Origin of the sequence: Actinophytocola sp. (genome assembly GCF_035634895.1) — a bacterium.
GTDB lineage: Bacteria > Actinomycetota > Actinomycetes > Mycobacteriales > Pseudonocardiaceae > Actinophytocola.
On sequence record NZ_DASQCC010000152.1, the window covers coordinates 1 to 57,671 of the forward strand.

Below are 57,671 nucleotides of genomic sequence, written 5' to 3' on the forward strand. Positions count from 1 at the left end.
CAGCTCGGGTACGGACATGTCACCCACGGCGATGACGTCGCGGGGATCCCGGGCCAGTGGCGCGACCGTCCGCAGCGAGGTGCCCCCGACCATGTCGACGATCCCGTCGAGGCCACCCGGAACCAGTGCGCGTGCCGCGGCAACGACGTCCTGCGCGGTGTAGTCGATGAACCGCACCCCGATCGATTCGGCGTGCTCGCGTTTGGTGGCACTCCCGGTGCCGATCACAGCCAGCCCGCGCGCGATGGCCAGCCGGGCGACGGCCAGGCCGACCCCGCCACCGACCCCGTTCACCAGGACCGTGACCCCGGCCGGGAGGCCGAGTTGGTCGAGCACGTCCACCGCGGTCGTCCCGACCACCGGCAGCGTGGCCGCCACGGCCGCGGGCAGACCCGCCGGGATGCGTGCGGTGTTCGGCGCGGACAACACGGTCGTCTCGGCGTAGGTGCCGCCACCGGTGAGTGCGAAGCCGAAGACCGGGTCACCCACCTCGAGCCCGTCGACGTCCTCGCCTCGGGCGAGAACGGTTCCCGCCGCCTCCATGCCCAGCACGCGGGGGAACGGCCGCCCGCCGTCGAGCCCGTCGACCAGCCCCGCGCGCAGGAGGTGGTCGAGGGGGTTCACGCCGGCGACGTCGACCCGGATCAGCACCTCGCCGCGACCGGGGGCAGGATCGGGACGGTCGAAGAACTCCTGCACCTCGGGCCCGCCATGCCTGCCAAAACCCCACGCCTGCCCCATCTTCTGCTACCTCTCAGGTGACCGAGCCCGGTGGTTCCCGGCTCTGTCGCCATCGTCACCTCTCACATCGATGTGAGAGGCAACCGGCTGAGGTGCACGTCACAGCATCAGGCCGACAGGGTCGCCGACTCCGCGGCCCTGGGCAGCTTCGCCTGGTGCTGGCTGTTGACCCTGAGCAGCACGTCGAGCGCGTCCCGGGTCTCGATCAGGCGGGTGATCTCGTCGTCGATCCGGTCACGCTCGCGCATCATCGTCGCGAACGCCCCCTCGACGACATCCCGGTCACCCGGGGTCTCCACACACGGCAGCACGGTCGCGATCACCCGGCTGGACAAACCCGCGTCGAACAGCTGCTGGATGAGCGACACCCGCTCGACCTCGGCATCGGAATAGTGCCGCTGTCCGGTCGCGGAGCGCGAGCTGGTCAGCAATCCCTGCTCCTCGTAGTACCGCAGTGAACGCGGACTCACGCCCGTGCGCCTGGACAGCTCGCCGATCCGCATTCCTGAAGCCTACGCCCGCGTGCTCCGGGCTCGGGCCGCCCGCACATCTCCACGCGGTTCAGGGAGTGCCGCGGTCGTCAGTCAGGAGCCGTCGCCGGCGATGGTTTGGATGGCGGTGCGGACGTGTTCGTCGGCGATGCCGGGTGTGTCGCCGTGGCTGTAGGTGGTGACCTGTTCGTCGCGGATGGCGTACGAGCGCAGTGTGGGGTGGAGTGGGGCCGCGGCCGGGCCCAGTTCGGTGAGCAGGTCGAGGATCAGCGGCCAGTTCGTGGTGCTGGGCGGTTGGTGGTCGGCGAGTCTGGTCCGCACGTAGCTCAGGAACGGGTCGGGATCGCCGGTTCGGCGCCAGAGCGCGCGGTATGCCCTCATCTCCTGGTCGAACGGCCGGTCGCCCAGCATGCCGACCAGCGTCCGCACAGCGTCCGGTTCCCCGAGGTCGACGGCGAGGATCGCGGCCTCGAACTGGTCGTAGGGGACCAGGTCCATGTCGATGTCCGCCAGCATGACCCGCGTCGTGGGTCGTGCTTGTTCGGGGTCGCCGGTCCACTCCCACAGCAGGCGGGCGACGCTGACGCATTCGCCGCGGTGTTCCGCGTCCGTCAGCCAGTGGTCGCGGGCCCGGCGCATCCTGGGCAACAGCACGTGCGCCGGCTCGCCGATCTCGGCCAGCAACGCGATCCCGCCGGGGGCGTAGCCGCCGCGGGCTATGTGCAGCCACGCCTCGTCGACGGCGGGACCGGCCGCACCGCCCAGGCGCCAGCGGACACGGGCGACGGCCAGCCTGAACTCGTTGTTCCCGCTGTCCAGGAACCTCGGGGTGAACGTCGGCAGCTCGGGCAAGGCGTCGGCGGCGGCCGGCCCCATCGCGGCGAGTGCCTCCGTCGCGTCGAGGACCGCCTGCTTGGTCCGTATCAGGGCAAGGAGTTCCGGTATGGCCGGCGCCGCGGCCGGACCCCAGGCCCGCACGAGCCGCAGGAGAGCCGAGATCTCGGAGATGTGGAACTCCTGGTAGAACTCGCGGGTCACCCGGTACCGCTGCTCGGCTCCGTTGGCCAACGCGGCCAGTCGGTGGCGCACGGCGGCGAGCAGGTCGTCGGTCGCCGGCGCGCCCGCGGCGGCCAGGGCGACGCCGATGTCCCCGGCGGCGGTGCCGGCGCGGAGGTGGCGGGGGACCAGGTCGGTGGCGCGTGGGTCGCCAAGCTCGACCAGCGCGGCGACCGCCTGCCCGGCGGCCTCGTCGTCGCGGCCGGCCAGGTCGGCCAGCGTGTCCGCCAGCGGCGCCACTGCCCGGCCCGCGCGGCGGATGGCGTCGGCGGCCGCGAGCCGGACCTTCGGGTCGGGGTCGGTGAGCGTGGGCACGAGCAGCGGCGGCAACGACTCCCGCAGCGACCGCCGCGCGCCGACGGCGATGCCCGCGTGGACCAGCGCACGCTCACGCACGCCCGGGTCGGCGGAGTGCAGCAATGCCGTGAGGATCGGCGGTCGGTCGGTGGGTGGGAGGTTGTCGAGCAGGTCGGCCATCGCCTCCGGGTACCAGTCGGGCGGGCCCCACCGGCCTTCGTCGTTGTTCGCGAAGGGGTCGCCGTCGCGCCACGCGGCACGCACGGCCGCAACCGCCTTGGCACCCGGCCATCGCCGCCCGGTCCGGACGGCGGCCAGCACCGCCGCGGCCCGCACCACTGGCGGCTGCCGCGTGCCGAGGCCGTCCTTGATCAGGTCGGTGCGCCGGTCCAGCGTCGCGGCGGCCATGACGAGGGCGGCCCGCACCCTCGGGTCCACCTCCTCCTGCCAGCGCCTGCCGAGCACGGCCAGGACGTCCGCTGTCCGGTCCGGGCACCCGGACACCGCGTACGCGGCGACGTACCGCAGCCAGGGGTCGTCGTCGGCGAGCAGGGGCAGTAGCCGGTCCACCTCGGCGGTGACGGCGGCCCGCACCTCGGCGCGGAGGTCCTCGTCCGGGTCGAGCTCGTAGGTGTGCGCCAGGTCCCCGAGGAACTCGACGACCACACCCCGCAACACCGGCCCCACCGCCTCGACCAACTCGACGAGAAAGGGCACGACGGCCGGGGTCGCCGTGTACACCGTGCCTTGGTGCAGGATCTCCCATCGCACGTCATGGAACGCGTCGATCGCGGCGCTTTCGTCCGGGCCCGCCATGGTCCGCAACAGGTCGGGCAGCGGTTCCTCCGACACACCCGCGCCGTCGAGTTCCGCCCACCGCACCGAATCCACCGTCTCCAGCACGACGGCAGACATTACGGCACCACTTCCGGCGGCGCCCTGCTTCCGTTGCACTGAGGGCGCGTTGTCGGATTCCGGCGGGTTGGCGCGGCGATAGGGCTGTTCGGGGGATGGTTGGTCGAGTGTGCCGCAGCCACAATAGGTACCAACGTGGTCCAGACCATTCGAAGGACGGTCATGCGTACGACAATCCGTGCGGCCGGACTGGCCGTGGCATCCATTCTCGCTACCGTCGGCTTCGCCGCCCCGGCCCAGGCGGCCACCTGGGTCTACAACTCGAGCTGGGGGCACTTCGAGCAGTGCGCCATCCAGGGCAGAGCAGGTGTGGCGAACCATGCCTGGCTGGACTTCTACTGTGTCACCGTGCGGCCGGACACCATCGGGGTCGGCCAGTACGACCTGCAGGTCCTACTCCCGTAGGCCGACCGGCGGACAGTCTTCGTGGGGTTGTCGCGCAACAGCCGTGGTGGGTCATGCCTGAGCTGACGGTCGAACCGGCGGTGCCGCGGGAAGGCGGCGGCTGATGGAGCTGCGGGAACTGCGTCGCCGTCTGACCACTCAGGCCACCGTCGGTCGAGAAAGGCCGACTACTCGTCCCGCGCCGCCGGAACGCCTGAGCCGGCCCTGCCGGCTCAGGCGTGACCGTCCCCGTGGCGCCAACGGCCGCGTCCAGTAATTGTCGGGGGTGCTCTTCGCGGCGGAAACCGCCAAAAGCCATCCCAGATATTCCGGCCATTCGAGAATGCCCGGGTCCACTTCGGACCCGACGCTCCGGGTGCCGTTCGGGTGGGACACGCGGTACAAGGGGCGCGGCCACGTTATGGGCGGTAGCGTGGCCGGTGATCGAGGCCACGAGACATCGCAGGCCATTTCAGGCCGGCTGGACCCAGCCATGCTCCGAATTGTCCGGAGGAACCGTGAGTACGTCTGGCGAGGCCATCGTGTTGGCAGGCGAAAAAGCCTCTGGCCGATTCGTGGGGGCGCTCGAAGCGCATCTCGAAAGCGGCCGACCCGATGTCGGCTGCTATATCGGACTGGTCGGCCTTTCCGGCGTCGCGCTCGTCTCCGACGGGTCGGTCTGGCACCTGGTGGCGGCGTTCCTGATCCCCGCGCTCCTGTCGACGTCCGCCTACTACGCGGGCGCCTACTTCGACCGAGACGCCGACGCTGCCGCCAAACCGGGCAGACCGGTGCCGTCAGCACGCATGAGCGCCCGATCAGCACTCATCGCCATGGTGGCCTGCGCCGTGATGGGACTGGCGCTGGCGGAAATCCACAGCCCGCCGGCCCTCGTGCTCGCGGCGGTCGGGGTGCTGACCGGAGCCCTGTACCTCCTGTTCCGCGGGGCGCGGCGATCGATCCGCGTGTTCACGAGGGGCATCGCCACCCTGGCGACGTTCGGCGCCGCGGTCGTGCTGACGAACGGCTCGCCACTGTGGGATCTCGCCCTGGCCGGACTGATCTTCTGGCAGCAGGACTCGATGCTCCACCAGGTCCTGGCGGTGGCGGACACCGAGGTGGACCGACGCGCCGGGGTGCGGACACTCCCGTCCCGCTACGGCCACCGGGCCGCGGTGGTGCTCCTGGTGGTCACGTTCGTGTTCTGGTTCGGCTCGGCGGCGTTCCAACCGGCGTCGGTCCGGAGCCGCCCGTTCGACACGACCACCTACCTGCCGTTCGTCGCCGTGGGGACGGTACTGGCGATCGCGGCCCTCGTGGTGTTGTTCCGCACCCCGAGGCCGATCCCAGGCCGCCCGGTGGCGAGGGCGTACGGCCTCCTCGCACTGGCGCGCCCCTGCGTGGCGGCGGGCTTCGTCGCCGCGGCGGGCGACCTGGTGCTCGGCGCGGTCCTCCTGGTCGTCACCTGGGCAGTCACGGTGACCGCGATACCGCCGCTCCCCGCGGCTGCGGCGGGCCAGGGAGCCACGACGGACCACCGGGACCGACAACATCGGTGACGTTCAGCCGCGACCCGTCCCCTCACGGGCGAAGTTCGGTTCCGCCGCTTCCAGTCGCGGTGCCGAGATGCCCAGCCGTCGTGCTTCGGCCAGGGTGTCCCGGCAGACCTCGCGCGGCTCCTCGGCGTCGGGGTTGGAGTGCGCCGTGAGGCTCAGGCGCGCGGGCGGGACATGAGTGGTCAGCCAGGCGAGCGCGGGGGCCGTCAGCCAGGTGGGTGCCCGGAACAGCAGCGCACCGGCCCGGTGGCGGCGCAGGTCTATGCCGCGTGCCTGGACGAGGGGCAGCAGTTCGCGGCCGGCCAGCAGCCCTTCGCGCAGGTCGCGCCGTGACCCGGCCAGTTCGGACAGTGAACCCAGCCGCAGGCCCTGGGAGAACAGGCCGGCGTCCGACACGAAATGGACCCACAGCCAGCCGCGGAAGTCGGGCTGCTCCTTGATCCGAAGCCCGGCCTCGCGAAACGCCTGGCGCACGGCCCTTTCCCGGTCGGTCGGGGGCTGGCCGAAAGTGCCGAAGACGACCGATGGCAGCAGTGTCCCGTGGAGCACGCCGTCCGCGCCGAAACCGCCACCGGCCTGGGGAAAACCCCAGGCGAGTTGGTCGGGCGGGAGTGCGCCGACCGCGGCGAGCGGCTCGGTCCAGATGTTGCCGAAGACCAGCACCGTGGCCCGGCCGACCCGCGGTGCCAGGAAGGCCGTCGCCTCCGCGAGGCGGTGGTGCGGCACGCTGAGCACGATCAGGTCGAAGTCGTGGTCCGGCTTCAGCGCCTCGCGGTAGCGCACCGGCCACCTCTCGGCGACGCGCCGCCCCCACACCCGGCGCCGCGTGTCGTACAGGTCGAGGTCCACCGCGTCCCCGTACGTCGCCGCGCGACCCGGCCGGACGTAGAACTCGACGTCATGTCCCGCCTGTCGCAGGACCCAGCCGTAGATGGTGGCGATGACGCCTCGGCCGAACATCAGGATCTTCACGCTGCACCTCGTGGGGTACGATCGATTTGGAGGTCATCTCCATTTCCAACATATGGAGGTCATCTCCACTTGTCAACGCGAGGAGCGCATGACCGCCGACAAGCCGCTGCGGGCCGACGCCCAACGCAACCGCGACGTCCTGATCGCCAAGGCACGAGAGCTCTTCGACGCCGGCGACTTCTTCGCCCTGCGCTTCGACGACTTCGCCCGCCTGGCCGGCGTGGGCACCGGCACGCTGTACCGACACTTCCCCACCCGGGAGGCACTGGCCGAGGCGGTCTACCGCGGTGAGGTCGCCGCGCTGTGCGACCGCGCCCGCCAGCTACAGGCCACCCTGCCCGCGGCGGAGGCGTTGGCGACCTTCCTCCGCGGCATGGTCGACCACATCGACGCCCACGAGGGCCTGGCCCGGACACTGGCCACGCTCATGGCCGATCGCTCGGCCCTCGCCGAGGGCAGCCGGGCGCTGGAAGACGCTGTCACCGACCTGGTGGCCGCCGCCGTGCGAGACGGCGCCGTGCGCGACGACGTGGGTGCCGGGGCCGTGATGATGGCGCTGCACGGCATCGGCGCGGCCCATGACCGCCCCGGCTGGCGGACCGAGGCCGACGACGTCATCACCCTCGTGCTGGACGGACTCCGCCGCCCGCTGTGACAGGGCGCGGCACGAGGACGCATGCCGCAGCTCGGCGGAGTCCGGAAATGCCGTGTTGACTGCACCAATCACAGGTGATCAAGAGTGGCGGTCGACAAGCAGCACAGTGTGGTCACCAGGGTGTCCAGGTCAACGTCCACTCTGTATCCGTCTTTGGTCGCGAAACCGCCACAAGATCAATAAGGAATCAATCATCTCAATATCGCCGCGGAGGACATCGGACACCTGCTGAGCGGGACTTGGTCCGGGATGCCCAGCCGCAGTCGCGTCCAGGTCGGATGGCATCATCCCAGCATGTCTATCGGGCAACAGGTATACGTCATTCATGGTCGAGACGAGCACGCTCGCCAGGAGTTGTTCACATTCCTCCGCGCCATTGGGCTTACCCCCATCGAATGGACCATGGCTCCAGCGGATACCGACGGCGGAGTTCCGCAGGTCAGTGATGTCTTCGACAGGGTCTTGAGCTCGGAGCGGGTGTTCATCGTCCTACTCACTCCAGACAACATCACACAGGTTCTCTTCGAGGCCGGTTTCGCTCTTGCAAGGCATCCCGACCACACGGTGCTCGTGGAGTTCGGCGAAGTGCGCAGATTCCCCGATATGGATGGAAGATTCAAGGTCAGGCTCGAAGGCACTGCCGAGGGCAGAGAACAACTCGCACGCCGGCTCGAGGCAATCGGCTGTGAGGTTGACCTGAGTGGAGCCGATTGGCGCAGCGCAGGCAACCTAACTCCGCCAGGAGTAGGGGGACTGTCACGACAAGCAGAGCCAGAATTCTCTTCCAGTCGCAGTATATGGAAGGTCAAATTCGAGAACTTTTCCATCTCCGCCTGCGAGCCCACTGGATGTCTGGTCAACGGCGAGATCATCAACAATGACGAGAGCGCGTTGATGTTACGTCTCAAGGCCAACTTTTACGACGAGAGTCGGCGTCCAGTGGGTTCCGCCAGTGGAACCGTGAACAACCTCGGCAATACTGAACGCCAAGCGTTCAAACTCACATCTTTCGACAACTTCGGTGACATTGACCGAGTCCATGTGTATATCGATGACGGTATCGAGATGTAAGAGTACTTACTCGCGCCCAAGCGCCGCGAGGTCGGCCGCTACCCGGTCGGCTTCCGAGGAGCCCAGTTCGAGATACAAGTTCAAGGCTGTGCGCCACCAGCGACGTGCGCCGTCGGTGTCCTCGGATTCGACACCGAGTGTGCCGAGGCGATACACAGCTCGGGCCTCTTCGTGCCGGCTGCCGCAGCGACGGCTGAAAGTGATGGCCTGGTACGTAGCGATCTCGGCCAGCAGCGGCTCGCCCGCACCGTGTCGCGCCATGCCCAGCACGTTGAACGCTTCGGCGGTGTCGAGATCTTGGCCGAGACCGAACGCGACGTCGACTGCCTCCTCAGCGCAGCGCACGGCTTCGCTGAACTGACGAATCTCCGCAAGGACCCTGGCCATACCACGTAGCGTGATACCCACGTTCCGGTTCGAACCGTTACGCCGGTAGCACTCCAGCGCACGACGCTGATTGTCCAGGGCCTCTTCGTACGCTCCCCACCGCAACAGCACTGTGGCCTGGTTGGCCAAAGCATTGCTCAATCCGTGTGAGTCGCCTTCCACTTCGAACAGGCGTCTCGCATGTCCGAAGTGGCTCATCGCTTCCGTCAGTGCGCCAGTGGCCACCAGCGCCATGCCGAGGTTGTTACGTGTTAGCGCCTCCCCATGGTCATCGCCGATGCGCCGGCATGCGGCCAACGCCTGGGTATGGGTGTCCACCCAGCTGTCCAGCTGTTTGCTCAGGTAAAAGTAGCCACGCAGTACGTATGCAAGCTGCCAGCGTCGCGAGTCGAAGAAGGGCTCGTCGACACGGCACATGGCGACCAGGTTCTCCTGCTCCACCTCGAACCACTGCCGGGCTGGCTCCGCAGCGTCGAACGTGAGTCCCGCGGTCGAGTCTCCGTCCAGCGGGACTCGGAACCGATGAGGCGTCAGCACCTGATCTGCGCGTTCCGCTGAGTGTAGGTAGAAGTCGAACAGCCGCCGCAAGTTGTCCTGGTATTCTTCGAGGCGCTCGTTCGCGACCTCTCTGGCGTACAAACACAGGAGGTCGTGCATCGAGTAGCGTCCGAAGCCCAATTCAGTTACCAGGTAGGCGTCCGTCAGAGCGGTGAGTGTGGCGCTCGCATCCTTGCTTGCCCTACCCACCAGTGCGGCGAAGGCGCGCAGGTCGAACGTGTGGCCGGGGTTTGCGCCGAGCGCGCGGAACGCAGCCGCGCTGTGCTCATCGAGTCCTTGGTAGGACCACGTGAAGACCGTACGCACGGTCGAGTACGGTTCACCCGAGTCCAGGACATTGAGCCGGGCATGCTCGTCCTTCAACTCGTCGACGAGCTCGCGCAGCGACAGTGTCGGCCGTGTCACGGCGCGCTCTGCCGCGACACGCAAGGCCAGTGGCAGATTCGCGCACAACTTGGCGAGTGTTCGCGCCGCGTCCGGCTCAATTATCACTCGTGCACCGACGATCGCTCGTAGGAGGCGCACCGCCTCGGTGGGAGCCAGCGGTGACAGTCGAATACGTACGACTTCGTGGTGCACGGCGAGGCCGCTGAGCTGGCGCCGACTCGTGATCAACACTGCGGACGGGCCAGCCCCGGGCAGCAGCGACCGCACCTGCGCCACGCAGCGAACGTTGTCCAGCAACACAAGAACTCTCCGCTCGCTCAGTAATGTCCGATATCGGGCTGCCCTCTCGTCGACGGTCGCGAGCGTCTCCGGACGGTCGACTCCCAATGAACGGAGCAGGATGGCGAGGGCCTCGGACGGAGACAGCGGTGGCTCGACGCCATAGCCGTGCAGGTCGAGGTAGAGCTGACCGTCCGGAAAGCTCTCCGCGACCCGATGAGCCCAGTACACCGCGAGCCCTGTCTTCCCAACGCCTGCGGCCCCAGAAACAACCCCGACGTTGACTCCCCTCGGCGGAAGCAATGCGTACAGGCATGCCAACTGATCGTCCCGACCGACGAACCAACCACTGCCCGCGGGAATCTGTCGCGGCACGGGACGGCCGCCCACCCGGACTGCACTAGGGACGAGAGCTGCGATCCGGTCGGCCAACTGATCGATATCAGCGGCTAGATGTTGATGTCTGACCTGCGCGGTCTGGTGGTGTACGAGACGGCGAACGTCGATCGGGAGTCGCCCGGGGTCGGGCAAGGCGGCGCCGTCGAGCAGCACGGGCACGATCGGCACCTCTCGTTCCAGCGCACGACGAATCTCGTACCGCACCCAGTCCGTGTCACGTTCGATGAGTAAACGGGTTCCGACGGAGTCGGCGCTCAACCAGTTCGGGCCAATCAACACGAGCAACACCCGCGTTGACTCCAACGCGGCCCTTAACAATCGTGGATAGTCGACGCCGGGAGCGAGTGACTGGTTGTCAAGAAATATCCTCTTTTTGTCCAGTTTCTCGGCGAGTAGCTCGTACGTGGCAGCGGCCCCGAATGCCGTGTCGGCAGTCCGGTAGTTGATGAAGACATCGAACTCCATGCATGTCTCCCCAGGCGAGCGGCGCCTACTTCGTATCGGATACGGCTCTCGCCAGGGCGACGCTCTGTGATTCAGAATAGCGGGTGAACAAAGTTTCCTGTCCCAAACTGTTGACGTGGCCGTCTGTAGACTCGACGGAAGAACACCACCCCACGCATCGAGGTCAACTATCAGGTAAAGTTCCGGCGGGTAGACCGAACGCCGCAGGCGTTCTGCGTTCGTTGTCGCGCCGACTCTGCCGAGTGGTCGAGCGCGTGGAGGAGGAAGCTTCGTGGATCGGGAACGGGCCGCAGGGTTTCAGGAAGTCGCCATTGTGTCCTGCGATCTCGTCGGTCATTCCGGGTCCGCCGACTGGGACCAGGTACGCCGAGTAGCTGCCATCAACATGATCGTGGCCGCCGCGATGGACCGGCGCGAGGCCGGCCGGATCGTCTGGTCGTCTGGAGGAGACGGCGGCCACGTCCTCTTCTTCGGCAACGAGTGGCAGGATGACGCTGTCTTGCTGATAGAGGAATTGTGCGCCTGGGCCCGCGAAGACGGGACAAAGCTCCGGATCACCGGTCACGTCGGGATGGTCGCGACCCTCAGCGGTGCGGACAGGCGCACGCAGACTGTCGGCTCCGGCATCAACTTCTCGGGCTGGCTGGTCCGCAAGGCGACCGGTCACGGCGTCGTCGTCTCCGATTCGTTCCGCCTCGGCGTCACCTCCGTCAAGTTGACCAAGGAAATTACCTTCCACGGCGAACGACTGTGGGTAGATCGCAGCAACATCAAGCAACTGCTTTACCTGATGTCGTTCGGCGATGTGACGTCCAAATGGGGCAACGGCGAGCAGGACGACTACCTCTCGCTGGAGGAATGTCTCGACAAGAGAAAAGGGTGGGACGCGCTCTACTATGCGAAGCGAATCTCACAGATCAACGCCACTGACGACGCCGTCGCAGATGCACTCGGAGGTGTGTCGATAATCCTCAACTCGGACTCCAAGGAAAAGAGCAACTTCCTCAGTAAGTTGAGGGCCGACGAGTTGACCGAGATGCTGAAGCTCGGCCATCTGGTCGAGCGACGACCAGGCGAGATGATCTGCCGGGTTGACGACCCTGGCGAGTCGATGTTCATCATCCTGCGTGGCGAGGTCGGTGTCTACAATCTGGAAGGCAAGGGATTCGACGGCTCTGCCGATCCGAAGCACGTGCAACGGGCGGGTGAGATCGTCGGTGAACTCGCGCCCGCGCTGAGGCGCACTAGGACGGCGGATCTCGTGGCGATGACGAGCGTGGCACTTCTGTCCTTCATTAACGATGAGATCAAGGAGAAGTTGTCGGCTACCGAAGCGGGTAACTACGCGTTGCGTCAATACGACAAGTTCATCCTTGATCGTGTTCTGCAGCACACTCTCCAAGTCGCACCCTATCTATTTGGACAGAACCGCCGCGGACCGCTCAGCGCCGGTTCATGGGATGACACGATGCGCAGGCTGCTTCCCCATGCGGAACTGATCACGGTCGACACGCCAGGGATTGATGTCGAGATTGACCAAGTCGTAGAAAAGGTTACCGGTGACGACCCTCGACGCGGACTGTTCATCCTCGTGTCGGGCAGCGTCATGTCGTCTCGCGGATCCGCAACGCTCTCCGGTGCCCAGTGTCCCCTTCTGTGGTTCGATGTGCCCAAGCTCGTCAAAAAACCGCCCAGCACCTATCAACTCCAGGCGGAACCCATCTTGGTGCTGTGGATAGGCGTCAAGGGTATCGAACAGCTCGCGGTTGAGCAGCGCCGCAAACTCTTCCCAGTGCTTGAGGGAGCGGTGGGTGGCGTACCATCGGAGTACAAATACGATGTGTATCTCTGTCACTCTAGCGAGGACAAGGAGGTCGTGCTTGAAATTAGAGACCGGCTTTGGAACGAATATGGCATCAAGTCATGGTATGATGACGAGGAACTGCTCCCGGGTGACTCGACGCGACGGATCATCGAGAAAGGCCTGAAGACCAGTCGGTTCCTTCTTTTGTGCGCGAGCGCGAATCTCAACAACTCGGACTGGGCGAACCGGGAAATCGACTCCATCACGCATCTCGACGTGAAGCGGCGGAGCGACGATCCTAAGGTGCTCGTGCTCAAGCTGTACGAAGAGGAGAGTAACGACGAGGCCGTCCCGACAATTTTTCGAGGAACCAAGAGGCATGACTATCGGCGGAAAGACGACTTCAAGAAATTGTGCGAGTACATCGCATCGCATAGGTGAACACTAAATACCCCTCAGGTATCTGGCGTGGCGGGCTTTTTGGCAGATGGGCGTTTGTCGATGCTGGGGGCCGATATTCCTGCTGGATCTGTGTATGGGCAGGCGGGCCTTTTCGTTGGCCAAGGTTGATGTTCACCGGTGTCGGCGGGCGCTTGGCTGTCGTGAAGCCCCTGGTAGTGGAGCTTTCGACGAGATTCGTTCTGTCTGTGCCCCGGGTTAATAGTGGTTCTACCCTTGCCGCGCTGCAGGTATCCTCCCCGCGCTTCTATGCAGGGTTGATTGCCCCTGGGCAACAAGGGGTTGCCACGAGACCGCCGGCGATAACAGCCTGATTACCACCGACTGCGGTGCGGTGCCCGGTGCCTCAATGCTGTGCGATAAATGAACATCAGAATCACAAGCGTGGCACCGGGCGTCTTGGAGAAGTGTCCCGTTAGCCGGCCGCGGTGGTGACCCGTAGCGCGGCCTGTGCGGCGTCCAGGCTGTCGACGCACTCGTCCATCGAGTCGGTGACCACCGTGGCATAGGCGATGCGGCCCCAGACGGTGCCCTTGGGTGGTGGGGAGACCACGGCGCCCGGCTGGGCGATGGTGACCGTGCGGTCCACCGCGGTGGGCAGGGCCGTCGGGTCGAAGTGGATCGACGAGATGGTGGTGTCATCCCGTTCCACGTAACAGAAGCGGATGCCGGCCACCCGTCGTCTGGTGGGGTGGACGTCCAGGTCGAGACCGCAGGCGGCCGAGGCGGCCAGCACGCCGGGATCCAGGCCGGTCGCCAGCATGCCCAGGTAGGGGATCATGTCGCCGCCGAGGCGGCCGTTGACCTCGATGAGCATCGGTCCCGTGTCGGTGAGCATGTACTCGGTGTGTGTCCACCCGTCCTGGAAGCCCAGCGCCGTGTGGGTGTCCTGCAGGATCGCGGTGAACGTCGGGTCGGTGAGCAGGGGGTCGTCCGCGTCCACGTAGTGGCCCACCTCCTCGGCGTAGGGCGGGTAGCCGACCACCTTGCGGGCGAGGAAGAGCGGCACGACCTTCCCGTCCTGGACCACCGAGTCGATGCTGACCTCCTCGCCGGTCACGCACTGCTCGACCAGGACCGGGTGCTCGCTCGCGTAGACGACCGGGTCCGGTGCCCTGGTGTCGCGGGTGAACGCGAACATCGCACGCAGCCGCGCGGGGTCGTCGACCCGGACCACGCCGAGACTTGCGCCGAGGCCACGGGGTTTGAGGATGGCCGGGTACCCCACCCGGTCCGCCGCGGCAAGGGCCTCGGCCACGGTGCTGACCTTCTCCGACCTCGGCTGCGGCACACCGGAACCGGCCAGTGCTTCCCGTGTCTGCGCCTTGTCCCGCAGCCGCCAGATCATCGCCGGGTCCCCACCGCGCAACCCGAGCGCCTCGGCGACATGGGACGTGGCGTGGATGCGTCCCTCGTCCCAGCAGAGCACCCCGTGGACCCGCTCGACCTCGTTCAGCCGGACAGCCTCGCGGGCCATCGCCGGACCGTCGATGGTGCTCGGCAGCACCGTCCAGCCGGTGAGGTACTCCCGCTCCCACACCGGCTCGGCCGTGTGGAACAGGTGGACCCGGAAGTGGGTGCTGATCGACTCCAGCAGGTACTGCCGGAACTCACGCCACCCGGTCGCGACCAGCAGGAGCAGGGGGCGCGCGTCGCTAGCCATGGAATACCCTTTCCCGTGCTCGTTCCTCGTCGGTGACGGCGATCCGCCGCGTCGCGTACCGCAGCATCGGTGGTGCCATCAGGGACGTCACGATCGCCACCAGCACGACGATCGTGTAGGTGGCGGTGCTCAACACGCCCAGCCGCAGCCCGACCATCGCCACGATCACCTCGATGACGCCCCGGGTGTTGAGGCCCGCGCCGAGGGCTATCGCCTCCCAGTGCCCGAGCCGGCTGGCGCGGGCACCCACGTAGGCGCCGGCGAACTTGCCCACGATCGCGACCGCGAGCACCGCCACCGCCGTGGCGAGCACCGCCGGATCGACCAGCTCGGTGAGGTCCATGCGCAGGCCCGCCGTCGCGAAGAACACCGGGGCCAGCACGGACATCACCACGGTGCGCAGCGGCGCCAGCCGTCCCAGGTCGACGAACCGGGAGGAGCCGATCAGCATGCCGCACAGCAGCGCGCCGAGGACCGGCTCCATGCCCAGCGCGTGCGTGCCCGCCGCGCCGAGCATGACCAGCACGACCGCCGCCGCGATGTTCACGCCTGGTTCGGTGGACCGGCTGGTCGCCCGCAGCGTGGCGTTGACCAGCGGCCGTCCGATCGCGACGGTGAGCACCACCACCGCGACCAGGCCGCCGACCGACCAGAGCACCTGACCGGTCCGCAGGCCGGTGGTGGCGAGCGCGGAGACGATCGACAGCAGCAGCCAGCCGACGATGTCGTCGACGGTCGCCGCGCTCATGGTCAGCTGGCCGATGTCGCGGTGCAGCAGCCGCATCTCCAGCAACGTCTTGGCGATGACGGGGATCGCGCTCACGCACATGGCCACGCCCATGAACAACGCGAAGACGACCCGTGCGGAACCGTCCGCGAGCAGCATGCCGGGAAGCACGAGGCCGAGCCCGACCCCCATGGCGAGCGGCAGCAGCAGGCCGCCGAGGCTGACCTTGGCCGCGGTCGCTCCTCTGCGCCGCACCAGTCCGAGGTCCATGTGCATGCCGGTGATCCCGACCAGCAGGAGCACGCCGAGCTGGCCCACCGCGTCGAGCAGGTGCTGCTGGGCGGTGTCGTGGGGCAGCAGCCACGTCGAGACCGCCGGCGCCAGGTGCGTGAGCACCGACGGTCCGACCAGGACGCCGGCGCTCAGTTCGCCGACAACGGCGGGCATCCGGAGCCGCAGCGCCAGCCGGCCGAGCGCGAGCGCGAGCCCGAGCAGGACTCCCAGCTGGAGCAGGAACACCAGCATCGCGTGTGCGCCGATGGGGGCGACGGGGTCACTCATCGACGTAGTACCACTTCTCCGGGCTGATCATGCCGAAGGGGTTCACCGGCTCGAAACCGCGCAGGTTGTTGGCCACCTCGAACAGCCGGATCGGGAAGTTGGGGTTGAAGATGACCGGCACCTGTTCGGCGATGTAGTCCTGGTACTCGTACAGGACGTCGAGGTCGTCGGAGGTGACGGTGCGCTCGATCAGCTCGTCGGCCCGCTCGTCGTGGTAGTGGCCGAAGTTGCCACCCGCGTCGGTCCTGAACAGGATCTCGCCGGTCGGGTGGTGGTAGACCCAGCCACCGTTCCAGCAGCACATCTCCCACGTGCACGGCGTTTCGTCGGTGGGGTAGCAGGGCGCGTCCTCGGCGACCAGGATCGAGCCGTAGACCTCCTGCAGCCGCAGCTCGATCCCTGCCGCGGCGGCGTCGCGCTTGTACTTCGTCATCAGCCGGGTCAGTGCCGGGCGTCCCTCGACGTACCGCAGCAGGAAACTGAGCTTGGTGCCGCGCGGAACACCCTCGCCGGCCCGTTCCGGGTCGACGCACACCGCGGGGGTGACGCTGGTGTCCCAACCGTGCTCGGCCAACAGTTCCCGTGCGCGGTCGACGTCGAACGGCAGCGGCCACGCCTGGCCGCGTTGCGGCGGCGACACCAGATCGGTGACCGGGAGCACGGGCACCGGGCCGTTCTGCCGGTAGGCGTAGCCCTGGTAGATGTCACGGACCGCGGCGTCCTGGTCGAGCGTGTGCTGCAACGCCTGCCGGATGTAGGTCTGGGCGAACATCTTGCCCACCACGGTGGGGTTGTTGAAGTTCAGGCTGGTGTACCGGATGCAGTACGCGACCTGCGGCACCATCGTGTAGTGCTCCGCCAGTGGGTTGAGGCCGCCCTGGGTCGGGTCGTCGGTGTGGCCGGTGGCGAAGCTCAGCGGCAGGTAACCCACCTGGACCGCGTCCGGGCCGTCCGGTCCCTTCGCGAGCAGGCGGAACTCCTCCTCGTCCGACTGGAACGGGATCTGCCTGAACTCGTCGAGGTAGGGCTTGTCCGGGCCGGAGTAGTGCTCGTTGGGCACGAACGTCACGACGCCGTCGAGCGTGTAGCTCTTCAGCCGCCACGGTCCACTCACGACACTCCAGATCGGGCTGTCCGCCCAGTGGGTGCGGTGCTCGTTGCCCTCCTCGACGATGTCACCCTGTTCTGCCATGAGGTAGTCGTAGACCGCCTCGACGTCCGCGAGGTCGCCGGAGGCGTTGGCGGGTCCGGCCTCGGTGCGGTCCCAGGCCTTCGGCAGCGGAATGACGAGGCTGAGCTCGTTCATCAGCACCCAGCGCCTCGAGTACGGCTTGTCGAAGGTGAAGTAGCAGGTGTCCTCGGACAGCTTCCCGTAGTCGGTGCAGTTGTCGGGGAAGTAGCCCGGGGTGTACTCGCCGTACCGCTCGCCCTTGACCTTCAACAGGTTCACCCAGAACAGCACGTTGTCGGCACACAACGTCTCGCCGTTGGACCACTTCCACGGCTTGATCCGCACCGTGACGGTCAGGCCGTCCTCGCTCCACACGGGCGGTTCGCCGATGCTGTTGGCGTAGTCGACCTCCGGCGTGCCGTCGCTGCCGAAGAAGTACAGGGTGCGGTACATCAGGGCCTGGAACTCCAGGACGTTGCGCATGCCCATGCGTTCCGCGGGGGTGAACGGGAAGATCACCGCGGGCGGAAAGCCCGGCGCACAGGCCCAGGTGACCGTGCCGCCCCGGCGTGGCCGGCCGCCGCGAGTCACCGGCAGGGCGGTGGGCTGGCTCATCGTCATCACCGAATCTCGTGTAGGCGGGAGATCCCGACGGACTCGTGCGGGCCGTAGCGCTGCCACACCTCGTCGAGCTGGATGCGTCCGTCGTCGAGGATGCGCGGGATGCTGGTGCAGTGGCCGGAGATCACCTCGCCGCTGTCCAGGACCATGCAGTAGGCGAAGTCGAGCTTCCCGTCCGGACCGCAGGTGCCGGCCAGCGAGCCGCGCCGGGCCCGGCCACCGGTGAACTCGCCCCAGATCAGGTCGTCGTTCTGCCGGTACAGCGCGACCCGGTCGCCGACGCCCTCGTCGTCGGTGCCGTCGGCGGGGACAGGGTGAAACCGCCGGCCGTCATAGTTGATCATGATGACTCCTGGTCACGTAGTTCCAGCGCACAGCATTTGGCGGAACCGCCGGCCTTCAGCAGCTCGGACAGGTCGACGTCGATCGGCTCGAAACCGGCCGCCCGCAACCGCTCGGTGAGATGGGTGGCCGCCTGGGGGAGCAGTACGTGCCGGCCGTCGGAGATCGCGTTGAGGCCGAAGACGGCCGCGTCGGCGGCGCCGGCCTGGATCGCGGTCGGGTACAGCTCGCGCAGCACGGCCTGGCTCTCCGGCGAGAACGCGCCGGGGTAGTACATGATCTCGTCGTGGCCGAGCACCGCCAGCGCCGTGTCCAGGTGGTAGAAGTACGGATCCACCAGCCGCAGGGTGACCACCGGCAGTCCGAAGTACTCCGCCGCCTCGGCATGCGCGCGCTCGTCGGTGCGAAAGCCCGTGCCGGCGAGGATCCGCGTGCCGGTGGGCAACATGTCGCCCTCGCCCTCGTTGACGTACCGGGGGCGCAGCACCGGGTAGCCGTGTTCGGCGAACCAGGCCTGGTAGGCCGGTTCCTCGCCGGACCGTTGCGGGTAGCGGTACCGGGCGGCCAGCACCCGGCCGTCGACGACGGTCGCCGCGTTCGCGGCGAACACCATGTCCGGCAGGCCGGGCCGGGGCGACACCACGTCGACCCGGTGGCCGAGCGTGACGAGCAGGGCCCGCAGCCGCTCCCACTGCACGGTCGCGAGTGGCGCGTCGGTCGGCTTGTCCGGCTCCATCCACGGGTTGATGGAGTAGGTGACCTCGAAGTGGCTCGGCGGGCACATCAGGAACCGCCGGGGGTGGGCGACGCGCACTAGTTGTCCTCCAGGGTGACGATGATCCTGCCGGCCAGCTCGGTCATCAGGTCGAACGCGTCGTCCCTGGACGTGCCGGTGGTGCCGAGGAAGCCGAAGATGGTGTTGCCGTCGGGCGGTCGCCGGATGACGTCGCCGGGGCGGGCGGTGATCTTCAGGAGGAAGACCCGGTCCGACTCGCTCACCTCCGGCGGCACCTCGATGTTCTTGACCACGCCGCCGTCGCAGATCAGGCACATGGCGGTGATGTGGGTCCCGGTCGGCCAGTAGTGCCGGACCGCCGGCCGCACGCCCCGGCCGACGTCCACCACGGCGTGGATCGGGTCGTAGTCCGCGGTGAGCCGGGCGATCAGGTCCAACCCGCCGCCGCCGACCCGGGCCGCGATCTCCAGCAGGTGCGGCTCGCCGTCGTGGAACCGCACCTCGGCGTGCATGGCGCTGCGCCGCAGGCCCTGCGCGTGCGCGGCCGCCCGCACCACGTGGTGCACCCTCGCCAGGTCCTCTGCCGACAGCGACGTCGGCGCGTGGTGCACGTCGTCGTCGAAGCTGTGGCCCTCGGCGGTGATCCGGTCGACGACCGAGCCGAGGTAGACCTCGTCGTCCCAGGCGAGCGCCTCCATCAGGTACTCGCGTCCGTCCAGGAAGGACTCGACGAGCAACCCGATCGGGCCGAGGTCGACACCGTCGGCCTCGGCGTCGATCCAGAACATGTTTCGCAGGCCGTCGCTGGCCGTCGCGAAGTTCTTCGCCATCTCCGCCGGACCGTCCACCCGGTACACCAGGTGGCTGCCGGCGCCCAGGGTGGGCTTGAGCACGACCGGGTAACCGAACTCGGCGCCGGCCGCGAGCGCGTCGGCCAGGTCGGTGACGAACCGGAAGGCGGGAATCGGCACCCCGGCCCGCTCGTAGGCCTGGCGCATCAACAGCTTGTTGCGGCTGTTGCGGGCGGCGTCGACGCCGATGCTCGGCAGGCCGAGCGCGTCGGCCACCGCCGCGACCGCGATGACCGCCGCCTCGGAGAAGGTGATCACACCGTCGAACCGCTCGGTGGCGTGCCACTCCTTGGCACAGGCGATCATGTCGTCGATGTTCTTCGTGCCCACCAGCCGGTAGTGGTCGGCCGGCCAGAAGTCCTCGGTGCCCTCACCGTTCATCACGTAGAGGTCGACCCCGAGCTCCCGCACCTGCTGATAGCGGGAGTGGTAGTAGGTCAGGTACTGCCGAGTCTCGATGGTCAGCAGCTTCATGGCTCGCCTCCTCTGGCAGCCGGGGGAGCTCGAACGCGGGGACGGAGTCGGGCTGTACGGCGGAAAGGGACAGGTCGACCCCGGCCGCGGTGGCCGCTTCGGCCGTGTCGACGAGGATCGGGGCGGCGCCGGCGAGCAACGTGCGCACCTCGAGCACGAGGTCGCCATGCGCGGTCGTCGGGTCGGCGGCGAGGTCGCGCAGCCGCGCCAGGTGGGTGAGCACCGTCTCGGCGACCCGGTTCATGCTGTAGCCGGGCAGCGCGTAGCCGCTGTGGAACCGTTCCAGCATGGCCGCGGCACGCCGCCGCCCGGCCGGCGTGACCGGCAGCGTGCCGGCGAGCCCGCGTGCGGACATCGCGTCGGCCAAGGCGTTCCACGGTGTGCCGAGCCGGCGGTACGCGGTGTCGTGCAACGCCTCCCGGCTGAAGTTGGTGCGTGCCTGCTCGGGTGCGGTGAGCGCCAGGTGGAACCGGACGAGGTCCCTCGGCACCTCGGCGACCAGGTCGACACTCCAGATCAGATGGTTGCGGCTGGTGGAGAACTTCTCCCCGGCCAGGTCGTAGAACTCGTTGCACACGTTGACCGCCGGCAGCACGTACCGGTCGCCGTGGGCCAGCAGGAACACCAGGTCCATCAGGCCCCAGTGGTAGACGTTGTCGTAGCCGTGGAAGTAGACGACCTCCGCGTCGTGTTCGGCACGCCAGTGCTCGTCCACCGGCAGCGCGGTGTCGCCGACGGACCACCAGGTGCTGTACATGACCGCGGGCATCGCCTCGATCCACGGGTAGAGCATCTGGCCGTGGGTCTCCGGGAACGGCGCGGGCACACCCCAGCCGGCCGGGATGGTCACCGGGATCTCGGGCAGCGGCCTGGCCAGCAGCTCGCCGATCAGCTGCGCCGCGTGCGTCCGCCACTTTCCCGCCCGCTCGGCGAAGTACGCGGTCAGGCGGTCGCGGTAGTCCTCCATCGGCAGGACGAGGATCTCGGCGTCCCGGTAGGACACCGGGTCGTCAGGGTCCACTGTGGAGCGTGGGTCGAGCAGCTGGTCGTAGTTGTTCGGGTGCCCGCACGCCTCGCAGACCCCGCCGCTGCTGCCGGCCAGGCAGACCGGACAGGTGCCGGTGACCAACCCGTCGAACAGGTAGGTGCCGGCCCGGGTCGCGTAGGGCAGCCGCACCGTGCGGGTCCGGAAGCGGCCCGCCTCGTACAGGGCGGTGACGAACTCGAGCACCGCGTGCCGGTACACCTCGTCGATCGGCGGGAGGCCGGTCATCGAGATGCCCATCGCGGACAGCGAGGCCTCGATCGCCGCGGTCGACGTGGCGCACAGGGACTCCGGGGTGGTGCCCAACCGGCGGGCGGTGGACACCACGTAGCTCTGGCTGTCGTCGGTGCAGGTCGTGTAGGTCACCGGGACGCCGGTGGCCCGCAGGTAGCGGGCGTACACGTCGCCGGCCAGGTAGGGGCCGGCCATGTGTCCGATGTGGAGGTCGCCGTTGGACGTCGGCGTCGCGGCGACGACGATGGTCCTGGACATCTACACACTGGTCTTGTCGCGTGCGGCGAACTGCCCGGCCATGTCCCTGTCCCACCACACCGCGTACATCTGGAACTCCTCGACGCCGGTGTTCACCACCTGGTGGTGCGACCCCGGCGGGAAGCGCACGACGTCGCCCGCGGTGAACGGCAGCCGGCGCCCGTCGCAGACGATCTCCGCGGCGCCGGTCATGGCCACCCAGATCTCGTGCTCGTGGTGGCTGTGCGCGCCGGACTCGGCGCCCGGCGCGACCACGCACCAGGAGCCCTCGAACGGTGCGTCCAGTTCCGGCCAGGGCATCAGCCGCGTCGCGGCCAGTCCGTTGTCCGGCTTGAGGTTGGCGCGGTCGAACTTGCGGATCTCCATCATGGTCACTGCGCTCCTTGGGTCGCGGCCAGCGGGCGTTCGGTGTCTTCGGTGGGGTCGGGCGGCGGGGGTGTCCTGCGGCTCGCGAGCAGGTCCGCGACGATCTCCCCGGCACGCGCGGCCAGCACGCTGAGCAGTGAGTCGGCGATGCCGTGGGTGGCCTCGTTCACGCCCTGCAGGTGGCAGGTGCCGGTGAACGACGGCGGCAGGCTCATCCGGTAGCTGCGGTTGACGGTCACCTCGTCGATCCCCACGGCGGCCGCCATGTCCTGGACGATCCTCGGCATCCGCCGGACGAAGCCGGTGCCGAGCAGCACCACGTCACAGCGTTGCCTGGTGCGCTGTCCGGTCTTGCGGTCGACGAGGGTGAGCACGACCTCGCGGCCGTCCAGCTCGGCGGCGGCCACGTCGACCATCGGGATCATCTCGATGCGCTCGGTCCCGGTGAGCCGTTCGATGTACATCTGCCGGTACAGCGTGTCGAGCATGTCCGGGGTGAGACCGGCGTAGTTGGTCCGGTGCATCTCCCGCAGCAGCTGCTCCCTGGCCTCGGGCCGCGCCGAGTGGAACTCGTCGACGAAGGACGGGTAGTACAACTCGTTGGTGAACCTGCTGACCTCGTAGGCGTTCAGGCCGATCGAGCGCATCACCATCGCGCAGTGCGCCCGCGGGAACGCCTGGTGTGCCGCGTACAGCATCTCGGCCGCGCTCTGCGCCCCGCCGACGACCACGATCCGGCGTGTCCGTTCCGGGTCCAGCTCGCCGATCCTGGCCGCGAACTCGGTGCTGTGCAGCATGAGCTCGCGCGGGATGCCGGCGAGCACCTCGGGGATGTAGGGGTCCCGCCCGGTCGCCATCACCAGGTGCCGGCACACCACGCCGCCGCCGTCGGCCATCTGGACGAGCCATTCGCCGGTCCCGTCCGCGATGCCGAACGGCCGGACCGACACGCACCGCCTGCCGTAGTCGATCCGCACGTTCGGCAGGGACTTGGCGACCCAGCCGAGGTAGCCGGAGATCTCCATCCGGTACGGGGTGAAGCTGCCCAGGTTGATGAACTGGTCCAGCCGCCCCACGGAGTGCAGGTAGTTGACGAAGCTGAACGCGCTACGCGGGTTGCGCAGTGTCACCAGGTCCTTGAGGAACGACACCTGGCTCTGCGTCCACGGGATCAGCATGCCCCGCTGCCACACCACGTCGTCCTGCTGTTCGACGATCAGGGTGTCCTTCGCCAGCTCCGTCCGCGCGAGCTCCTCGACGGCGACCCCCAGCGCGAGGCCGGACGGCCCCGCCCCGATCGCCAACAGCTCTACTTCCTGAAATCGCACCGCAATCCCTCCGGGTTATCCGCGCCGACCGATGGCCGCGTTGGTCGCCGCGGTGGTCGCGACGAGGTCGATCAGGTCCGTGACCGTGCGTGCGGCGTGGTAGGCGCGCAGGTCGAGCGTCACCGCCAGCCGGCTTTCCAGCTGGGACAGGACCTCCAGCGACGCGAGGCTGTCCCAGTCGTGGACGGCGAGGACGGGACGCGCGCGCAGGTCGTCGACCGGCTCCTTCAGCACGTCGCAGAGCGTGTTCAGCACGACGGTCGCCGTGTCGTCGATGTCAGTCATCATCCGTGTCCAGGTAGGTGATCCAGGTGGGCAAACAGGTCGGCGCGGTGGCGGGCACGACCGTGTACGTGCCGTCCTCGCCGGACGGGGTGAAGCCGGCCTTCTCCCAGAAGCCGTCGGCCACGCCGTTGCGGTTGGTCGGCACGTAGCGGCCGACCAGCGCGGTCGCGCCGTTCTCCCTGGCGCGGCGCACGATCCAGTCGACGATCGCGAACTCGACGCCGCGGCCGAAGACCCGGCAGCTCAGCACCATGTTCAGCACCCACCAGATCCGGCCGCGGCACTCGACCCACGCGGCGCCGACGATGCCTTCGTCGCCGAAGCGGTCCGACACCGCGAACGACACGACCAGGTGGGCCGGATCGGTGCTCATCGCGGTGGTGGCGCCTTCGTCGAACCGGCGCCCGGTCAGGTTGAACTGGTTGGTGCGGGCCGAAAGCTGCGCGACCCGGCCCACCTCGAAGGTGGTGACCGGATGCGCGGCCACCCGCGTCCGCAAGGCCCCCAGGTAGTCCTCCGAGGAGGCGAACCCGGTGGAGAAGTCGGTGCGCAGCGCGCGTGAGCGGTACAGCTCCGGGCGCCTCAGGTCGGTGTCGGTCAGCTCCGGCACGTCGAACCAGCCGGGCCGCAGCAGCGAGCGGACCAGGTTGGCCGGGTCGCCGTCGGCCGCCACCACCGCCACGTCCGGCAGTTCGGCGGCGACGTGCCCACGCTCGAACGGCGAGTCGTCCATGAACACGAACGCCTGCACGCCCAGGTTGAGCGTCTCGGCGGCGTCGCGCAGGTTCTCGGCCTTGGCCGACCAGTTCACCGCGCGCACCGCGAAGTCCTGTTGGCGCAGCAGCATCTCCGGATGACCGGCCAGCGCCTCGTCCACCGGCTCCGCGTCGTTCTTGCTGGCCAGCACGAGGATGACGCCCTGCTCACGCAGCCGCCGCGCGGTCCGCTGCAGGTCCTGGTAGCAGTTGCCGGGGTACAGCCCGCCGAGCTGCAGCCCGGCCACGCCGGCCTCGCCGAGCACGCCGCCCCACAACGTGTTGTCCAGGTCGAGGGCGAGCACCTTGCGCGAGAGCCCCGAGCGGGCCGCGACCACCCTCGCGACCTGCCGGGCCAGCACGAGCAACGCGCCGTCGGTGTAGGGCAGGTCGGCGTAGGCGTGCAGCCGGTCGTCCCGGGCCGCGACGGCGTGGTCGGCCAGCTCGCCGGCCAGGTCCACGACCGTGATCCGGCCGTGCTCGCCGGCCAGGCCGAGCAGGTCCGCGTTGAGCCGGTGCCAGGCGCGGCCGACCGCGGCGCGAGCCCGCCAGCTGATCACCGACTCCCGAAGCCGTGCCGGGACCGGGACGGTGTGCAGCACGAGCGCGGCCGGTGTGCGCCGCAGGCTCGCCAGGAGCAGCCCACGCAGGTCGGCGAAGCGGTCCTCGAGGTGTGCCGCCAGGCCGTCCGGGTCGGTGGCACTCCACTCGCGGGGCAGGAAGTACCGCTCGTCGAGCAGGCACGTGACGACGTCGGGGGAGCCGGCGAGCTCGCCGGCGGCCAGTGTCAGGTCGAACGTGCCGTAGTCCCCGAGGTGGAGGGCCGGCTGGACGCCGGTGGCGACGAGGGCGGCGCGCAGCAGGTGCTCGAACGGCCCGATCGTGCAGGTGGCCAGCACGGCCAGCGAGACCGGCCGCAGGTCCGGCGTGGCGGCCGGGAGGCCGGCGAGGACGCGGCCGGCCCGGCGGACCGCGGCTGGGTCCTCGACCCGCGCGAGCCGGCGCCGTACCGCGGGTGCGGGCGCCGCCTGCCCCGCCACCGCCTCGCGGAGGTCGTCGAGCAGTTCCGTGACGTCGTTCATCGGCTCCTGCCTAGATTCGGACGAGCGTGCAGTACCAGCGCATCCCGATCGAGATGCCGCCCAGCGCGACGAGGTCGCCCCGACGCAGCTCGCCGCGGTCGACGTAGGTGCCGAGCGCCGCCAGCTGGTCGGCGGCCCCCATGTGCCCGTGCCTGCCCGCGAGCTCGTGGTTGGTGGCCGCCAGCGGGACGCCGACCAGCGGGGCGAGGTCGGCGATGCCGTCCGGGTCGTTGATGTAGAAGAACCGGGCGAGGTCCGCGCGGCGCACGCCGGCTCGCCGGCAGGCCCGGTCGATCACCTCGACGACCCGCGCGTTGAGCTGCGCACTGAACGCCTGGAGCTGGCGGGGGTCCTTCTGGAAGTGCGCCTGCACGCGTTCGGTGCCACTGGGCGCGGTCGTGCTCGACCAGCCGGCCGGCGGCACCGGCGCGACGCTGCCGCCGTAGTCGGTGCGGAACCAGTCGCACATGTCGGAGTCGGTGAACTGCTCGGTGGCCAGCCAGCGGTTGTGGTCGTGGCCGCGGCGCAGGACCACGGCGACCGCGCCGTCGCTGTGCACGGCGCTGTTGACGTTCATCCGGTTGCGGTGGAACTCGCTGACCCGGTTGACGGCGGTGAACAGGACCGTGTCGAGCTCCGGCTGCGTCAGCAGCTGTCCGGCGACGGCGCCGAGCCCGGTGACCCCGCAGGCACAGCCCTCGGTCAGCAGCATCGTCTGCCGTTCCCGGATCGTCAGCTCCCTGGCCAGCGCTGCGGAGGAGTCCCAGTACGGGTACTCGGCCAGCTCGGAGTTGGCCACCACCACCAGGTCGACGTCCGCCGGCGCCACGCCGGCCCTGGTCAGCGCGTCGCGGGCCGCCTCGCCCGCGAGTGCGGTCGAGGTGACCCCGTCCGGGGCGCGGTGGAAGGTCTCGTAGCCCCAGCGGACGATGCGCTCCGGGTCGGTGACGTAGTCGCCCGCGGTGCGCCGGACGTCCTGGTCCTCGCCGAACGCGTATCCGAAACCGGCGATGCCGAATTCGACAACAGGTCCTGCCATTGGTGCTCCTCTCGCCGAGCCGGCCGCCGGTATTCGGGCAGCACGAATTCCGTCGCACGAAACTGGTTGGCGGGAATTCATGGCCTGTTACCGGTGCCTGAGCTGGGCTCAGAACTGGTCCCTCAGCACGTTGTGTGGGAATCGTGCCCCACGTTCCACCGCTCGACAACCGCTTGAGGATGCTCGGTGTTCAACCGAGGTCGGTATACCCAGTTGAACACCGAGGCACGGATTCATGATTTCTTCGACCCGATTCGCCGTTCCAGTTGTTGGGCGAACTCGATCCACTCGTTGGCGCACCGGCGGGCCAGCGCGGCGAGGATGTACACGGTGTGCGGTGGCACCGTGTCGACCAGCTCCTGCCACTCCTCCTCGGCGATCACCCGGCGCACGAGCCAGCGCAGCACCCGGTTGCCCGTGTGCGCGAAGCGCAGGGACGGGTCACGCTCCAGCCCACGCAGGACGTCGTTGCGTTCCTGTGTCGAGAGACGCTCGGCGTAGTCGTGGGTGGACGGCGTGGCCAGGCGCCGGGCGGGCTGGCCGTCCCGGCTGGCCCGTGGCCGGCGGGCCGGTGCCGGGTCCTCGCCACGCTGGATCCGTTCGCGTACGTCACGCACGGTGGCCGGGGCGATCCCGGCCGCGCGTGCGATCGCACGCAGCGACGCATCCGGGAAGGCCGCGATCAGTCGACTCGCGACGCGCCGTCCGTCGGTGCTGTCCAGTGGGCGGACCCGGCCGTCGCGGCCGATCCGGGCCGTGCCCTGGGGAAGCCCCTCAATGCGTCCGCGGACCGCGGCCACGGTCCGCGGACCCAGCCCGGCGGCCGCGGCGATGGCCCGGTTGGACCAGTCCGGATGCGAGGTCACGATCCGGGCCACCGCGGCCTCCCGGTCCGCGTAGGACAGCGGCATGCCGTGGGCGACGTTCGCCTTGACCGCCAGGACGAACGCGTCTTCCTCGCTCCCGTCGAAGAAGACCACGTCGATCGTGTCCTGGCCGCGCAGGCGGGTCGCGCCGAGCCGGTGCATCCCGTCGATGACCCGCATGGTCGGACGATGCACCAGGATCGGCGGCAGCGCGCGGTCCGGTTCGGCCAGTACTCGGATGTGTTCGGCGTCCTCGCCGACCAGCCGCGGCGAGTCGGCCGGTCGCAACGTGGCGACCGGAACCGTGTATGTGAGCTGGTCCGCCGTCGGATAACCGATCGGCGGCGACCCCTCCCCGTGTTCTGCCAGGTCAGCCTCGTCCAAATCAGCCGAGTGACCCTGGCTGGGACCGTGTTGAACTTGCCCGGGCAATCGGCACCCCCTATCGAGTTGTAAATGGCGAAAAAAAGTCATATCCTGAGCGGGTTCGGCCCCCTAACGCCGATTCGTGCCAATTGTCTCGGCACTGTTCCGACGTCGCCGCTCCCCTTGATTTTCGGTTTCGTGCAGCCGTCGACGAATTAGTGAACTTTCGTCGACTGTGCCCTGTTCTGAATCAGGATTAGGGTGGCTCGCGAGATAGCATCATCAGTGCCCTCCCCCTTCGTGGCCTCTGAGGGTATGTCGTCAATCTGCCCGGAACTAGGTGCTCAAGTGAGTTGTCGGCAAACAGTTGAGCGCTGCTCTGAATGGATTGAGTGGCGGGCGTTCGGTGACCTTGTCGGCGCGGTTCCGGGTTCGTTTAACGGGTTGTCTCACCGAGGAGTTCGCTGGACGATCAGCAACCGTGTTGGCCGGGGGCGCCACGCGCGGCCCGATGCCGGAGGTGCTGTTCAACTGGTTTACCGAATCCAGTTGAACATCGCGGTGCGGCTATTCGGCGGCCATGGTGCAGCTATTTGGAGGGGCGCATTATGCGTAGTCTGACGCACGCTGAAGCGGTCGAGCGGGGCACATTGCTGCGCGTCCGCTCCTATCGGGTCGACCTTGATCTGACGACCGGCGACGAGACATTTCGATCTACGACACGAGTCGTCTTCGAGGCGGGCACGGGCGCTGCCAGCACATTTCTCGACGTGCGCCCCCGCGCCCTGCTTTCGATGACCCTCAACGGGGTGGAGCTGGGCGCGGTCCCCGAGGACGGCCGGGTCACCCTGTCCGGCCTGGCCGCCGAGAACGAGCTGGTCGTGGTCGCCGACATGGCCTACTCACGGGAGTGCGAGGGGCTGCACCGGTACGTGGACCCCGCCGACGGCCGGATCTACCTGTACGCCTTCGTGTTCATCGACAACGCGCCACGGGTCTTCGCCTGCTTCGACCAGCCGGACCTCAAGGCGCCGTTCACGTTCACCGTCACCGTGCCGGACGACGACTGGAAGGTGTTCGGCAACGCGCCGGCGACGCGGGTCGGTCCCCGGCGCTGGGAGCTGGCCGAGACGGCACCCCTGGCCACCTACCTGACCACGCTGGTCGCCGGCCCGTACGAGTCCTTCCACACCGAGCACGCCGGCGTGCCGCTCGGCCTGCACTGCCGGGCCTCGCTGGCCGACGGGCTCGCCGGCGACGTCGAGGAGGTCTTCGAGATCACCGGGCAGTGCCTCGACGAGTACGAGCGGATGTTCGGCGTGCCCTACCCGTTCGGCAAGTTCGACCAGGTCTTCGCCCCGGAGTTCAGCGTGCTGTCGCTCGACCACCCCGGCTGCGTGCTGTTGCGCGAGCTGTACCTGTTCGCCTCCCCGGTGCCCGACAGCGAGCGGGAGACCAGGGCCGTGGTCATCGCGCACGGCCTGTCCCTCATGTGGCTGGCCGGGCTGGTCACCAACAGATGGTGGGACGACCTGTGGCTCGGCCAGGCCTTCGCCGACTACATGGCGCACCGGGTCACCAGCGACGTGACGCGCTTCTCCGGACCGTTGACCACGTTCGCCGTCCGGCGCAAGGCCCAGGCCTACGTGGCGGACCAGCGGCCCTCGACGCATCCGGTCGGCCTGGCCGGACCGGACGTGCGGACGGTGCTGCTGGAGCTGGACCGGATCTCCTACTTCAAGGGCTCCTCCGTGCTGCGTCAGCTGGCCGCGCGGGTCGGCACCCCGGCACTGCGCGCGGGCCTGCGCACCTACTTCACCCGCCACGCGTACGGCACGGCGACGTTCGCCGACTTCCTCGCCGCGCTGGGCGAGGCCACCGGAACCGACCTGACCGAGTGGGCCCGGGTGTGGTTCAGCACCTGCGACGCGAACACGCTGACCCCGGAGATCACGGTGGCGGACGGGGTGGTCACGGCCGCCGCCGTGCGCCAGGACGCCCCGGCCGCGCACCCGACGCTGCGCCCGCACACGATCGACGTGGGGTGCTATGGCGACGAGCCGGCCACCCTGCGGGTCGCGATCGACGGCCCCCGGACCGAGCTGCCGGCACTCGTCGGCAGGCCGGCGCCGAGGTTCGTGCTGCTCAACGACGGCGACCTGACCTACGCGAAGGTCCGCTTCGACGCCCGCTCCCGGGCCGCGCTGGGCGAGCAGCTGCCCCGGCTGTCCCCACGCAACCGCGCGATGGTGTGGTGCGCGGTGTTGATGGCCGTGCAGGACGGCGCCTACCCGGCCGCCGACCACCTCGACCTGGTGACCGGGATGCTCGCGGTGGAGTCGGACCCGGCCATCGTCGCCGAGGTGCTCGAGCAGGCCCGCATCGACGTGGCCGACCGGTTCCTCCACCCCGGCCGGCGCTCCGCCGCGCTCGCCAAGATCGCCGGCGGCATCCGCGACCGCATGGCCGGCGTCGCGCCGAGCGACGAGATCTGGCTGTGCCTGTGCCGGGGGCTCATCGAGTTCAGCGCCGACGCCGACGAGCTGCGTGGGTGGCTCGACGGCACCCGGCTGCCGGCCGGTCTCGTGCTCGACGACGACCTGGCGTGGCGGACCCGGTACCGCCTCGCGGTGCTCGGTGGCCTCGCCGAGGACGAGGTCGCCGCCGCTCTCCGGGCCGACCCCACCACGCGGGGCGAGCAGTTCGCCGCGAAATGTCGTGCGGCCAGACCGGATCCGGCGGCCAAGCGTGCCGCCTGGGACGCGATCACCGGCGACACCAGCGTGTCCAGTTACGGGCTGTGGGCACTGGCCGAGGGCTTCTGGCAACCGGAACAGGCCGAGCTGACCGCCGGCTACGTGCCACGGTTCTTCGCCGAGATGCCCGCCGCGGCCACGCTGCGGGGTGACCTCGTGCTGGACGTGCTGGTCCGGTTCCTCTACCCGCGGTACGCCGCCACGGCGGAAACACTGCGGCTGGCGGAGGAGCTGCTGGCCCGGCCCGACGTCGAGCTGCCACTGCGCAGGCGCGTCGCGGACTTCACCGCCGACCTGCGCCGGGTGGTGGCCGCCCGCGCCGCCGCCGGCACCGACTGAGCGGGCCGGAGGTTCTGGTGCGGGTCGGAGTGGTCGGTGCCGGCGTCGCGGGTGCGTTGCTCGCCTGGCGGCTGCGTCGGTCGGCGCCGCGGATCGCGGTCGAGGTGTACACCGGGGGACCGGCCGGCGGTGACGCGTCCGGTGCGTCCGGTGGTCTGGTCCGCGGCTTCGAGCGGGACTCGACCGCGGGCCGGCTGGCCGTGGCCGGCCTCGCGGAGCTGCGCGCGGACCCCGCGCTGCGGGCGGTGGCGGCCTACCAGGAGGTCGGGTCGGTGTACGTGCTGCCACCCGGCGCCGACGCGAGCGGTCCGGTCCGGGTGATCGAGGAGGCACTTCCCGGATCGGCGACAGTGCTCACCGGAGCCGGGCTGGCCGCGCGCTATCCGTTCCGGGGCCTGCCCGACGGGGTGACCGCGGTCGCCGAGCGGCACGCGGGGTACCTGTCGCCGGCCCGGTTGCGTGCGGCCGTGCTGGGCTGGCTCGCCGACGGCGGCGCGACGGTCCGGCCGGAGCCGGTGGCCGCCGTGGCGCCGGGCCCGGCCCTGCGGTTGGCCGGTGGCGCGGTCGCGGGCTACGACGCGGTCGTGGTGGCCGCCGGCGCGTGGACGCCGGCACTCCTGACGGCGAGCGGGCTGCCCACCGGAGGGCTCCGGGTCAAGCAGATCCAGTACACCGTGTACGAGGGGCGCCCCGACGGGCTCGGCCCGTTCGTCCTCGAACCCACCGGCATGTGGGGACGTCCGGCCGGGACGGGGTTCCTGCTGGGCCTGCCCTGCGACCGGTGGGACGTCGACCCGTCCGACCCGCGGCCGGACGACGCACTCGTGGAACGGGTCGCCGCACAGGCGCGGGAGCTGCTCGGCCACCCGCCGCCCGGGCACTGTCCACATCGGACGACCGTGTCGGCGGACTGCTACCGCGAGCCGCCGGGGTTGGCGCTGCGTGCGCTCGGTGGTGGCGTGTTCACGTTCACCGGCGGCTCGGGCGGGGCGGCCAAGACGGTGCTCGCCGCGAGCAGGGTGGCCGCGGCTACGCTGGTTCGCTGAGCGGGCCGCGGTCGTACTGGACCAGCTCCACGAGCAGCCCGGCCGGCCGGGCTAGGTAGGTGAAGGCGACCAGCATGGCCGAGCGGGCGCCGGCGCAGGGTTCCCGGTCGACGATGGTGAAACCATTGCCGTGCAGGCGGTCCAGCTCGGTCTCCAGATCGTCCACCTCGAGCGCGATGTGGTGCAGCCCCGGGCCGAACCTGGCGAGGTGGCCGTCGAGCGTCGAGCCGGGGCCGGCGGGGGAGACCAGCTCGATCATCGGCTGGCCGGCGCGTCCGCCCGGCTGCCAGAACTCACACGCCACGCGATACCCGGTCGCGACACCACTGTCGACCCTGGACATGTCGAGCGCGGCGAGGGTGGGTGCGAGTGCCGACGGCTCGTCGGTCACGAGCCCGATGTGGTCGATGCCGAGCAACATGGCACCGAGCGTAGACCGTGGACGATTCGGTTGGGGTGTAACGGTTTTCCGGATAGGAGACCGTCGTTTTCCACCGGTCGCGCCGTACCATTCGGTGCATGACGACCCCAGATGCGACAGAGGTTTCACTGCGGTCGGCCGTCGCGGGGGAGCTGTCCCGGGCACGGGCCGACCTCGAGCGGCTGGTCCGCATTCCCGGCATCGCCTTCCCCGAGTTCGACCACGCGCACGTGGACCGTTCCGCCGAGGCGGTGGCGGCGTTGTTGCGTGGCTGCGGCCTGGACACCGCCGTCGTGCGGGCCGGCGGCCAGCCCGCCGTCATCGGCCGCCGGCCCGCCCCACCCGGCGCGCCGACCGTTCTGCTCTACGCGCACCACGACGTGCAGCCCCCGGGCGACGAGACGCTGTGGGACAGCGACCCGTTCGAGCCGGTGGAACGCGACGGCCGGCTCTACGGCCGGGGCGCGGCGGACGACAAGGCCGGGCTGATGGCGCACGTCGTGGCGTTGCGCGCGTTCGGTGACGCCCTGCCGGTCGGGGTGGTGGTGTTCGTCGAGGGCGAGGAGGAGTACGGCTCGGCGTCGCTGTCCGACCTGCTCCGCGTGCACCGCGAGGCGTTGCGTGCCGACGTCATCGTGATCGCCGACTCCGCCAACTGGGACGTCGGCCGGCCGGCGCTGACCGTCTCCCTGCGGGGCATCGTCAACTGCGTGGTCGAGGTACGCACCCTCGACGCGGCCGTGCACAGTGGATCCTTCGGCGGCGCCGTGCCGGACGCGTTGACCGCCCTGGCCCGGCTGCTGGCGACGTTGCACGACGACGCGGGTGACGTCGCCGTCGACGGGCTCGCCGTGGGGGCGGAGTCCACACTGGTGCTCCCGGAGGAGCGGGTGCGGGCCGAGGCCGGCATGGTCGACGGTGTTCGGTTCATCGGCACCGGCTCGATGGTGGACCGGCTGTGGACCAGGCCATCGCTGTCCGTGCTGGGCGTCGACGCGCCGTCGGTCCTCCAGGCGGGCAACGCCCTGGTGCCGGTGGCACGGGCGAAGATCAGCGCCCGGCTGGCTCCCGGCGACGACCCGGGCAAGGCGTTCGCCGCGCTCCGCGACCATCTCGAGGCACACCGCCCGTGGGGTGCCGCGGTCTCGGTCGAGCTGGACGGCGGCGGCGCGCCCTGCGTCATCGACACCGCCGGACCGCACCACGAGACGGCCCGGTCGGCGTTGCGTGCGGCGTGGGACGGGGTGGCCCCGGTGGAGATCGGTGTCGGTGGCTCCATCCCGGCCGTCTCGACGTTCCAGGCGGAGTTCCCGGACGCCGCGATCCTCGTGACGGGCGTCGAGGATCCGCACACGCAGGCGCACGGACCCAACGAGAGCCTGCACCTCGGCGAGTTCGGCCGGGTCTGCCTCGCCGAGGCGCTCCTGCTGGCCGGTCTGGCCCGACCTACCGCCTGATCCCCGTACGGGTCTCGGGGTCACGAGACGCCAGCAAGCTCCCGGAAGGCGGCGGCGTCCATGGACAGCACCGCGGTGTCATAGGCGTCGATCATCGGGGGGACCACGTCGTCGTAGTTCGCCAGCCATTCCGGTGTGGTGTAGAGCGACTGGCCGCGTTCGACCCGGTCCTGTTCGGAGGGAAATGCCCGCAGCAGGAAATAGCCGTTGTCATTGTTCAGCGACGGTCCGTGTGCGACGACCGTGATTCCCAGGCTACGCATCAACGGAATCGTGCCCTCGCGGCTTATCCGGTCGAATTCCGCACGAGTGCCCGGCTTCAACGTGAACAGTCGAATCTCCAACAGCCATGAATTAGCGTTGCTCATAGTGTGCGAGTAGAGCACCGCGGAATGGGGGACGTCAATTAACGGGAAATCGAATGAGTCACCGGCACCCGTGCGGTTCCGGCTGCTGGGTCCGCTCGAGTTCTCCGCCGGCCCGCGCTGGTCCTCGATCGGCGCCCCGAAGCAGCGGGCGCTGCTGGCCGTGCTGCTGATCAACGCGAACCGCGCGGTGTCGGCGGACCAGCTCATGGCCGAGCTGTGGGGCGAGCAGCCGCCGCCGAGTGCCACCGGCCTGCTGGCCGGTTATGTCTGGCGGCTGCGTGGCAGCCTCGGTGACCCGGACGGGCGGATGCTGAGCACCCGGGCGCCCGGCTACCAGCTCGTGCTGCCGCCGGGCACGACCGACGTCGACGAGTACGAGGAGCTGGCCGCGGCCGGCCGGCGGAGTCTCGCCGACGGGGACCTGCCCGCCGCGGTCGCGGCGCTGAGCCAGGGACTCGGGATGTGGCGTGGGGCGCCGCTGGCGGACGTGGGGTTGGTGCCGTCGGTCCTGACGGAGTCCGCGCGGCTGGAGGAGGCGCGGCTGGCGGTCGTGGAGGCGCGGATCGAGGCCGAGATCGGGCTCGGCCGGCACGAGGCGCTGCTGCCCGAGCTGAAGGTGATGGTCTCGCAGTTCCCGCTGCGCGAGCGGCTCCACGCGCACCTGATGGTCGCCCTCTACCGGGCCGGTCAGCAGGCCGAGGCACTCGGGGCGTACCGGGACCTGCGCCGGCTGCTGGTCGACGAGCTCGGTGTCGAACCAAGCAAGCCGTTGCGGGAGCTGCAGGGCCGGATCCTGCGTGACGACCCGCAGCTGCTCGAGGCGCCCGGTCGCGGCGCGGCCGCGACCGCGGTCCTGCGGCTGGCCGTGCCGCGCACCCTCCCGCCGGACGTGCCCGCCTTCGTCGGCCGGGACCGCGAGCTGGCCTGGGTCACCTCCCGGCTGACCGGCGGTGAGCAGCGCTGCGCCATCCACGGCATTGCGGGCGCCGGCAAGACGACCCTCGCGGTGCATGCCGCCCACCGGGTGGCCGGCGCCTTCCCGGACGGCCAGGTGTACCTGAACCTCCAGGCGTCGGCGGCCCACGGCCCACGGCGGCCCGTGGCGGCCATCGCGCTCCTGCTCGCGGCACTGGGTGTGCCGGCCGCGACCATCCCAGCCGACGAGGAGGGCGCCGCCGCGTTGCTGCGCACGGCCCTGGCCGGCCGGCGGGTGGTCATCGTGCTCGACGACGTCCTCGACGACGGCCAGATCCGCCAGCTGCTGCCCTCGACACCCGGCTGCGCGGTGATCCTGACCAGCCGGCCGGCGTCCACCACGGTGGACGGCGCGGGACTGCTTCGCCTCGGCAGGCTCCCCATCGCCGCCGCGACGGCGTTGGTCCGCCGGTACGCCGGGGCCGCCCGGGTGGACGCCGACCTCGCCGCCACCACCCGGCTCGTCCGGCTCTGCGACCAGCTGCCGCTCGCACTGCGCATCGCGGCGACCCGGCTCGCGCGGCGTCCGGAGTGGACGGTCGGCGAGTTCGCCGCGCGGCTGGCCGACCCACGGCGGCGGCTGGACGCGTTGACCTGTGACGGCCTCAGTGTGCGTGCCAGCCTGCTGGCCGGCGTCCGGCTGATCGCGGACGCCGCCGACCCGCTGGCGACCCGCGCTCTCGGCCAGCTCGGCGTCCTGGACCTGCCGGTGGTCTCGACGGCCGTGCTCGCGGCCGCGCTCGACGTGCCCGTGCCCGCCGCCGAGCTGGCCGCCGAGCGACTCGTCGACGCGGGGCTCGTCGAGACGCCCCGGATGGACCGGTACCGCGTGCCGGGGCTGGTACGGCTTTTCGCCCGCGGCGAGTACGTCACCGCGGAGGACGAGCTGTCCGCGACCCACCGCATCGTCGGGTACTACGAGGGTGCCGTGCGGGACCAGCTGTCCCGGCTCGCCGGCGACCGCGGCGCGGGGCTCGCGTGGTACCGCGAGGAATGCCTGACGCTGCGTGCGCTCGCCGCCCGCGCACCGGGCGCCGAGCTGCCGGGGCTCGTCAGCCGGCTGTCCTCGGCACTGCGTTGATCCTCAGCGCAGCATCGACCGGTCGGTGGGGGTCAGCGTCAGCCGTTCGACACGGCCGGGCAGGCGGGGCTCGACGGTGTCCCGCCACTCGGGCAACTGTGCCAGCCGGTCCTCGTGCGCGACGGACGCGTCGTGCCCGGGGAACGCGGTGAGCACGACGAGCACGTGCTCGCCCGTCCGGACCGGCAGTCCCGGGAAGTCGTTCTCCGCGTACTCGGTCCGCAGCAGGGCGAGCGGTGTGGCGCCGGCCTTCTCCAGCAGCGGGAGGACGGCGCCGTCGAAGAAGCGGACCAGCTCGTCGTCCGGCGGCACCGGCAGGTGGTGGATCGTGGCGACGACCACCGACGAGGCGGGCGTGCCCCGGACCGCGGGGTCGAGGTCGGCCAGTACGCCCGGCCCGGCCGGGCGCAGCAGCAACACGTCGTCCGTGTCGATCATGGTGGCGTTGGCGGCCGCGGCGTGCGCCTTCCAGGTCGGGCCGGTGTAGAAGCTCGTCAGGGACCGGTTCCTGGCCGCCATGTCGGGAAAGCCGCGCAGCCACACGAAGTGGTCCGGGCGGGCCAGATCCCGGAACTGCCCCAGGACACGCATCCCGGTGGCTTCCTGGGTCTCGACGAACTCCCGGTCGAACAGCTCGATCAGCACCTCCCGCTGCCCCGGACGAAGGGTGTACTGCCGCAGTTCGATGACGTCCGCCACGCGAAGGACCCTAGGGCATGCCGGGTACGTTCCCGGTCGCCCAACCGGGGGAAATCGGCGAGCGACGTCAGTCAGGCGTCCATGAGCTTGTCGAGGGTGATGGGCAGGTCGCGGACGCGGCGGCCGGTGGCGTTGTGGATCGCGTTGCCGACGGCCGCGGCGATGCCGACGGTGCCGATCTCGCCGATGCCGCGTGCGCCAAGGGGGTTGAACGCCAGGTCGGGATGGTTCAGGAAGTGGACGTCGACCGGCGGGACGTCGAGGTTGACCGGCACGACGTAGTCGGCGAGGTTGGCGTCCGCGATCCGGCCGGTGCCGGGCTCGACGTGCGCGCCCTCGAGCAGGGCCTGGCCGATGCCGAAGATCACGCCGCCGACGATCTGGCCGCGTGCCGTCTTCTCGTTGACGATGGCGCCGGCGTCGACGACCGTCGTCACGCGGCGGACGCGCGGCTCCGCGGTCCAGCGGTTGACCGCCACCTCGCAGAAGTGCGCGCCGAACGAGGTGAACGCGAACCGCTCGCGTTCCGGGCCCAACGCCGTGGTCTCGGTGGCGTCGATCCCGGCGATGCCGACGATGCCGAGCAGCGTGCCGAAGGCGACGCGTCGCCGTCGCCCCACGACGTCACCGCGTTCGTAGCGCACCTGATCCTGGCCCAGGCCATGGAACGGGGAGCGCTCGTGGGTCACCGCGAGGTCGAGCAGCGCACGCGTCGCGGCCACGGCGGCCGCCTGGACGGCGGGGGCGGAGCTGGCGGTGCCCGCCGAGGCGAACGCGCCGGGGTTGTCGACCAGCGCGGAGTCCCCGAGCTCGGGGCGAACACGGTCGAGCGGGATGCCGAGGGCGTCGGCGCCGACCATGGCCAGCACCGTCCACATCCCCGTGCCGAGGTCCGACGTCGCCGTGGACACCACCACGGTGCCGTCGGCCCGCAGGCGGACCTTCCCGGTGGTGCGGTAGCGCGAGGCGGGGTAGGCGGTGGTCGCCATGCCGGTCCCGACCAGCCAGTCGCCGTCGGCGACCGTCCGGGGCGCGTGCCGCACCCAGCCGAACGCCTCGGCGCCGACGCGGTAGCACTCGTCGAGGTGCTTGCTGGACCACGGCACGTCGCGCCCGGGGTAGGTGGTGGCGTAGTTGCGCAGGCGCAGCTCGACCGGGTCCAGGTCGAGCCGCACCGCGAGCTCGTCCATGGCCGTCTCCAACGCGAAGGAACCGGCTTCCTGGCCCGGCGCCCGCATCGGGGTCTGCGGTGGGACGTCCAGGGTCACGAGGCGCTGCCCGACGTGGATGTTGGGGGAGGCGTAGAAATACCGCGAGGTCGAGTGCGGGCCTGCCTCGTAGAGGAACCCGTCGCCGCCGCCGGACATGCTGGCATAGGCGTCGTGCCTGACGGCACGCAGGCGCCCGGCGCGGTCGGCGCCGAGCGACACCGTCTGGGACACCGCCGAGCGGTGGCCGGTGACGCCGAAGGTCTGCTCCCTCGTGAGCACGATCCGGACGGGCCGGCCGAGCGCCCTCGCCGCGGCCGCGGCCAGCAGGGGGTGGCCCCAGGTGAGGATCTTGTTGCCGAACCCGCCGCCGACGTGCGGGCTGAGCAGGTGCACGCGGGACGGGTCGACGCCGATGGTGGCGGCGACCGTCCCGGCGGCCAGTTGGGGAGCCTGCGATCCGCAGTAGAGGGTGAGGTAGTCGTCGCGCCACACCGCGATGGCGGCGTGGGGCTCCATCGCGCAGTGGTACTCGATCGGCTGGGAGTAGGCGGCGGTGACGACCACCTCGCTCGCGCCGAGGGCGTCGTCGATGGACGTGACGCCCTCGGCGAGGAGGTCGAGCTGCGCGGGCTCACCGTTCACGTCGTCCGGCAGGGTGGCGCCGGGCATGCCGTCCGGCAGCGACGTGCGTGGCGGTACGGCGTCATAGTCGAGGCGCACCAACCCGGCCGCGTCGCGCGCCTGCTCGAAGGACTCCGCGACCACCAGCCCGACGATTTGCCCGTGGTAGCGGACCCGGTCGTCCTGCAACGGAAGCCAGTTGTAGCCCACGCCGGACTCGGCGCCGCCGAACAGTGGCAGCGGGTCGACGTGGGTGTGGACGGCGAGCACACCGGGGGACGCCGCCGCGGCCGCGGTGTCGACGGCGCGGACGGTGCCCCGCGCGATCGTGCTCAGCAGGAGATAGCCGTGGGCGAGGCCCTCGACGGGGTAGTCGGCGGAGTACCGGGCGGCTCCGGTGACCTTGAGCCGCCCCTCGACACGTGCGTTCGCGGCCATCGTCAACCCGCCAGCTTCGTCAGGGCACGCGTGATCGTGTGCCGGAGCAGGGGCACCTTGAAACCGTTGTGTGCCAGCGGACGCGCCGCCCGCGTGGCCAGGCTCGCGGCCGCCTCGACGGTGTGGGGCGCCAGCCTGCGGCCACGCAGCGCGTCCTCCACCTCGGTGAGGCGCCACGGCCGGGTGCCGACCCCGCCCGCCGCGAGCCGCACGTCGCGCACGGTGCCGTTCTCGACCAGGACCGCGGCCGCGACCGCGGCGAGCGCGAACTCGTAGGCGGCCCGGTCCCGCACCTTCACGTAGGTCGACCGGTTCGCGAAGTCGAGCCGGGGCACCGTCACCTCGGTGATGAGCTCACCCGGCCGCAGGTCGTTCTCGACGTGCGGCGTGGTGCCCGGCAGCCGGTAGAAGTCGGCGAGCCGCACGTCGCGGGACCCGGCCCGGCTCGTCAGCCGCACCGAGGCGTCCAGCGCCACGAGCGCCACCGCGAGATCGCTCGGATGCGTGGACACGCACGAGTCACTCGTGCCCAGGATGGCGTGCCCCCGGTTGGCGCCCTGGAGCGCCGGGCAGCCGGTGCCGGGCACGCGCTTGTTGCATGGCGTCGCGGTGTCCCGGAAGTAGCCGCACCTGCTGCGTTGCAACAGGTTTCCGCCGATGCTGGCCATGTTGCGCAGCTGCGGCGACGCGCTGGCCAGCAACGCCTCGGCCAGCACCGGGTACCGCGCACGCACCAGCGGGTGGGCGGCCACGTCGCTCATCCGCTCCAGCGCCGCGATGTGCAGGCGCCGCGCCCGCGTCCACACGCCGGTCAGCGGCACCTTGTTGATGTCCACCACGTGGTCCGGCGTCATCACCTCCAGCTTCATGAGGTCCACCAGGGTGGTTCCGCCGGCGAGGTAGGCCGTGTCGGCCGCGCCGTGGCCGAGTGCCTCGGTCACGCTCCGGGCGACCGCGAAGGTGTAGGGCCGCATCAGTCCATCACCCCGGCCGCTCGTGCGGCCTGGACCGCGTCGACGATGTTGGCGTACGCCCCGCAGCGGCAGATGTTGCCGGACATGAACTCGCGGATCTCCTCCGCCGAGCCGGCGTGCCCTTCGCGGAGCACGGCCACCGCCGACATGATCTGTCCGGACGTGCAGAAGCCGCACTGGAACCCGTCGTGGTCGAGGAACGCCTGCTGCACCGGATGCAGGTCGTCGTCACGCGCCAACCCCTCGATGGTGGTGACCTGCCGGCCGTCCACGGCGCCGGCCAACGTCAGGCAGGACAGCACCCGCCGGCCGTCGACATGGACCGTGCAGGTCCCGCACTGGCCGCGGTCGCAGCCCTTCTTCGTTCCCGTCAGGCCCACCCGGTCGCGCAACGCGTCCAGCAACGTCACCCGCGGATCGAGCCGCAGCCGCGTCACCCGCCCGTTCACCCGCAGCACGACGTCGACGAGACCGCGGTCGGGCTCCGGCGCCGCGTCCGCCGCGTCCGCCGTGGCCGGGTCGGCGAGCCGGCCACCCACCGCCAGCACCGCCGACGCCGTCGCGGTCCGGCCGAGCAGACCGCGCCGGGACATCGTCTTCTCGGTCGAGTCGTCCTGGATCTGGTCGGACTCCACTGGTTTCTCCTCCTCGCACGGCGGCCCCGCGCCAGTCTCGCCCGGCGCGGCGTGAGTTCTCGAGATCGTTCGGTTGAGCGTTGTCCGAGGTAGAGTTCGGCTCATGCTCGAGCTCAGGCCCAACTGTGAGTGCTGTGATCGTGATCTGCCGCCCGCGGCGGACGCGTTCATCTGCACGTTCGAGTGCACGTTCTGCCCCGGGTGCGCCGAGGACCGGTTCGCCGGCGTCTGCCCCAACTGCGGCGGTGGGCTCGTGCTCCGTCCGGTCCGGCCCGCCGCCCTGCTCGACCGCCACCCGCCCTCGACGCACCGCGTGGTCAACGCGCACGCACCCTGCCTACCGGTGGCCGACGCGAATTCGCATTGACGTGCCGGTCTGCGAGAGCACGCGGATCGTGAGCCCGGTGGCCGGCAGGACGACACCGGCGAGTGGCTGGTCGGCGTAGAGGAAGGTCCCCGTGTCGTCGAACAGCGGAACGGCGTTCTGACCGCGGATGTAGCTGGGCTTTCCGTTGACGTGCAGGGTGAACGAGTCGGCCTTCCGAAGCGAGAACGGCATGTCGTAGCCGGCGACCCGGGAACGCCACGGCTGGCCCTCGATGGTGTGGATGGGCGCGGGGTGGGCGTCGATCGGGAGGATCAGCCCGGAACCGGGGTGCTCGCTCGTGTTGTTGTCCGGTTCGGACGTGTCCCAGTAGGACACCACGAGACCGGGCTGGTACGGGAAGTGCTCGACGAAGGCGGGCCGGTCCGGGAACCCGAAGTTGTAGGGACCGGTGCGCAGGTACTGGCCGTAGGCCTCGTACGTGCGGTTCGACGCGATGTAGAAGTTGTCGAACGCACGGGTCTCGCTGCTGGCAGCGGTCCGGAAGCCGTCGAGCAGCCAGCCGTTCGCCCCGCTCTCCGCGCCGTCGGTCAGCAGCGGGGCGCCGTCCGCGGTGACCGTGATGTCGTCGGCGAAGAAACCGGTGCGGGCCAGGGCGCCGTCGGTGCGGTACAGGAGCCGGAGCAGGACCTTCCTGCCGGCGAACGGGTCGAGCGGCACGGTCATGTCGATCCAGGCCCCGTTGGAGCTGCCCGACAGTCCGGGCAGGCCGCCGGCGTCGCGCTGGAACGCCGTGCCGGCGGCGGTGCCGTCGAGGGTGGTCCAGGTGAGGCCGTCGTCGGCCGACACCTGTGTGTAGAGGAAGTCGAAGTCCGGCTGGATGTCGTAACGGGCTTTCAGCGTCAGCGTCGCGGACTCCCTGCCGGTCAGGTCGAGCGGCCGGGTCATCGTGGTGGCGAGGTTGTTGCCCCTGGTACTCCACCACTGGTTCGCGCCGGCGAAGGGTTGGCCGTACTGGAACGTCCTCGTCTTGTCCGGCAGCACGACCACGACGCCCTGCGGCTTGGCCGAGTTGTACTCGTGCGGGCCGAGGTCGAGCGTGCGGGTCTGGCCGGCCACCACGACCTCGTAGTCCAGCCACCCGAGCTGTAGCTTCGACCACGCGTCCAGGTCGTTGATGCGGGTGCCGATGGCCTCGCCCGGCCCGGACACCCGCTGCTGCGCCATCGGCGACCACCAGCTGACGTTGTTCGCGCCGCCGTTGGTGTCGTACAGGTCGGGCAGGCCGAGGTCGTGGGCGAACTCGCGGCAGAACACGCTGACGCCGCCGTTCTCCGGCTGGATGGTGTAGTCGCCGACCCACATGCCGGTGTCGCCGATCTGGATGCCCCCCCGCCGGTTGCCGTCCGGTCCGGAGGTGGTGTTGGCGAACGCGTAGGCGCTGTGGCTGTAGATCGCGTCCTCGCCGCGGACCGGGTCGCCGTCGGCCTGGTCGGCGCCCGCGTGCACGACCTGGAAGTGGTCGAGGTAGCCGTCCGGCTCGTTGAAGTCGCCGTCGCCGTCGTGGTCGTCGCGGTCCCAGACGTCGAACGTGGCGAGCTGTGCGCGGAGCTGCGCCGCGGTCCGGCCGGCGGCGACCTGCCCGGCGTACCAGGCGTTCGCGGCGTCGGCGATCAGCGCGAAGGAGTTGTCGCACACGACGCCGGCGCACGGGAAGCCGTTCGACCGGCCGTAGCGTGCCTCGGTGAACGGCACCCGGGTCCAGTCGCTGACCGCGCCCGTCACCGAGAACCGGCCGGAGGACTGCGTGCGGTAGTAGTTGGCCAGCGAGTTGGCGCCGGGGCTCGTCGAGAAGTACAGGTCCTGGTAGTGCTGGCGGTCGTAGTTCGGTTGCCAGATCGTCGTGTTGTTCACGCGGCGGTCCGGTTCGGGGATCTGGTCGTGCCGGGGGCCGTCGAAACGCACCGGGCCGGGGGTGGCCGGGTCGGTGTCGACGTCGGGGTAGTCCGGGTGGCGCTGGTCGCCGAACTCGGCGAGCACCACGAAGATCCGGTCGGTCGTCTCCCTGGCCAGCTCGACGTAGGAGTCGACGAGGCCGCCGCCGGTCCGGCCCGGCGCGGGTTTGCGGCCCGTTCTGACCACGGTGCTCGCGCCCCGCTTCTCGGTGACCCTGTTGCCCTTCAACACATCCGCGAGCGCCTCCTGCCGCAGCGTCCGTCGTGTCACGTCGGCGGGGCTCGGCAGGTCGGACACCTCAGGGGGTCGCGCGGCCGGTTCGGTACGCGCTCCCGCCGTGGGCGCGGTGGGCGCACCGACCGTCACGCCGGTCACGACAAGGGCGGCCGTGCACAGCCCAGCACATAATCGTCGTAGCAAGGGGGATTCCCTTCCAGGATCGCCAAGATGGCAACTGACCCCGACCTGGTCATGCTGGCGGTCGCCGAATTGTAGCCGAATGTCTTGCGTCCCAACGTGGTTCGATGAACGATCGATTTCGCGCCAACCCCGCGCCGAGGCTGTTCAACTGACCCCGGGCCGCGGTTGAGCACGGCGCTGTGCGTTTACTCTGCTAATTTCACCGTCTTCGGCGAGGCCGTTCCAGGGAGACTGACATGACGGAAAAAGGCCGCTGGCGAATTGTCGTCGATCAGCGCTCGTGCATTGGTTCCGGCGTGTGCGTCGGAGATCTGCCGCACCGGTTCCGGATCATCGGCGACAGGTCCACCCCGGTCGACGCCGAGATCGGCGCCGACGAGGAGGTGCTCGCCGCGGCGGACTCCTGTCCACGGGAAGCGATACGCGTTGTCGACGTGGCGACCGGCGAGGTCCTGGCGCCCATCGAGTGAGGACTTTTCATGCAAAGCCGTCAAACGACGAATGTCGAGAGGCTCTCGGCCGACTTCGTGCAGGATTCCTACACGCTGTACGCGCGGCTCCGTGAGGCGGGGCCGCCCCGGGAAGTGCTGATGCCCCATGGCATCAAGGTGTGGATGGTGACCCGCTACCACGACGCGCGAGCCCTGCTGGGCGACTCGCGGATCAGCAAGGACGGGCGGCGGGTCAACGAGCTGTTCACCCGGCACGCCGAGTCGCCGGACAGGGCGCCCGCGGAGGTCGACGACGACCTCGCCGCGCACATGCTCAACAGCGACCCGCCCAACCACGTGCGGTTGCGGCGCCTGGTGGGCAAGGCCTTCACCGAACGCAGGGTGAAGCTCCTGCGGCCGAGGATCGAGGAGATCACCGACGAGCTGCTCGACGCGATGGTGGGCAAGCCGGAGGTGGAGCTGATCGAGGAGCTGGCCGCTCCGCTGACCATCACCGTCCTCGCCGAGCTGCTCGGCGTGCCGCCGGAGAACCGCAAGGTCTTCCGCGCGTGGACGAACACGCTGGTCGGCGCCAACCATACCGCCGAGGAGGTCGCCACGGCGTCGGCCGCGGTGGCCAGGTTCACCGAGGACCTGATCGACGCGAAGCACGCGGACCCGGGCGAGGACATGTTCAGCGCGCTGGTCCAGGTCACCGACGAGGGGGACCGGCTCACCAAGGACGAGCTGGTGGCGATGGTGTTCCTGCTCGTGGTGGCCGGGCACGACACCACGTTGAGCATGATCGGCAACGGGGTGTTCGCGTTGCTGCGCAACCCCGACCAGCTCGGCAGGCTGCTCGCGGACCCGGCGTTGCTGCCGGGCGCGGTCGACGAGCTGCTGCGGTACGAGGGCTCGGTCAGCCTGGCGACGTTCCGCTTCACCACGGACGACATCGCGCTGGGGGGCGTGACCATCCCGGCGGGGGAGATCGTGGTGGTGGCGCTGGGTTCGGCGAACCGGGACACCGAGAAGTTCGAGCAGGCGGACCAGCTCGACATCACCCGCCGGCTCGGCAGCCACCTCGCCTTCGGACACGGCATCCACTACTGCGCCGGCGCGCCACTGGGTCGCCTGCAGGTCGAGATCGGCATCGGCCGCCTGCTGGCGCGGTACCCGCGCCTGGCGCTGGCGGTGGACCCCGGCACGCTCCGGTGGAAGTCCAGCACCATCATGCACGGCCTGGAAACATTGCCGGTGGCGCTGCGGCCCTGACCCGCCGCGGAGCGGTGATACGGTTGCCGCATGGGCGAATTCGACTTCCTCGTGGGTTCCTGGAACGTGCTCAACCGGCGCCTCACCGAGCGGCTCGTCGGCAGCGACGACTGGGTGGAGTTCACGGCGCCCGCCACCTGCTGGCGCCTGTTCGAAGGGATGGCGAACGTAGACGAGATCGTCTTTCCCGACGGGGTGCGCGGACTCACCCTGCGGTTGTTCAATCCTGCCACCCAGGAGTGGTCACTGAACTGGGCGAGCAGCGACACCGGAACACTCTTCCCGCCCGTCGTCGGCCGGTTCGACGACGGGCGCGGTGTTTTCCACGGCGAGGACACCGAAGGCGACACGCCGGTGCGCGTGCGGTTCGTCTGGTCGGAGATCACCGAGCGCTCGGCTCGTTGGGAGCAGGCGTTCTCGGCCGACGGCGGCGCCACGTGGGAGCTCAACTGGACTATGGCCTTCACCCGCGCCTGAGGACCGTCCCGTGTGTGCAACCGTTGGCGCGTGACCGAATCGGCCGCGGTCTGCTTGTCTGATCGGCATGTTGCATCGCATCGAAGCCGACCAACTGGTTCCCGGCCGCGGCACACCGATCCCCGACGGTGTCGTGGTCCTCGACGACGACCGGATCAGCTATGCCGGTCCGCGAGACGGGGCGCCGGCCACCCCCGGCGCCACCGTCGCACGTGGACACACCGCCATGCCCGGCATGTGGGACTGCCACGGACATTTCATGGGCCTGCGGAGCGCGGACCTCCACGACCTGATGCACGAGCCGATAGCGTTGCGGGCGGCCCGGTGCGTGACGGACCTGCGTGCCTGCCTCGACGCCGGGTTCACCTCCGTCCGCGAGGTCGGCGGTCTCGGCATCCATCTGTCCCGCGCCGTTGCCGAGGGCACCGTCGAGGGCCCCTCCATCTACAGCGCCGGCACGGCCCTGTCGACCACCGGCGGCCACGGCGACGTGCACGGGTTCCCCGTCCCGTGGATCAACGACTTCGGCCACATCGGCGGTGAGCTGCGGCTGGCCGACGGCCCGGCCGAGTGCGCGAAGGCCGCCCGCGAACAGCTGCGCAACAGCGCGCGGCTGATCAAGGTGTTCGCGTCCGGCGGCGTACTGTCCGAAGTGGACCATCCAATACACCAGCAGTTCACCGACGCGGAGCTGGCCGCGATCGTCGAGGTGGCCGGCCAGGCCGACCGCGTCGTCGCCGCGCACTGCCACGGCAAGCCGGGCATCATGGCCGCGCTGAAGGCCGGTGTGCGCACCATCGAGCACGGCACCTACCTGGACGAGGAGGCCGCGGTGGCGATGCGGGAGACCGGCGCGATCCTGGTGCCCGCCCGCGCGATCATCCACCTGCTGCTCACGAGCGAGCTGGTTCCCCCTTACGCCAAGCGAAAGCTGGAGCAGGTCGCCGGCCGCCACCTCGACGCCATCGCCCTGGCTCGCGAGGCCGGTGTCACCATCGCGCTGGGCACCGACCTGGCCATGACCGGACCCGACCGGCCCACCCAGTGGGGCAGGAACGGCATCGAGCTGTCCCTGATGGTCAAGGGCGGCGCGACACCGCTGGAGGCGATCGAGATGGCCACGGCCGTCGCCCCGGACACCCTCGGGCCGCAGGCGCCACGTTCCGGCCAGCTGCTGTCCGGCTACGACGCGGACGTGCTCCTGCTGGACGCGGATCCCGTGCTGGACATCGACGTCCTCGCCGACCCGGCACACGTGACCAGGGTGTGGAAGGCCGGCCGTGCGGTGAAGTGACGCAACAACGGCGTGCGAACCCGCGTACATCGAGAGAACAACCGCGGCGGGAATGGTCTCGGTGACGCAGTTCCGGCTCCATGGAGAGACGCCCATGAGTGACACGATTGTCGATCTCGACGCCATCATCGCGCGGTACGCCACCTTCGACTTCGACGACTCGACGCCCCTGCTCGACGCGGGCCTGGAGTCGTTGGCGTTGCTACGCCTCGCGGTCGACGTGGCGGCCGACGACGACGCCGAGATCGACGCGACCCGGCTGGTCGACCTGCACACGGTCGCCGACCTGAAACACTGGCTGGCCGACCTGGCCGCCACCGTCCAGAATGGAGGGACGCGATGACGACCCGCCGACTCTACGACTGGTTCGGCGACTCGGTGGCCGAGTCCGGCTCATCGAAGGCCATCGAGGTCGCCGGGTTCACGTTGAGCTACGCCGAGCTGGCGGCCGCGGTCGAGCGGATGGCCGTGCGCCTGGTGTCGGCCACCGGCCGGCGCCCGACCCGGGTGGGCCTGCTGACCTCGCGCAGCCTCGCGAGCTATGTGGGATACCTCGCGATCCAACGGATCGGCGCCGCCGTGGTGCCGCTCAACCAGGGTGCGCCGGTCGCCAGGAACCTGGCGATCACCAAGGACGCCGGCCTGGACGTGACGATCGTCGACGACACCTCAGCCAAGCAGCTGCCGGAGTACCCGAGGCAGTCGGGCATCCCGATCGTGGACCTGACCGGTGACCGGTGGCGGGCACTGCTCGACGGCGGCGAGCCGCTGCCCGAGGTCGGCCACGGCGACGGCGACATCGCTTACATCATCTACACCTCGGGCTCCACGGGCAGCCCGAAGGGCGTGCCGGTGACGCACGCGAACGTGTCCGCGTTGCTGACCGACAGCGTCGACCGGTTCGGGTTCGCCGCGGACTGCCGGGTGTCGCAGACCTTCGAGCTGTTCTTCGACGGTTCGATCGTCGAGCTGTTCGCCACCTGGGGCACCGGCGCCACCCTGTGCGTTCCGCAGCACAGCGAGGTGTTCACCCCGGTGCGGTTCGTCAACGAGAAGCGGCTGACGCACTGGCTGTCGGTGCCCTCCATCGTCTCCTTCGCCCGCCGGCTGCGTGCCCTCGCGCCGGGCAGCATGCCCAACCTGCGGCGCGGCATGTTCGGCGGCGAGCCGCTGAACCTCGAACAGGTCGCCGCGTGGCGGGCCGCCGCGCCCAACGCCTCCATCCACAACTGCTACGGGCCCACGGAGCTGACCGTCATCTGCACCGGCTACCAGGTGCCGGCCGAGCGTGGTGACTGGCCGGTGACGTCCAACCGATCCATGCCGATCGGCGAGATCTTCCCGCACCTGGACTACGTCCTGCTCGACGAGGAGCTGCGCCCGTGCGAGGACGGCGAGCTGTGCGTGCGTGGCCCGCAACGCTTCCCCGGCTACCTGGACGCCGGTGAGAACGCCGGCCGGTTCCTGGCCTTCGACGGCACGCGGGGCGCGGTCTACGACGGCACCGAACCGCTGACCGACGCGCACTGGTACCGCACCGGCGACCGGGTGCGCAGGGAGAGCGGCGAGCTGGTCCACCTCGGCCGCGTCGACGACCAGATCAAGGTCCGGGGCAACCGGGTCGAGCTGGGTGAGATCGAGTCGGCGCTGCGCCGGCATCCCGCGATCGCCGAGGTGGTCGTGGTGGCCATCACCGCCGCCGACGGCGAGGTGGACCTGCACGCCGTCTACGCGGGCGACGCCGTGGACGAGGGCGAGTTCGCCGCGCTGCTCGAGGACCTCCCGGTCTACATGCGACCGAGGGGCTACCACCACCGCGACGGAATCCCGTTGGCCGCCAACGGAAAGGTCGACCGCAAGGGGCTGGCCGAGGAGCTCGCGCCGGTCGTGCGCTGATGCTCCCGGTCGTAGAAAGGAACCTTCGTTGAACGCTCCCGAAGCGACGGACACCGGGATGATCCCGGCCAGTGCTCTCATGGAGATGCTGTGGTGGATCCATCAGAGAGCCAGGAACAAGTCCGTCTACAACCAGACCTGGCCGCTGAAGGCCGACCGTGCGCTGGACCTCGCCGCCCTGCGGGTCGCCTGGCAGGCCGTGGTCGACCGGTACGAGGCGCTGCGGGCCAGCCTGCACCACCGGGACGGCACGGTCATGGTGTCCGTCGCCGACCACGTCGACGTCGAGCCACAGTGGATCGCGATCGACGATCCCGGCTCGACGCCGGTGGAGCCGTTGCTCCGGTCGATCGCCGGGGAGATCCAGGAGCGTCCGCTGGCGCTGGACGTGGCCCCGGCGGCACGGCTGGTGGCCGTGACCGTCGGCGACGCGCACGAGCTGCTCGTCACCGTCCACCACGCCCTCGTCGACGGGTGGGGGATGCAGCTGCTGATGAACGACTTCGCCGTGGCCTACGAGGCCGCGGTGGCCGGCCGGGAGCCGGTCTTCGAGACCGAACCGGTGTCGTTCACCGAGCACATCGCCGAGTCGAACGCGGCCCGCACCGACGGCCGCTGGGACGCGAGCCTCAAGTACTGGCGTGAGAAGCTCGACGGCGCGGTGACCACGACCCTGGTCGCGGACCGGCACACCTACACCGGCACCGGGAACACGGGCGGGATGGTGCGTTACGTCTTCAGCAAGGAGGCGGTCGAGGGGATCGCGACGCTCGCGAAGCGGTACTTCACCACGCCGTTCAGCGTGCTGTTCGCCGCGCTGCAGACGGTGCTGGCCCGCGGCGGCGCCGGCCCCGAGGTGTGCACCGGCCTGGTCAGCGCCAACCGCATGACACCGCGGGACCAGGCGCTGGTCGGCTACCTGGCCAACGTCCTGGTCACCAGAACGAACGTCGCGGACGGCGACTCGTTCGGCACGGTGATCGAGCGGGTCCGCGACGGCATGTGGGACAGCCTCGCGCACCAGACGGTGCCGTTCTCCCTGGTGTACGGCGCGCTGACCGAGTCGGCGCAGGCCAGGCTGCGGGACGCGATCCCGATCCTGGTGACCTGGTACGGGTCCATCGGCGTCGGCGTGCGGCTCGGTGACGTGTCCCTGCGGCTGCAGCGGGCGCCGAACCGGGCGGCCCGCACCGACCTCGGGTTCGGGGTGTTCGACTTCGACGGCGAGTACGTCGTCGAGTCCGAGTACAACGTCGGCAGGTTCGACCGGTCGACGGCACAGGGCCTGTTCCAGGACATCGACCGGGTGCTCGCCGAGGGTGGCGTCGACCCGGAGCGGCCGGTGGCCGCCATCGAGGTCCGCACCAGGACCGCGCCCGCCTACCTGGAGCACATCGTGACCCCGGCGGAGCCGGGCACCGCGGAGATGCCCGAGTCGGCGGCACTGGACCAGGTCCGCCGCGCCTGGACGGACGTGCTCGGCACCGAGCCGACCGGGCCGGACGAGGACTTCTTCGCCACCGGCGGCCGGTCGCTCAAGGTCGTCCAGCTCGCGTCGACCATCGAGGCGGAAAGCGGTGTGGCGCTGGACATCACGCGGTGGCTCGCCGAGCCCACCCCGCGGCGGGCCGCCGAGCAGCTCGCCGGTGACCTCGACGCGGACGGCGCCAGCACCGTGGTCGTCCTGCGGGACGGCAACGGTCCGCACCTGCACCTGCTGCCCGGCGCGGGCGGCAGCGTGCAGGACTACCGCGAGCTGGTGACCGAGCTGCCGGCGGACTGGCTCGTCACCGCCTCACAGGAACGCACGCCGCTGGACTCGATTCCCGCGATGGCGGCGCGGTTCCGCGCCGACCTCGGGGCACAGGGCCTGCGCCCGGACCTGCTCGGTGGCTGGTCGATGGGCGGGGAGATCGCCTTCGAGATGGCGGCCACCGGGATGGCCGCGCCGGTGGTGCTGCTCGACTCGACGCCGCCGGTCCGGCACGACATCGCGCAGGACGTGCGGGATGCCGTGGTGTACCAGGTCTTCACCGAGAACATGGCCGCGACGTTCGGCGCGACGCTGGACGGCACGCCCGCGCGGACCACGCCGGGCGACCCGGAGCTCGCCATGCGTGTGCTGGCGGCCCAGCTGTCCACGGCGACCGGGCAGCCCGTCTCGGTGGCGATGCTCGTCGAGCGCTGGGCGACGTTCAACCGGCACACCGACGCGGTCGGCTCCTACGTCAACGACCGGCCGCTCGCGGTGCCCGCGGTGCTCGTGCGAGCGGAGCTGGCCGAGCACCAGGTGGACCAGTGGATGACGCAGTTCACCACCCCGCCGCGCCTGGTCCGGCTCGACACCGACCACTACGGCATTCTCCGGGCCCCCGCGGTCGCGGCGGTCGCCGGCGTGATCGGCGAGCTCCACACCACAGCGACACAGTCCGTGTGACCCTTGGAGGTGCCGTGTCCGAGCGATCCTCGACCGTTCCCGCAGCCGGGACCGCCGCCACCCGACCCGCGTCGTCGCGGCGCAACGAGTGGCTGCTGATCTCGTTCACCGGGACGACCAACACCGCCGACGCGGTGATGCGGGTGGCGCTTCCGTTGCTGGCCACCACGGTCACCGACTCGCCCGCGCTGATCGCCGCCGTGGCGATCATGTTGACCCTGCCGTGGCTCGTCACCGCACTGCACATCGGTGTGCTGGTGGACCGCCGCAACCGGCGGTCGCTGATGGTGGGGGCCGAGTTCGCCCGGATGGCCGCGATGGCGGTGGTGCTGGTCGCGGTGGCGACCGGCACCGTGAACCTGCCGCTGATCTTCGCGGTGGCGCTGGCCCTCGGCGTCGCCGAGGTGGTCGCGCAGCTCGCCGCGATGTCGATCATCCCGTCGGTGACGCCGAAGAGCCGCTGGCAGTCGCTGAACGCGCGGCTCACCGCGACCGAGTACGTGACGTTCAGCTTCCTCGGCGCACCCGTCGGCGGCTTCCTGGTGGCCATCGGCTTCGCCGCGGCGCTGGGTACGAGTGGCGCCGTGTACCTGCTCGGCGCGTTGATGCTGACCATGCTGGTCGGCGACTTCGCCGTGCGGTCGACCAGGGAGCGCCGGCCGGCGAGGGTGGAGATCCGCGAAGGCCTGACGTTCCTGTGGCGGCACCGGTTGCTGCGCACCATGGCCGCGCTGATCACGGTCATGGCCGGCTGCTGGGCGGCCTGGTACGCGCTCATCCCGGCGTACGCCGTCGGCGGGCCGCTGGGTCTCACCCCCGCGCAGTACGGGTTCCTGCTGACGAGCCTCGGCGCGGGCGGTGTGCTCGGCACGGCGCTCGTCGGCCCGGTCAACCGGCTGATCGGCCGGCGCTGGGCGATGTTCGCCGACATCGTCGGCACCGTCGCGATGGTCGGGGTGCCCGCCATGGTGCCCGGCGCCCCGGCCAGCGTCTGGCCGGTCGGCGTCGCCGCGTTCCTCGCGGGGGTCGGCGGGACGATGTGGACGGTGAACTCCCGGGTGATCAGCCAGTCGCTGGTGCCGAACGAGCTGCTCGGCCGGTTCAGCGCGGCGAGCCGGCTGATCTCCTGGGGCATGGTCCCGGTGTCCGCGGCGATCGCCGGCGGCCTCGCCCAGCTGTTCGGCTTCCAGGTCGCGTTCGGCGTCTTCGCGGTGGCCTGCCTGCTGATGGTCTACCCGTTCCTGCGGGTGGTCACCGCGGACGCGGTCGCCGCCGCCGACGCCCCGCGCGCGGACGAGGGGAGTGGCGAGAAGTGATCGGTCCACAGGGGACGATGTACGGCTGGTTCCTCGACACGGTCCGGGAACGGCCCGACGCGACGGCCATCGAGGTGCGCGACGACACGCTGGCCTACGGCGAGCTACGGCTGCTCGTCGACCGGCTCGCCGCCGCGCTGGTGCGGGCCGCGGGCCGGCGCCCGAGGGCGGTCGGCCTGCTGGCCGCCCGCAGCCTCGCCACCTACGCCGGCTATCTCGCGGCCCTGCGGCTGGGCGCGGTCGTCGTCCCGCTCAACCCGAAGTTCCCGGCCGACCGCAACCGGGCCATGTGCGTCGCGGCCGGGGTGGACGTGGTGGTGCTCGACGAGGCCGGCGCGGCGGAGGCCGTGGCCGGCACCGCCGCGCTTCCCCTGGTCGGCCCGTGGCGCGAGCAGTTGCCCGCGCCGTGGGAGGAGCCCTACGAGGGCGACCCCGACGCGGTGGCCTACCTGCTGTTCACGTCGGGCTCGACCGGCACGCCCAAGGGCGTGCCGATCCGGCACCGCAACGTGGCCGCCTATCTCGCTCACTGCGTGGAGCGCTACGCGGTCACGCCGGGCTGCCGGCTCTCCCAGACCTTCGACCTGACCTTCGACCCGTCGGTGTTCGACCTGTTCGTCTCGTGGAGCACGGGCGCGACGCTCGTGGTGCCGTCCGAGGCGGAGGTGCTCACCCCGGCGAGGTTCGTCACCGCCAAGCGGATCACGCACTGGTACTCGGTGCCGTCCGTGGTGTCGCTCGCGCGGCGGCTGCGTGGTCTGCGCCCCGGCGCGATGCCCGACCTGCGCTGGAGCGTCTTCGCCGGCGAGCAGCTGACCCTGGCCCAGGCCAGGGACTGGGCCGCGGCGGCGCCGAACAGCGTGCTCGAGAACGCCTACGGCCCCACGGAGCTGACCGTCACGGTGACGGCGTACCGGCTGCCGTCCGATCCCGGGTCGTGGCCGGACACCTCGAACGGCACGGTGCCGATCGGCCGGCCACACGACCGCCTCGACGCGGTGCTGGTCACCGAGGACGGCCGCGTGGGCGAGGACGGCGAGCTGTGCGTGCGCGGCGGTCAACGCTTCGACGGCTACCTCGACTCCGCCCACGACCGCGGCCGCTTCTTCCGCGGCGAGACGTCGTTCGCGGTGGCGGACGGCACGCCCCTGCCGGCGGACTGGTACCGCACCGGCGACCGCGTTCGCCGCGAGGACGGTGAGCTCGTCCACATCGGACGGTTGGACGACCAGGTCAAGATCCGCGGCTACCGCATCGAGCTGGGCGAGATCGAGGCCGTGCTGCGTGCACAGCCGGGAGTTCGCGAGGTCGTGGTGGTCGCCGCACCGGCGCCGGGCGGCCAGACCACGCTCCACGCCCTGTACACCGGCGCCCCGGTCGACGCGGCCGAGCTGACCGCCGCCGTCGCCCGTCGCCTCCCCGAGTACATGGTCCCGTCGGCGACGCACCACGTCGACACGTTCCCCGTCAACGCCAGTGGCAAGGTCGACCGCCGCCGCCTCGCGAAGGAGCTGGGAGCGTGAGACGCGCCGCGGCCCGTGCCGCGGCGCGTCGGTTCCCGGGGACCGGACCACGTCAGCCCACCGACCGCCGCGTGAAGGCGGCGCAGAGCGAGTCGACGTCCCGCAACGCCTGTGGCGTCAGGTCCTCCTCGTCGAGCGTGACCCCCAGCCGCTGCTCGGCCTTCTCGATGATCTCCACCAACCGGAACGAGTTGTAGCCGGGTAGGTCGCGCAGGGCGCCCGCGACGGTTTCGCCGGCCGGCAGCACGTCCTGGATCGCCGCCACGACGGCGGCGCGGACGGCATGCCGGGCCGCGAGGCGGCCGGCGATGGCGACATCCTCGTGCAGCAGGCGGCCGAGGTCGTCGCGCACCACCGCGGGCAGCGCGCCGGTACGGGAGCGGCGCCAGGCCACGAAGCTCCTGGCGGCCAACGTGAGCCAGGCCTGGGCGTGCGCCTCGACCTCGGGGCTGGGCCGGTCGTGCCGGGCGAGCCAGGCGCCGTGCAGCAGTCGCGCGCGGCCGAGCAGCCAGATGTCGAGCACGACATCGGCGCCATCGGCACGGTCGGCCTGGAGGTAGGCGTCGATGTCCGGCACGGCGTCGGCCATGGCCCGCGCGTTGGCCGTGAGCACGTCCGGGGTGCCGGCGACCGGCTCGGTGACGAGGAGCAGTGCCGTGGCCGTGGGCGGCACGGCCGCCAGGTCGGCGGGGGAGACCCGCCACACGCCGGGACGGCAGGAGCCCCACGGGGTCTCGTCGTGGTAGGCGTCGACCACGGTGTCCGGTGTGGACAGGATGAACGTGTGCTCGGTGTGCCTGCGGCCGGCGTAGGGCGTCCACGCGAGGTGGTACGCGTCGGCGAGCACGTACAGCGGTCCGGTCTCGGCCACGAGCGCACGCAGCCGGTCGCCGCCGACGCCGTCCCAGCGCCGTGCCACCCGCAGGCCCAGAAGCTCCGCCGCGGCCGCCAGCCGGTAGGGCACGGACGCCGCCACCCGTGGTGCGCCGTCCGGCCCCGGCTCGGTGTCGAACCGCAGCGGGGCGCCGAGCGCCAGGTGCGTGCCGGCGCCGCCGTGCCGGTCGGCCACCACGGCGAGGTTGGCCTGCACGCAGTCCAACGCGTCCGCGCGCACCGTCGCCAGCACCGGCGACCAGAGCCGGTCGTAGGTCTCGGCCAGGTCGGTCACCACATGAACTGCCCTCCGTCGACGATGATCTTCTGCCCGGTCAGGTACGCGCTGGCCGGGCCGACCAGGAACTCCAGTGCGTCGGCGACGTGTTCCGGATCGCCGATCCGCGCCTGCGGGATCTCCGCCACCATCCGCGCCCGCGCCCGCGGGTCGTCCAGCCGGAACCGGGTGACCAGCTCCTCGGTCTCGATCGCGCCGGGGATCAGGCAGTTCACCCGCACCCGCGGGGCCAGTTCCAGCGCGAGGCACTTGGTGAGCTGGAGCAGCCCCGCCTTGCTGGCGCAGTAGTTGACCCCGTCCCGGCGCGGCCGGATCCCCGTCGTGGCACCGATGTTGACCACCACGCCACCCTTGTCGAGCATCGCGGGCACCAGCGCGCGGCACAGGTGGAACACGCCGGACAGGTTGGTGTCGACCACCCGGCGCCAGTCGTCGGTCGTCATCGACAGGAACGGCCGGTCCACGTTGAGACCGGCGTTGTTGACCAGCACCCGTGGCACGCCGTGCGTGGCGAGCAGCTCGGCCCCGACCCTGGCGACCGCCTCGGCGTCGGCGACGTCGAGGCGCCGGACCCGCAGGACGGGCCCCAGCTCGCCGGCCGCGGCGCACGCGGCGGCGGCGTCGCTGTGGTACAGCGCGACGACCCGGTGGCCGAGCTTGACCAGCCTTCGGCTCAGCGCGAGGCCGATGCCCCGGGTGCCGCCACTGACGACGGCGAGCGGGGGACTCACGGCGCCGCGCCGACGAACGCGTCGATCTCGCCGGTGAGCTGGTCCAGGTGCGCCGGCTCGAACACCTCGTAGTGGCCGGCGTCCAGCGTGGCGGTGCGTGCGTTCGGGGCCAGCTCACGCCATCGGGCCAGCGCGGTGGCCCGGCCGGAGATGCCGTCGTCGGCGTCCGTGCACGCCAGCAGCAGCACGCGGCCGGTGTACTCGCGTTCGGCGGCGTACGCGGCGAGCGCACGCACCTGTCCCTGGAAGGCGCGCTCGACCCTGGCGACGGTGTGCTCGTCCGGCCGAGGGCCCAGGCCGGCCAGGATGAGCCGCCGGATGCGCTCGTCGTCGTCCTCGGTGGCCCGGCGGGGCAGCGGCGAGCTGTCCACGATCACCAGGTCGGGGCGGATGCCCCGTTCGGCGAGCCGCACGCACATCTCCCAGGCGACGGTGCCGCCGAGCGACCAGCCGAACACCAGCGCGGGGGAGCGGCCGGCCATCGCCGCCGCGGCGGAGTCGGCCATCGCCGCCACGCTGTCCTCCGGCTCGTCGCCCGGCACGAGACCGGCCGCGCGCACCGCGAAGACGTTGTGGCTGCGGCCGAGATGGGACGCCAGCCGCAGGTACGGGTTCAGCCCGCCGCCGGCCCCCGGCAGCATCACGCACATCGGCCGGTCCTTGCGTCGCACGAGGGTGACGAGCCGGCCCGCCGCGTCGGCGCTCACTGCCGCACCAGCTGGGCCAGCGTCGCCACGGTCGGCGAGCGGAAGAACTCGACGAGCTGTACGGCCACCCCGTACCGCTCCTGCACCTGCCCCATGACGGCGAGGATGTTCAGCGAGTGGGCGCCGTACTCCAGCACCGGGCGGCCCCGCTCGACCACGGGGACGTCGAGCACCTCGGCCCAGATCGCGGCCAGCTCCCGTTCCAGGTCGTCGGCGTACTCGGCGGCCGGGGCGGGCACGGCGGCCTGCTCGGCGCGCCGGAGCTCGGCCAGCGCCACGAGCGCCGCCCGGTCGGTCTTGCCACTGCGGGAGGTCGGCACCGACTCGATGTCGACGACCTCCGTGGGCACCATGTATGCCGGCAGCCGGTCGGCGAGCGCGGCCAGGACCCGTTCGTGGTCGGGGGTCTCACCGGGCTCGGGCAGCAGGAAGAGCAGCGGCTGGCGGTCGGCGCCGTCACCGCGGACCGCGGCCACGGTCTGCCGCACGCCGGGCACTCCGGTGGCCACGGCCTCCAGCTCGCCGAGCTCCACGCGGTAACCGCGGATCTTCACCTGGTTGTCGCGCCGGCCGAGGAAGACCAACGCACCGTGCTCGTCCCGCACCACGTGGTCGCCCGTGTGGTACAGCGTGCCGCCCGGCGCGAACCGGTCGGCACGGAACCGTTCGGCGGTCCGCTCCGGGTCGTTGACATAGCCCGACGCGGGCGCGGCGCCCCCGAGCAGCAGCTCACCCGCCACCCCGGCGGGGGCGAGGTGGCCGGTGTCGTCGACCACGTGCGCGGTCACGTTCGGCAGCGGCAGACCGATCGGGACGTGCCGTGCCCACGGCGGATCGGCCGCGGTCAACCGTGCCGTGGTCGCCGCGTTGGTCTCGGTCGGGCCGTAGTGGTTGACCAGCGTGCAGTGTGGATGGTCGGTGAGGAACGCGCGGATCTCCTCGTCCACCAGCAACTGCTCACCGGACACGCACAGGTGCCGCAACGCCGGGAGATGCGCACGCTGTGCGCGTACCGACAACACGAACGGGCGCAGCGCCGCCACCG

At 70.5% G+C, this 57,671-nt stretch carries 48 protein-coding genes (1 of these 48 running past the window's edge); 19 read left to right on the forward strand and 29 right to left on the reverse strand.

The features are described 5' to 3' along the window. The 3 genes from VET29_RS22615 to VET29_RS22625 form a co-directional block, all read right to left on the reverse strand. Window positions 1–741: alcohol dehydrogenase catalytic domain-containing protein (locus VET29_RS22615; RefSeq protein ID WP_324923697.1), on the reverse strand; the 741-nt coding region annotated here is incomplete at its 3' end. 107 nt (window positions 742–848) lie between these two features. Next, on the reverse strand, window positions 849–1,244 hold the full coding sequence (locus VET29_RS22620; RefSeq protein ID WP_324923699.1) for a MerR family transcriptional regulator: 396 nt from the start codon (window positions 1,242–1,244) through the stop codon (window positions 849–851). An 81-nt stretch (window positions 1,245–1,325) separates the two neighbouring features. Beyond that, window positions 1,326–3,500, reverse strand: a complete 2,175-nt coding sequence (locus VET29_RS22625; protein ID WP_324923702.1) for a HEAT repeat domain-containing protein — start codon at window positions 3,498–3,500, stop codon at window positions 1,326–1,328. Window positions 3,501–3,662: 162 nt separating this feature from the next. Between VET29_RS22625 and VET29_RS22630 the strand changes: the two genes are divergently transcribed. Together VET29_RS22630 and VET29_RS22635 are read left to right on the forward strand one after the other, a co-directional pair. Then, window positions 3,663–3,905: a hypothetical protein gene (locus tag VET29_RS22630; protein ID WP_324923704.1), complete on the forward strand. Its 243-nt coding sequence runs from the start codon at window positions 3,663–3,665 to the stop codon at window positions 3,903–3,905. A gap of 554 nt (window positions 3,906–4,459) precedes the next feature. Beyond that, complete coding sequence (locus tag VET29_RS22635; RefSeq protein ID WP_324923706.1) at window positions 4,460–5,443, forward strand: UbiA family prenyltransferase; 984 nt, start codon at window positions 4,460–4,462, stop codon at window positions 5,441–5,443. Between the two features lie 3 nt (window positions 5,444–5,446). Here the strand turns inward: VET29_RS22635 and VET29_RS22640 are convergent, their stop codons facing one another. Beyond that, the gene (locus VET29_RS22640; RefSeq protein WP_324923708.1) at window positions 5,447–6,412 is read right to left on the reverse strand and encodes a ketopantoate reductase family protein; all 966 of its coding nucleotides are present in this window, start codon (window positions 6,410–6,412) and stop codon (window positions 5,447–5,449) included. 88 nt (window positions 6,413–6,500) lie between these two features. On the opposite strand from VET29_RS22640, the gene VET29_RS22645 reads away from it, so the two are divergent. Beyond that, entirely contained in the window at window positions 6,501–7,067 is a 567-nt protein-coding gene (locus VET29_RS22645; RefSeq protein WP_324923710.1) for a helix-turn-helix domain-containing protein, read from the forward strand. A gap of 294 nt (window positions 7,068–7,361) precedes the next feature. Beyond that, a complete protein-coding gene (locus VET29_RS22650) occupies window positions 7,362–8,138 on the forward strand; it encodes a TIR domain-containing protein (protein WP_324923712.1) in 777 nt (258 codons plus the stop codon). Between the two features lie 6 nt (window positions 8,139–8,144). Here the strand turns inward: VET29_RS22650 and VET29_RS22655 are convergent, their stop codons facing one another. After that, window positions 8,145–10,613, reverse strand: a complete 2,469-nt coding sequence (locus VET29_RS22655; RefSeq protein ID WP_324923713.1) for an ATP-binding protein — start codon at window positions 10,611–10,613, stop codon at window positions 8,145–8,147. Between the two features lie 271 nt (window positions 10,614–10,884). Here VET29_RS22655 and VET29_RS22660 point away from each other — a divergent pair, with 271 nt between their 5' ends. Next, window positions 10,885–12,858, forward strand: coding sequence for a TIR domain-containing protein (locus VET29_RS22660; RefSeq protein ID WP_324923715.1), 1,974 nt, complete (start codon window positions 10,885–10,887; stop codon window positions 12,856–12,858). Window positions 12,859–13,291: 433 nt separating this feature from the next. On the opposite strand, the gene VET29_RS22665 is transcribed toward VET29_RS22660, so the two are convergent. From VET29_RS22665 to VET29_RS22725, 13 genes are all read right to left on the reverse strand, one after another. Then, entirely contained in the window at window positions 13,292–14,539 is a 1,248-nt protein-coding gene (locus tag VET29_RS22665) for an ATP-grasp domain-containing protein (protein ID WP_324923717.1), read from the reverse strand. Further along, complete coding sequence (locus VET29_RS22670) at window positions 14,532–15,827, reverse strand: cation:proton antiporter (protein ID WP_324923719.1); 1,296 nt, start codon at window positions 15,825–15,827, stop codon at window positions 14,532–14,534. Before VET29_RS22670 ends, VET29_RS22665 begins: the two co-directional genes overlap by 8 nt. After that, window positions 15,820–17,613 carry an ABC transporter substrate-binding protein gene (locus VET29_RS22675; RefSeq protein WP_324923721.1) on the reverse strand — a complete coding sequence of 598 codons (1,794 nt, stop codon included), beginning with the start codon at window positions 17,611–17,613 and terminating at the stop codon, window positions 15,820–15,822. The genes VET29_RS22670 and VET29_RS22675 overlap by 8 nt, the downstream gene beginning before the upstream one ends. Window positions 17,614–17,618: 5 nt before the next feature. Then, window positions 17,619–17,963, reverse strand: a complete 345-nt coding sequence (locus tag VET29_RS22680; protein ID WP_324923723.1) for a hypothetical protein — start codon at window positions 17,961–17,963, stop codon at window positions 17,619–17,621. After that, window positions 17,960–18,745: a dimethylargininase gene (gene ddaH / locus VET29_RS22685; RefSeq protein WP_324923811.1), complete on the reverse strand. Its 786-nt coding sequence runs from the start codon at window positions 18,743–18,745 to the stop codon at window positions 17,960–17,962. Before ddaH ends, VET29_RS22680 begins: the two co-directional genes overlap by 4 nt. Window positions 18,746–18,774: 29 nt before the next feature. Next, on the reverse strand, window positions 18,775–20,022 hold the full coding sequence (locus VET29_RS22690) for an ATP-grasp domain-containing protein (protein WP_324923725.1): 1,248 nt from the start codon (window positions 20,020–20,022) through the stop codon (window positions 18,775–18,777). Next, window positions 19,919–21,559, reverse strand: coding sequence for a class I tRNA ligase family protein (locus VET29_RS22695; RefSeq protein ID WP_324923727.1), 1,641 nt, complete (start codon window positions 21,557–21,559; stop codon window positions 19,919–19,921). Before VET29_RS22695 ends, VET29_RS22690 begins: the two co-directional genes overlap by 104 nt. Beyond that, window positions 21,560–21,928, reverse strand: a complete 369-nt coding sequence (locus VET29_RS22700) for a cupin domain-containing protein (protein WP_324923813.1) — start codon at window positions 21,926–21,928, stop codon at window positions 21,560–21,562. It lies immediately after the preceding gene. 2 nt (window positions 21,929–21,930) lie between these two features. Continuing rightward, entirely contained in the window at window positions 21,931–23,229 is a 1,299-nt protein-coding gene (locus VET29_RS22705) for a lysine N(6)-hydroxylase/L-ornithine N(5)-oxygenase family protein (protein ID WP_324923729.1), read from the reverse strand. A gap of 39 nt (window positions 23,230–23,268) precedes the next feature. Then, complete coding sequence (locus VET29_RS22710) at window positions 23,269–23,541, reverse strand: acyl carrier protein (protein WP_324923731.1); 273 nt, start codon at window positions 23,539–23,541, stop codon at window positions 23,269–23,271. Then, window positions 23,531–25,375 carry an HAD-IIIC family phosphatase gene (locus tag VET29_RS22715; RefSeq protein ID WP_324923734.1) on the reverse strand — a complete coding sequence of 615 codons (1,845 nt, stop codon included), beginning with the start codon at window positions 25,373–25,375 and terminating at the stop codon, window positions 23,531–23,533. Before VET29_RS22715 ends, VET29_RS22710 begins: the two co-directional genes overlap by 11 nt. 10 nt (window positions 25,376–25,385) lie before the next feature. After that, window positions 25,386–26,414 carry a 3-oxoacyl-ACP synthase III family protein gene (locus tag VET29_RS22720; RefSeq protein ID WP_324923736.1) on the reverse strand — a complete coding sequence of 343 codons (1,029 nt, stop codon included), beginning with the start codon at window positions 26,412–26,414 and terminating at the stop codon, window positions 25,386–25,388. Between the two features lie 233 nt (window positions 26,415–26,647). Further along, window positions 26,648–27,568: a ParB/RepB/Spo0J family partition protein gene (locus tag VET29_RS22725; protein ID WP_324923738.1), complete on the reverse strand. Its 921-nt coding sequence runs from the start codon at window positions 27,566–27,568 to the stop codon at window positions 26,648–26,650. Between the two features lie 686 nt (window positions 27,569–28,254). Here VET29_RS22725 and pepN point away from each other — a divergent pair. Both pepN and VET29_RS22735 read left to right on the forward strand, forming a co-directional pair. Beyond that, on the forward strand, window positions 28,255–30,741 hold the full coding sequence (gene pepN / locus VET29_RS22730) for an aminopeptidase N (protein ID WP_324923740.1): 2,487 nt from the start codon (window positions 28,255–28,257) through the stop codon (window positions 30,739–30,741). A 17-nt stretch (window positions 30,742–30,758) separates the two neighbouring features. After that, window positions 30,759–31,787: an FAD-dependent oxidoreductase gene (locus VET29_RS22735; RefSeq protein ID WP_324923742.1), complete on the forward strand. Its 1,029-nt coding sequence runs from the start codon at window positions 30,759–30,761 to the stop codon at window positions 31,785–31,787. On the opposite strand, the gene VET29_RS22740 is transcribed toward VET29_RS22735, so the two are convergent. Next, window positions 31,771–32,208 carry a VOC family protein gene (locus VET29_RS22740; protein ID WP_324923744.1) on the reverse strand — a complete coding sequence of 146 codons (438 nt, stop codon included), beginning with the start codon at window positions 32,206–32,208 and terminating at the stop codon, window positions 31,771–31,773. The two genes, VET29_RS22735 and VET29_RS22740, sit on opposite strands and share 17 nt — an antisense overlap. Window positions 32,209–32,306: 98 nt before the next feature. On the opposite strand from VET29_RS22740, the gene VET29_RS22745 reads away from it, so the two are divergent. After that, window positions 32,307–33,665, forward strand: coding sequence for a dipeptidase (locus VET29_RS22745; protein WP_324923746.1), 1,359 nt, complete (start codon window positions 32,307–32,309; stop codon window positions 33,663–33,665). A gap of 20 nt (window positions 33,666–33,685) precedes the next feature. Here the strand turns inward: VET29_RS22745 and VET29_RS22750 are convergent, their stop codons facing one another. After that, on the reverse strand, window positions 33,686–34,033 hold the full coding sequence (locus VET29_RS22750) for an NIPSNAP family protein (RefSeq protein ID WP_324923748.1): 348 nt from the start codon (window positions 34,031–34,033) through the stop codon (window positions 33,686–33,688). A gap of 70 nt (window positions 34,034–34,103) precedes the next feature. On the opposite strand from VET29_RS22750, the gene VET29_RS22755 reads away from it, so the two are divergent. Further along, window positions 34,104–36,089 (forward strand): AfsR/SARP family transcriptional regulator, encoded by a 1,986-nt coding sequence (locus VET29_RS22755; protein WP_324923750.1) that lies wholly within the window; start codon window positions 34,104–34,106, stop codon window positions 36,087–36,089. A 3-nt stretch (window positions 36,090–36,092) separates the two neighbouring features. Here the strand turns inward: VET29_RS22755 and VET29_RS22760 are convergent, their stop codons facing one another. From VET29_RS22760 to VET29_RS22775, 4 genes are all read right to left on the reverse strand, one after another. Further along, a complete protein-coding gene (locus VET29_RS22760) occupies window positions 36,093–36,788 on the reverse strand; it encodes an NIPSNAP family protein (protein ID WP_324923752.1) in 696 nt (231 codons plus the stop codon). Window positions 36,789–36,859: 71 nt separating this feature from the next. Beyond that, window positions 36,860–39,058: a xanthine dehydrogenase family protein molybdopterin-binding subunit gene (locus tag VET29_RS22765; RefSeq protein ID WP_324923754.1), complete on the reverse strand. Its 2,199-nt coding sequence runs from the start codon at window positions 39,056–39,058 to the stop codon at window positions 36,860–36,862. A 2-nt stretch (window positions 39,059–39,060) separates the two neighbouring features. Then, a complete protein-coding gene (locus tag VET29_RS22770) occupies window positions 39,061–40,032 on the reverse strand; it encodes a xanthine dehydrogenase family protein subunit M (protein WP_324923756.1) in 972 nt (323 codons plus the stop codon). Further along, a complete protein-coding gene (locus VET29_RS22775; protein WP_414636572.1) occupies window positions 40,032–40,667 on the reverse strand; it encodes a (2Fe-2S)-binding protein in 636 nt (211 codons plus the stop codon). Before VET29_RS22775 ends, VET29_RS22770 begins: the two co-directional genes overlap by 1 nt. A 103-nt stretch (window positions 40,668–40,770) precedes the next feature. Between VET29_RS22775 and VET29_RS22780 the strand changes: the two genes are divergently transcribed. Further along, window positions 40,771–41,034, forward strand: a complete 264-nt coding sequence (locus tag VET29_RS22780) for a DUF1272 domain-containing protein (protein WP_324923758.1) — start codon at window positions 40,771–40,773, stop codon at window positions 41,032–41,034. On the opposite strand, the gene VET29_RS22785 is transcribed toward VET29_RS22780, so the two are convergent. Further along, the gene (locus VET29_RS22785; protein WP_324923760.1) at window positions 41,005–43,314 is read right to left on the reverse strand and encodes an immune inhibitor A domain-containing protein; all 2,310 of its coding nucleotides are present in this window, start codon (window positions 43,312–43,314) and stop codon (window positions 41,005–41,007) included. The two genes, VET29_RS22780 and VET29_RS22785, sit on opposite strands and share 30 nt — an antisense overlap. A gap of 290 nt (window positions 43,315–43,604) precedes the next feature. Between VET29_RS22785 and VET29_RS22790 the strand changes: the two genes are divergently transcribed. The 9 genes from VET29_RS22790 to VET29_RS22830 all read left to right on the forward strand — a co-directional run bounded on the left by VET29_RS22790 (window position 43,605) and on the right by VET29_RS22830 (window position 54,017). After that, window positions 43,605–43,838, forward strand: coding sequence for a ferredoxin (locus VET29_RS22790; RefSeq protein WP_324923762.1), 234 nt, complete (start codon window positions 43,605–43,607; stop codon window positions 43,836–43,838). 9 nt (window positions 43,839–43,847) lie between these two features. Further along, complete coding sequence (locus VET29_RS22795; RefSeq protein WP_324923764.1) at window positions 43,848–45,074, forward strand: cytochrome P450; 1,227 nt, start codon at window positions 43,848–43,850, stop codon at window positions 45,072–45,074. A 30-nt stretch (window positions 45,075–45,104) separates the two neighbouring features. After that, the gene (locus tag VET29_RS22800; protein ID WP_324923766.1) at window positions 45,105–45,551 is read left to right on the forward strand and encodes a hypothetical protein; all 447 of its coding nucleotides are present in this window, start codon (window positions 45,105–45,107) and stop codon (window positions 45,549–45,551) included. 67 nt (window positions 45,552–45,618) lie between these two features. Continuing rightward, window positions 45,619–46,845, forward strand: a complete 1,227-nt coding sequence (locus VET29_RS22805) for an amidohydrolase family protein (protein ID WP_324923768.1) — start codon at window positions 45,619–45,621, stop codon at window positions 46,843–46,845. A gap of 94 nt (window positions 46,846–46,939) precedes the next feature. After that, window positions 46,940–47,188 (forward strand): phosphopantetheine-binding protein, encoded by a 249-nt coding sequence (locus VET29_RS22810; RefSeq protein WP_324923770.1) that lies wholly within the window; start codon window positions 46,940–46,942, stop codon window positions 47,186–47,188. Continuing rightward, a complete protein-coding gene (locus tag VET29_RS22815; RefSeq protein ID WP_324923772.1) occupies window positions 47,185–48,741 on the forward strand; it encodes an amino acid adenylation domain-containing protein in 1,557 nt (518 codons plus the stop codon). Before VET29_RS22810 ends, VET29_RS22815 begins: the two co-directional genes overlap by 4 nt. A 28-nt stretch (window positions 48,742–48,769) precedes the next feature. Next, the gene (locus VET29_RS22820) at window positions 48,770–51,178 is read left to right on the forward strand and encodes a condensation domain-containing protein (RefSeq protein WP_324923774.1); all 2,409 of its coding nucleotides are present in this window, start codon (window positions 48,770–48,772) and stop codon (window positions 51,176–51,178) included. Between the two features lie 14 nt (window positions 51,179–51,192). After that, window positions 51,193–52,494, forward strand: a complete 1,302-nt coding sequence (locus VET29_RS22825; RefSeq protein ID WP_324923776.1) for an MFS transporter — start codon at window positions 51,193–51,195, stop codon at window positions 52,492–52,494. Next, the gene (locus VET29_RS22830) at window positions 52,491–54,017 is read left to right on the forward strand and encodes an amino acid adenylation domain-containing protein (protein WP_324923779.1); all 1,527 of its coding nucleotides are present in this window, start codon (window positions 52,491–52,493) and stop codon (window positions 54,015–54,017) included. Before VET29_RS22825 ends, VET29_RS22830 begins: the two co-directional genes overlap by 4 nt. A gap of 52 nt (window positions 54,018–54,069) precedes the next feature. Here the strand turns inward: VET29_RS22830 and VET29_RS22835 are convergent, their stop codons facing one another. The 4 genes in view from VET29_RS22835 to VET29_RS22850 are tightly spaced (each overlapping or abutting the next) and all read right to left on the reverse strand, a layout consistent with a single transcriptional unit that may run on beyond the window. Next, a complete protein-coding gene (locus VET29_RS22835) occupies window positions 54,070–55,185 on the reverse strand; it encodes an acyl carrier protein (protein WP_324923781.1) in 1,116 nt (371 codons plus the stop codon). Then, window positions 55,182–55,919, reverse strand: a complete 738-nt coding sequence (locus tag VET29_RS22840) for an SDR family NAD(P)-dependent oxidoreductase (protein WP_324923783.1) — start codon at window positions 55,917–55,919, stop codon at window positions 55,182–55,184. The genes VET29_RS22835 and VET29_RS22840 overlap by 4 nt, the downstream gene beginning before the upstream one ends. Continuing rightward, window positions 55,916–56,626 (reverse strand): alpha/beta fold hydrolase, encoded by a 711-nt coding sequence (locus VET29_RS22845; RefSeq protein WP_324923785.1) that lies wholly within the window; start codon window positions 56,624–56,626, stop codon window positions 55,916–55,918. The genes VET29_RS22840 and VET29_RS22845 overlap by 4 nt, the downstream gene beginning before the upstream one ends. Then, window positions 56,623–57,671 carry the final stretch of an amino acid adenylation domain-containing protein gene (locus VET29_RS22850; protein WP_324923787.1) on the reverse strand. 2,095 nt of this gene lie beyond the right edge of the window, so only the last 1,049 of its 3,144 coding nucleotides appear in the window; its start codon lies beyond the right edge, outside the window — the gene reads right to left on this strand; its stop codon occupies window positions 56,623–56,625. The genes VET29_RS22845 and VET29_RS22850 overlap by 4 nt, the downstream gene beginning before the upstream one ends.

What these genes read in the sequence shown, in the direction of transcription:
- VET29_RS22620 (WP_324923699.1), bottom strand. Translation starts at nt 1,244, where the DNA reads ATGCGGATCGGCGAGCTGTCCAGGCGCACGGGCGTGAGTCCGCGTTCA.
- VET29_RS22625 (WP_324923702.1), bottom strand. Translation starts at nt 3,500, where the DNA reads ATGTCTGCCGTCGTGCTGGAGACGGTGGATTCGGTGCGGTGGGCGGAA.
- VET29_RS22630 (WP_324923704.1), top strand. Translation starts at nt 3,663, where the DNA reads ATGCGTACGACAATCCGTGCGGCCGGACTGGCCGTGGCATCCATTCTC.
- VET29_RS22645 (WP_324923710.1), top strand. Translation starts at nt 6,501, where the DNA reads ATGACCGCCGACAAGCCGCTGCGGGCCGACGCCCAACGCAACCGCGAC.
- VET29_RS22650 (WP_324923712.1), top strand. Translation starts at nt 7,362, where the DNA reads ATGTCTATCGGGCAACAGGTATACGTCATTCATGGTCGAGACGAGCAC.
- VET29_RS22655 (WP_324923713.1), bottom strand. Translation starts at nt 10,613, where the DNA reads ATGGAGTTCGATGTCTTCATCAACTACCGGACTGCCGACACGGCATTC.
- VET29_RS22665 (WP_324923717.1), bottom strand. Translation starts at nt 14,539, where the DNA reads ATGGCTAGCGACGCGCGCCCCCTGCTCCTGCTGGTCGCGACCGGGTGG.
- VET29_RS22670 (WP_324923719.1), bottom strand. Translation starts at nt 15,827, where the DNA reads ATGAGTGACCCCGTCGCCCCCATCGGCGCACACGCGATGCTGGTGTTC.
- VET29_RS22675 (WP_324923721.1), bottom strand. Translation starts at nt 17,613, where the DNA reads ATGAGCCAGCCCACCGCCCTGCCGGTGACTCGCGGCGGCCGGCCACGC.
- VET29_RS22680 (WP_324923723.1), bottom strand. Translation starts at nt 17,963, where the DNA reads ATGATCAACTATGACGGCCGGCGGTTTCACCCTGTCCCCGCCGACGGC.
- ddaH (WP_324923811.1), bottom strand. Translation starts at nt 18,745, where the DNA reads ATGTGCCCGCCGAGCCACTTCGAGGTCACCTACTCCATCAACCCGTGG.
- VET29_RS22690 (WP_324923725.1), bottom strand. Translation starts at nt 20,022, where the DNA reads ATGAAGCTGCTGACCATCGAGACTCGGCAGTACCTGACCTACTACCAC.
- VET29_RS22695 (WP_324923727.1), bottom strand. Translation starts at nt 21,559, where the DNA reads ATGTCCAGGACCATCGTCGTCGCCGCGACGCCGACGTCCAACGGCGAC.
- VET29_RS22700 (WP_324923813.1), bottom strand. Translation starts at nt 21,928, where the DNA reads ATGATGGAGATCCGCAAGTTCGACCGCGCCAACCTCAAGCCGGACAAC.
- VET29_RS22710 (WP_324923731.1), bottom strand. Translation starts at nt 23,541, where the DNA reads ATGATGACTGACATCGACGACACGGCGACCGTCGTGCTGAACACGCTC.
- VET29_RS22715 (WP_324923734.1), bottom strand. Translation starts at nt 25,375, where the DNA reads ATGAACGACGTCACGGAACTGCTCGACGACCTCCGCGAGGCGGTGGCG.
- VET29_RS22720 (WP_324923736.1), bottom strand. Translation starts at nt 26,414, where the DNA reads ATGGCAGGACCTGTTGTCGAATTCGGCATCGCCGGTTTCGGATACGCG.
- pepN (WP_324923740.1), top strand. Translation starts at nt 28,255, where the DNA reads ATGCGTAGTCTGACGCACGCTGAAGCGGTCGAGCGGGGCACATTGCTG.
- VET29_RS22740 (WP_324923744.1), bottom strand. Translation starts at nt 32,208, where the DNA reads ATGTTGCTCGGCATCGACCACATCGGGCTCGTGACCGACGAGCCGTCG.
- VET29_RS22745 (WP_324923746.1), top strand. Translation starts at nt 32,307, where the DNA reads ATGACGACCCCAGATGCGACAGAGGTTTCACTGCGGTCGGCCGTCGCG.
- VET29_RS22750 (WP_324923748.1), bottom strand. Translation starts at nt 34,033, where the DNA reads ATGAGCAACGCTAATTCATGGCTGTTGGAGATTCGACTGTTCACGTTG.
- VET29_RS22765 (WP_324923754.1), bottom strand. Translation starts at nt 39,058, where the DNA reads ATGGCCGCGAACGCACGTGTCGAGGGGCGGCTCAAGGTCACCGGAGCC.
- VET29_RS22770 (WP_324923756.1), bottom strand. Translation starts at nt 40,032, where the DNA reads ATGCGGCCCTACACCTTCGCGGTCGCCCGGAGCGTGACCGAGGCACTC.
- VET29_RS22780 (WP_324923758.1), top strand. Translation starts at nt 40,771, where the DNA reads ATGCTCGAGCTCAGGCCCAACTGTGAGTGCTGTGATCGTGATCTGCCG.
- VET29_RS22790 (WP_324923762.1), top strand. Translation starts at nt 43,605, where the DNA reads ATGACGGAAAAAGGCCGCTGGCGAATTGTCGTCGATCAGCGCTCGTGC.
- VET29_RS22795 (WP_324923764.1), top strand. Translation starts at nt 43,848, where the DNA reads ATGCAAAGCCGTCAAACGACGAATGTCGAGAGGCTCTCGGCCGACTTC.
- VET29_RS22800 (WP_324923766.1), top strand. Translation starts at nt 45,105, where the DNA reads ATGGGCGAATTCGACTTCCTCGTGGGTTCCTGGAACGTGCTCAACCGG.
- VET29_RS22805 (WP_324923768.1), top strand. Translation starts at nt 45,619, where the DNA reads ATGTTGCATCGCATCGAAGCCGACCAACTGGTTCCCGGCCGCGGCACA.
- VET29_RS22810 (WP_324923770.1), top strand. Translation starts at nt 46,940, where the DNA reads ATGAGTGACACGATTGTCGATCTCGACGCCATCATCGCGCGGTACGCC.
- VET29_RS22815 (WP_324923772.1), top strand. Translation starts at nt 47,185, where the DNA reads ATGACGACCCGCCGACTCTACGACTGGTTCGGCGACTCGGTGGCCGAG.